Genomic DNA, 55,622 nt, shown 5'->3' with positions numbered 1-55,622 from the left:
GACCGCTCGACGATGGCGCCGACGGTGTTCCGGTGCCGGCGGCCGACGCCCAGCAGCACGACGCCGTACACGGTCGCGCCGACCACGAGCGCGAACGAGAGGCCGACCACGCCGACGGGGTCGACGACCCGCGTGGCCGCGAACGTCGCGGCCGCCATCACCGCGGCGGCGCCGACCTGCTCGAAGATGGGGCGCGAGAGCAGGCGGACGTCCGGGAGGAGTCGCCGGAGGACGACGACGTAGCCCGCGTACCGGACCGCCTCCGCGACGACGGTGGCGACGACGATGCCGACCGCACCGAGCCACAGGGTGAGCGGAATCCCGAGGGCCACGTTGACGACCAGTCCGAGCGCCGCGAGGTACAGCGCGAGGTCCGGTCTGTCGAGGCCGCGAATCGTCTTGGCCAGCGTGCCGGCCTGCGTCGAGAACACGCGGAACAGGCAGAGCCCGACGAGCAGCGACGTCGCCGAGGCGTACTCCGCGCCGTACACCGTAACCACGAGGGGTCGGGCGACGACGAGCGAGCCGAAGAGGATGGGAATCGCGAGGACGCTCGCGAAGCCGATGCCGTTCGAGAGGTCGCGGACGAACGCCTCGTCGTCGCCCGCCGAACTCAGCGCACTCCCCCGCACCATCAGCCCCGTCCCGAGCGACTCGGAGACGAGGAGCGCCGGCACGGTGAGCTTGAACGCGATCTCGTAGTCCGCGACCGCACCCGCCCCGACGAGCAGGCCCAGGAGGAGCACGTCGAACCGGTCGAACGTCTTCCACAGCAGGCTCGTCGGCGTGCTGTACTTCGCGTACGCGACGAGGCTCTCGACGGTCGCCCGGCCCGGGAGGCGCGGGCGGACCGCGAGCAGACCCGCGAGCGCCACCGCCGTCACCGCCGTCGCCAGCGTGAACCCGAGCGCCATCCCCACGACCCCCCACCCGAGCAGCACGAGTGCGAGCTGGCCGAGCAGCGTGAGTACCGACCGGGCCGCGTCGACCCACGTCGCCAGCCCCACCGCGCCGCGGCTGTTGAGCACCGCCATGAACACGTGGAACTGCGAGAGCGCGACGAGCGCGACGGCGAACAGCGGCACCGCCTCCGGAACCTCGGTGTACGACCGGAGGGGTTCGGAGAGGAGGAACGCCACCGCCACGGCGAGCACCACCCACCCGCCGACGAGCAGTAGCATCCCGCCGAGGACGCGCAACTCGTCGGCGCCCGTCTCGGAGGCGCGCTTCTGTCCCGCCTCCACGACGCCCCCGCTCGCGGGGCGCTCGACGACCTGCACCACCGAGAGGAGGAGGTAGTACGCGCCGAAGGAGGTCCGGCCGAGGAGGTTCGCGAACACGACGGTCCCCGCGAACCCGACGACGGCGAGGAACGCCTTGGCTGCCGACCCCTTGATGGTCTCGAATCCCAGGTCCGAGTCGGCCGCGTCCGCCATCTGCCCGCAGGTGTGACCCCGCGGAACTTAAGGAGTGAGATACGCGGCGGTCGCCGCCCCGCGTGGCGGCGCGTCCGGACGGGACGAGAGACGCTCGCCGGGCCGCCGCCTCACGCGGTGGCGCGACGGCGCTCCGGGGCGGCTCACTCCTCCGGGTCGAGCAGCGGGTCGTCCGACCGTCGGTAGCGCTCCGGGTCGGCGCAGAACCGCTCGACGACCGCCCGCATCCGCTCCTCGAACACCGACGCGTCGTACGCCGACGCCACGGACGCGAGGTGCTCGGGGTCGAACGTCCCGGCCTCGATGCGCTCGATACCGTCGAGGATGCCCGCGACCGTCGGGTCGACGACCGCACCCGTCTCGCCGTCGTCGACGGCGATGGCGGGGAACCCCTCGTTCGCGGCGATGACCGGCGTCCCGGCCGCGAGCGCCTCGATGGGGACCATCCCGAAGTCCTCGCGGACGGGGACGTAGACGACCGCCTTCGCGTCCCGGAGGAGGTCCGCCTTCCGCTCGTCGGAGACGTAGCCGAGGAACTCCACGTTCGGACCGGCCCCGGCGCGGACTCGCTCGAACGTGCTCTCGCCCACCAGCGGTTCGTTGTCGCCCGTCCCGGCGACTTTGAGCGTCGCGTCGGTCCGGCCGAACGCCTCGACGACCGTCTCCGGCCGCTTCGACTCGACGACGCGCCCGACCATGAGGTAGTAGTCGCCCTCCGAGGGTCCGGGGGTGAGCCCCTCCGTGTCGATGGGCGGGTAGACGACCGTGGCGTCCCGCCGGTAGTAGCGGCGGATGCGGTCGCGGATGACCTCGCTGTTGGCGAGGAAGGCGTCGACCCGGTCGGCCGACCGGGCGTCGAGCAGGTCCATCGCCGCCACGTACGCCTTCGCGGGCGTCCGCACGGCGTCCGGGAGCGACGAGAGCCGGTGTCGGAGGAGGTCGTTTATCCAGCGCGGCGGCGAGTGACAGTAGTTGATGAGGTACTGGTGGTCGAGCGTCCGGTACTGTCTGGTGAACATGTGCGCCGACACCACGAGGTCGAACCCGTCGAGCGGGGCGGTCGGCCAGTCGAGCGTGAGCGACGCGCTCTTGAACCCCTCGACGCGCCGCCACTTCCCGAGCCCGGCGTAGCGGTCCTGTGCGAACGTCCGCAGGTCGACGCCGAGGTCGGCGGCGGCCGCGCGGGCCGTCTCACCGGCGTACGTCGTGTACACGGGTGCGTCGAGCGCGGCGCCGATGTGGAGCGCGACCCGCTCCGCACCGCCGTACGTCCACATCTGGTCGTGCGCGACGACCGTGTCGGAGGTGTCGAGCGACATGGCTCGGTGGTCGACTGCCTCTCGATGCGAACCGTAAATACATATGTCGTTCTTGGCCCGAGACGTGCACCCCCGCGTCGCCATCGTCACGGAGTTCTGCCCGTCGTACCGGACCGGTTTCTACGAACTGTTCGACGACCGGTACGACGCGACGGTGTTCTTCTGTAACACGAAGGCGTCGTGGCGCGCGTTCGGCGACTTCGAGTACGTCGAACTCGCGGGCCTCGACCTCCGCGAGCGGTACCGGGTCGCCCCGACGGTGTTCGCGCACCTCCGGCGGTACGACCCGGACGTCGTCGTCGGGTCGCCGGTCGAGGGGTTCGGCGGGCAGTCGGCGTACCTCTACGCGCGGGCGACCGACACGCCGTTCGTCCTCTGGACCGGCGCGTGGCACGTCCCGGAGACGACGCTGCGAACCGTCACGTTCCCGCTGGTGCGCCGGATGTACCACGGCGCGGACGCCATCGCCGTCTACGGTCCGCACATCCGCGAGTACCTCGCGGACCTCGGCGTCGACCCGGGAAAGATTCACCTCGCGTGGAACACGGTCGACACCGAGCAGTTCGTCCCGCCGTCGTCGGATCGCGAGGCGGACCTCCGCGCGGACCTCGGGGTTCGCGCGGACGCCTCCGTCGCGCTGTACGTCGGCCGTCTCGTGAAGGAGAAGGGCGTCGAGTACCTCGTCGACGCGTTCGAGCGGGTGCGTTCCCGCTCGGACCGCGACCCGGCCCCCGAACTCCTCGTCGTCGGCGACGGCGACCGACGCGACGCGCTCGAAGCGCGCGCGGCGGACGTCCCGGGCGTGACGTTCGCGGGGTATGTGGACAACGAGGACCTCCCCGGCTACTACGCGCTGGCGAACGCGTTCGTCCTCCCGTCGATTCACACCCCGGAGTTCCGCGAGCCGTGGGGGCTGGTCGCCAACGAGGCGATGAGCGTCGGCACGCCCGTCGTCGCCACGGGGCAGGTCGGGGCCGCGGCGGCGGGCGTCGTCAGCCACGGCGAGAACGGGTTCGTCGTCCCCGAGCGCAACGCCGCGGCGCTCGCGGACCCGCTCGAACGCCTGCTCGCGGACGACGACCTGAGCGAGCGGCTGGGCGCACGAGCCCGGTCGGACGTCGCGGAGTACGACTACGAGCGGATGCTGTCGGGGTTCACCGACGCGTTCGCACAACTCGGGCTGGTCGGCGCCGGCTCCCGACCCGAGAGCTGACTCACGCGCGCGTCAGCCGCTCGTACACCGCCTCGACGCGGTCGGTCGTCTCCGCCCAGGTCGGTAACGCGGCGGCGGCGACGACGGGCGCGCCGACGGCCTCCCTGACGGCGCTGGCGACGGCCGGGGGGTCCGTCGCGTCGACGGCGACGACGCCGTCCGTCCCGGCCCAGTCGGCGAGCGCGCCCGCCGCGCGGACCACGCACGGCGTGCCGGCCGCGAGCGCCTCCGCGACGGTCATCCCGTACGCCTCGAACCCCGAGAGCGTCAGGTAGGCGTCGGCGCCGGCGTACAGTCCCGGGAGCCGGCCCGCGTCGACGTAGCCCGCGAACGTCACCCGCTCTCCGACGCCGGCGTCGCGCGCGAGTCGCTCCAGTTCCTCGCGGTACGGGCCGGTGCCGGCGACGACCAGTTCGTACTCGGGGAGCGCCGACAGCGCCCGAACGGCGTGCTGTACTCCCTTGTACTCCTCCAGCCGACCGACGCAGAGCAGGTACGGCCCGTCGCGCCGCTCCGGCGTCGCACCGGCGAACCGGGCCACGTCGAGTCCGTTCGGCACCACCTCGGCGTCGACGCCGAAGTCCGCGCGCACCCGCCGGGCCTCCCAGTCGCTGACCGCGAGTACCGCGTCGGCCCGACGGACCGCCCACCGGCCGACCGGGCGGTACAGCGACAGCAGCCTGTCGCGCAGGGACGACGCGCTCGCGCCGTGGTAGTGGGTCGTGAACGCGAACGCCTCGGTGTCGACGCCGAGCGCCGCGAACGTCCCGGGGAGCGCGTGGTAGTTGTGCGCGTGAACCACGTCGGCACCGGCGCGGCGGACCGCTCGGAGAACGCCCGGCGCGACGTAGAACGCGTCCCCCGGGTGGAACGAACGGACCCGGCGGACCCGGACCCCGGCGCGGCGCTCCCGGCGGTGGCCCTCCCCGCCGGCGTCGGCGCTGACCACGGTCACCTCGTGACCGCGTTCGACGAGGCGCTCGGCGAGTTCCCGCACGTGCGTCTCCACGCCGCCCGTCTGCGGGGGGTACCGGTGAGTGACGAGGAGGACGTCCATCTACTCGAACGCGTCCCGGAGTTCCGCGTCGACGGTCCACGTCCCGTCGCCCTCGCCACGGAGGAGTTTGACCGCCGCGCGGAACAGCGACACCTGCGTGTCGAACAGCGCGTACGCCGGCTGGAGCGGACCGAGCGCGTCGCGGCCGCCGAGGCGGACGAACGCGACCAGCGCCGCGGGACGGCGAGCCCGAACGGCCCGGCGAGCGCGAGGCCGGCGAGCGTGGCGAGACCGACGCCCGTCACCACCAGCGCGGGCGAGACGAGCATGAACCACCAGTTGAACGGCAGCACCACGCGGCCGTACGCGCCGTAGCCGCCGAGCATGTCGCGCTGGCGCCACAGCAGCCGGAGAAGCCCCATCGCGCGGCGGTCCTTCTGGGTGCGGCGCTTGCCGAACTCGGAGTGCGACGCCTCCTTGTACCTGACGTCCGGGTCGAACAGCACGCGCAGCCCGTTCTTCCGGATGCGGAGCGCGAGTTCGGTGTCGTCCGCGATGGAGTCCTCGTCGACGGGGACGATGGCGTCGTTCTCGAACGCCGAGAACGGCCCGTGGAAGATGAACGTGGAGTCGAGGTGGGACTCGAGCGTCTGGACGTGCGCCTGGACGTCGCGGTAGCCCCGCTCCACCTCGCTCCCGCCGAGCACCTCGGCGTTGCGCCCGGTGACCGCCCCCACCTCGGGGTCCGCGAGGTTCGCCACCGCCTCTCGGAGCGCGTCGGGGGCGACCCGCGAGTCGCAGTCCGTCTTCACCACCACCTCGTTGCTCGCGGCCGCGTACGCCTCGTTGAGCGCGACGGCGAGTCCCCGGCGCTCCTCCTCGCGGATGAGCGTGAGCGTCGGCGCGTCGCGGTCGGCGAAGAACGACTCGACCAACTCGGGCGTCTCGTCGTCGCTGGAGTCGACGACGACCACCTCCACCTTCTCCGTCGGGTACTCCCAGTCGAGCAGGCCCGCCAGTTTCGACTCGACGATGCGCGCCTCGTTGTACGTCGGGAGGACGACGCTCACCGACGGCTCCGCGCTCGGGTCCTTGTCGGCCGGCGACCCCTCGGGAGAGCGGAGGAGGTAGAGCCCGGCGAAGAGGAGGTACGGGAGGCCCGTCAGCGCCACGAGTCCGGCGAGACGCGACAGGAGGCGACGGGGGTTCACGCCACCCCGTTTCGCCACGCGGTACAAAACGCCGACGGTCGGCGCGGGACCCGACTGAGCGTGCCGACGGCGCGTCCCGCGTCGGTACGCGTGCCGACGCGGACAAGAGGACATATACCCCTCCACGAGAGAGGTCCGCAACATGAAAGGGGTCATCCTGGCCGCGGGCGCGGGAACCCGCCTCCGACCGCTCACCGAGGACAAACCCAAGGCGCTCGTCGACGTCGACGGCCGTCCCATCATCGAGGACGTGTTCGAGAACCTCGTCGACGTCGGCGTCGAGGAGTTCATCGTCGTCGTCGGCTACAAGAAGGAGCGCATCATGGAGCGGTACGGCGACGCGTACCGCGACTACCCGGTCACGTACGCCCACCAGCGCGAGCCGCTGGGACTCGCGCACGCGCTGTTGCAGGCGGAACCGTACATCGAGGACGACTTCGCGTTGATGCTCGGCGACAACGTCTTCCGGGCCAACCTCGGGGACGTGGTCAACCGACAGCGCGAGTCGCGCGCGGACGCGGCGTTCCTCGTCGAGGAGGTGCCCGAGGAGGAGGCGTCCCGCTACGGGGTCTGCCGCACGAACGAGTACGGCGAGATACTGGAGGTGGTCGAGAAGCCGGAGGAACCCCGGTCGACGCTCGTGATGACCGGCTTCTACACGTTCACGCCCGCCATCTTCCACGCCTGTCACCTCGTCCAAGAGAGCGACCGCGGCGAGTACGAGTTGACCGACGCGGTCGACCTGCTCATCCAGTCGGGGCGGACCATCGACGCCATCCGGATGGACGGCTGGCGGATGGACATCGGCTACCCCGAGGACCGCGACGAGGCGGAGGTCCGCCTCCGGGAGGCCCGCGAGGAGTCCGCCGGGTGACGTGGGGGTGAGACAGATGCGCACCCGACCCGAAGCCGTTACCTCCGAGCGGGAACACGAACCAGCGATGGACCGAGACGCCGTCTGCGTCCTCCTCCCGACCTACAACGAGGAGGAGACGGTCGCGGACGTCGTCGCTGACTTCCGCGAGCACGGCTTCGAGAACGTCCTCGTCGTCGACGGCGGGTCGAGCGACGGCACGCGCGAACTCGCGCGCGACGCCGGCGCGCGAGTCGTCATCCAGTCGGGAACGGGAAAGGGGCAGGCCATCCGGGAGGCGGTCCGCGAGCACGTCGACACGGAGTACGTCCTCCTCGCGGACGCCGACTCCACCTACCGCGCGGCGGACGCGGACGCGATGCTCGAACCGCTGTTCGCCGGCGAGGCCGAACACGTCATCGGCGACCGGTTCGCGGACATCCACGAGGACGCGATGACGCGGCTCAACGCGCTGGGGAACCGCATCTTCAACGGGCTGTTCGGCCGCATCCACGGTGCCCGCTTCGAGGACATCCTCTCGGGGTACCGCGCGTTCACGCGGCGGTCGTTCGAGCGGCTGACGCTCACGGCCGACGGGTTCGGCATCGAGACGGAGATGTCCGTCGAGTGCGCGCGCCACGGGATCCGGACCGCCGTCGTCCCCATCACGTACCTGCCGCGGCCGAACGGGTCGAACACGAACCTCCACCCGGTGAAGGACGGCGGCATCATCCTGATGGCCATCTACCGGCAGGCGAAGACGTCGAACCCGCTGTTCTACTTCGGGAGCGCGGGCGGCCTCTCCGGACTCGTCGGACTCGTCATCGCCGCGTACGTCGCCTACGAGTGGTTCGTCCCGCCGCGCGTCTCGCACGAGGTGCTCGCGGTGGCGTCGGGCGTCGCGCTCATCTTCGGGGTCCAACTGCTCATCTTCGGCGTGCTCTCGGACCTCATCGTGACGCTCCACCGCGAGACGCTCGACCGCATCGAGACGAACGCGCGCGAACGGGCCAGCAGCGCCGGGCACCCCGACGCGCGACCCGAGCGCGTCGGGTACGCCGGGTCGAACTCACCCGGGGAACAGGTCGCGCAGACGCGAGACGAGTGAACTGGTCGCGCGCTCGCGGCGCTCCTCGAACACCGGGTGGAGCGCGTTCAGGAACTCCGTCTCCGTCTCGAACCGGTCGTTGGGAACCCGGTCGAGCGCGTCCGCCAGGTCGAGCGTCCCGCCGCCGGCGTCGTACGGCACCGCCGTGTCGTCCACCGCCGCCAGGACCTCGTCGGTCGTCGCCGGGAACTGCACGCCCGCGTGGTCCAGTCGCTCGTCGACGGCGGCGATACCGAACGCGATGGCGTCGGGGTCCGACGACCCTCCCTGTGGCGGTCTGACTCCCATCGAGGACCCGTTGGCTCCCCGGGGACTAAAGCGGTAGGGGCCTCGTCGACCCGGCCGCGGCCGTCACCGTCGCCCTTATCGGCACAGCACACCCACGTCGGACCGTGACGGACTACACTACCGTCTCCATCCCGAAGGACCTCGCTGAGCGAGTCGAGGAGACCATCGAGGGGACGAGTTTTTCGTCCACGAGCGACCTCGTCCGGTTCCTCCTCCGGAGCATCGTCATCCAGCACCAGAAGGAGGGCTCGCTGAGCGAGGCGGAGTTCGACGAGATAACCGACCAGCTTCGCGACCTGGGCTACCTGGAGTAGTCGACGCCGGCGTCGGCGTCGGTCTCGCCGTCGTCGTCCGCGATGCGCTCTTCGGGCGGGACGGCGTCCAGTATCCGCAGGTCGAGCCCCCGTCCGTGCCGGTCGTACGCGCGGACGTCGTCGACTCCGTACGGCGGCGTCGCCACGAGGACGACCGCCGCGAGGTCGTCCGCCTTCGTGAGTCGGGGGTCGCCGTCGGGGTGCGAGAGGAACCGCGCGCGCCCGGCGGGCGTGCCGAGGTCCATCCCGAAGACGGCGGCGACGGAGCCACCGGCTCCCGGGAAGTAGAAGTGCGTGAGCACGGGCGTTTCGGGGTCCAGCCCGTCCACGTCCCCCGACAGCCCGCCGGCCGGCGTGGCGTCGAGCGGGACGTTCACCGACCCCGGGTCCTGCGCGTCGGCGCGTTCGAGCAGCACCGACAGCAGGTCGCGTGTGACGGAAACCACACCCGGAGTGGGGGCGCGCGGCGTAAAAAGGCCGCGTCGTCGGTCCGCGGGCCGGTCGGGGGACGCAGTCGTCTTCCGCCGCGCCGACCTACGCTCCCGGAGCGACCCGCGTTGCTCGAATCACCCGACGAACGACTTCAGGGCCTGCAGGTACAGCGACGGCGCCTTCGAGCGCGAGGAGGCGAGCGCCGCCCGGAGGGCGTCGCCGCCGCCGCCGAGGACGCCGCGGCCGTGGCCCACGAGCACCCGTTCGGGGTCGATACCGCGGAACGGACGCCGCGGCGGCGCGAGCCTGAGCATGGGGTGGACGCCGAGGCGCTCCCCGTGCGCAGCCATGAACGGGACGGTCCCGAACGTCTCGGGGACGTACAGCGTGCCGCCCGCGTCGTCGTACAGGCCGACCTCCTGCCACGGCGGTAGCGACCCGTTCTTCACCGTGAGCGCGCGCATCCCACCCAGCCGGCGACCGAACCGCTCGACCGGCGCGTCGAGGTCCGACGCGACGCCCGTCATCCAGTCCGGCACGTAGACGGGGACGTCGTGCCGGTTGGCGACGACGTCCGCGTCGCGTTCGTGCCGGTCGAGACAGACCACCGTGCCGGCGACGTCACCGTCGAGGCGTGCGATGAGGTCGTCGACGCCCTTCGCGTCGACCGGGTCGAGCACCCAGACCTCCCCGTCGACGGCGAGCGCGTGGCTCGCACGGGCCATCTTCTCGTCGGGGTACGCCAGCCAGCCGACGCCGCCGTCGAACTCGTCGATGACCGCCGGTTCGGTCGAGCCGGTCCCTTTCATCGGCATGCCCGACAGGTGGGCCGCCGCGGGCTTAAGTCCGGTCGCCGCGTGGGTGCGGGCGTGTCCCGGACCCCCGCGCTCGCCCACCTCGCGCTGGAGGTGGCCGACCTCGACCGAGCCGCGCGCTTCTACGCCGACCGCCTCGGTCTCGTCCCGACCCGCCGGACCCGGACGGAACTGGCGTTCGACGTCGGCGGGACGGCGCTGGTGTGCCGCCGGCCCGAGTCCGTCCCGCGCGGCGGACTCCACGTTCACTTCGCGTTCGAGACGCCGCCCCGCGAGTACGACGCGTGGCGCGCGCGCTTCCCGGACGCCGAGGAGGTGTCGTTCGGGTCGTTCCGCTCGCTGTACCCGTTCGACGAGGACGGCCACTGCCCGGAAATCGGCGGCATCGCCGAGCACGGAGCGGGGCTCGTCGGCGTGTTCGAGGTGGTGCTGGAGGTGGCGGACCTCGACCACGCCGAGCGGGCGTACCGCGCGCTCGGGTTCGACCCCGTGGACCGCGGCATCGAGCGGCGGCGCGTCAGGCTCCGGGGGCCGGCCGGCGCGGAGGCTCCCTTCGACGTCGAACTCTGGGAGCCGCAACTGGGACTCGCGGGCGCCCGCGGTGGGGTCCACGTCGACCTCGGAATCAGGGTCGCGGACCCCGCGGCGGCCGCGGAGCGCGCGTTCGGCGACGAGGCGGCGGTCCACCCGCTCGAACGCGCCGACGGGAGCGTCGAACTGTACGACGCGGACGGACACCACCTCGTGTTGGTAGCCGCCGCGGAGACGGCGAACGACGACGCGGCGGGTGACGGCGCGGCCGACGGGACGACCCCGAACGCCGGCCGAGCGGCGGAAGACCGATAACCTCTGACACGATACCAGTGGTCGATGGAGATTAGCGTCATCGGGTGCGGTTACGTGGGCGCGAGCGTCGCCGCCTGCTTCGCCGACCTGGGTCACGAGGTGGTCGCGGTCGACGTCGACGACGAGCGGGTCGCCGCGCTCAACGACGGCCGGCCGCCGGTTCACGAACCCGGACTGGACGAACTGGTCGCCGCGAACGCGGGCGAGCGACTCCGCGCGACGACCGACTACGACGCGGTACCGGACACCGACCTCACGTTCCTCGCGGTCCAGACGCCCTCGAACGACGACGGGAGCGTCGACACCTCCATCGTGGAGGCGGCGGCGGACATGCTCGGCGAGGCGCTCGCGGCAGCGGGCGCCGACGAACACGCGCTCGTCGTCAAGAGCACCGTGATTCCGGGCACCACCGCGGAGATGGTCGCCCCGACCGTCGCCGACGCGGCGGGACTGACACCCGGCGAGGGACTCCACGTCGGGATGAACCCCGAGTTCCAGCGGGAGGGCGCGGCGGTCGAGGACTTCCTCGACCCCGACAAGGTCGTCTTCGGCGCCGACGGGGACGACGCCGCGCTCGACGCGCTGCACGAGGCGTACGCCCCCCTCCTGACGGCGCTCGACCGCGAGGTGCCGGTCGTGGAGACGGGGACCCGCGAGGCGGAGATGATCAAGTACGCCAACAACGCGTTCCTCGCGGCGAAGGTGTCGCTGGCGAACGAACTCGGGAACATCTGCAAGGAGTACGGCGTCGACGCCTACGAGGTGACCGACGCCATCGGACTCGACCACCGCATCGGCGCGAGCTTCCTCCGGAGCGGCGTCGGCTGGGGCGGGTCGTGTTTCCCGAAGGACGTGGCCGCACTCGTCGCCGCCGCGCGCGAGAAGGGGTACCAGCCGGAGCTACTGGAGGCGGCCGTCGCGGTCAACGACCGCCAGCCGGAGCGCCTCCTCTCGCTGCTGGACCGCCACGTCGACGTCGCGGGCGAGCGGGTCGCCGTCCTCGGCCTCGCGTTCAAACCCGGGACCGACGACGTCCGCAACTCCCGGGCGGGGCCGGTCATCGAGGGGCTGCTCGACCGCGGCGCGTGCCCCGTCGCGTACGACCCGGTGGCGGTCGAGAACATGCGCGAGCGGTACCCGGACGTGGAGTACGCCGACTCGGCGGCCGCGGCGCTCGACGGCGCGCACGGGGCGGTCGTCGTCACGGACTGGGACGAGTTCGCGGCGCTCGACGCCGAGTTCGACGCGATGGCCGACCCGGTCGTCGTGGACGGTCGGCGGATAATCGAGCGGCGCGAGGGGCTCACCTACGAGGGACTGACCTGGTAGACGCCGCGGCGCTCGCGGCGGAGTTTTCCCTCCGGCGCGCGACCGTCCGAGCGTGACCGACACCAGCGACGAGGGCGACCCGGACGACTCCGCGCACGGCTACCGCACGGTCGCGGTGAGCGACGTCGAGAACACGCCGAACCCGACGCGCGTCAAGCGGGAACTCGACGAGGCGCTCGGCGTCTCGGCGTTCGGCTGTAACTACTACGAGGCCGACCCGGGCGAGCAGGTGCCGTGGGGGTACCACCGCCACCCGGGCCACGAGGAACTGTTCTACGTGCTCGCGGGCGAACTCGAGGTAGAGACCCCCGAGGGCGCGTACCGGGTCGGTCCGGACGAGGCGTTCTTCGTCCCGGCGGACGCGCCGAACCGGGCCGTCGCGGTCGGCGGGAAACCGGCGCGGCTCCTCGCGGTCGGCGCGCCGAAGGACGACGACGGGGCGGTCGTCGAGGAGCGGTGCCCCGCCTGCGGGGCGGTGACCGACCGCGAGTTCGAACGCGCCGAGGACCGCGACGGCGCCGAGGTGTACGTCCTCTCGTGTGCGGCCTGCGGCGCAGAGACTCGGCGGTTCTCGGGGCGCACCGAGACGGAGGAGAGGGACTAGTCGCCGAGGCGGTCGGTGTTGATGTTCACGTTCGGCGGCGAGACGACGAGGAACCCGCGGAAGTGAGTGAGTTCGCCGCCCATGTCGGACACCTCGCGGGCGAATCCCGAGGCGAGTTCGTTCATGTCGCCGACGACGGCGAGCACGAGGACGTTGCCGTACTCGATGTTGCGGACCCACACGTCCGGGTCCGTCTCCCCGTCGAGCACGCCGAGGACGACTTCGCCGGCGATCTCGCCGTCGAGTTGGTCCTCGGCGTCCTGGAGGTCCAGGCCGAAGTCGGTCATCACCCCTCCGGTCGTCGCCACCCGGCAAAAGCGTTCGGTCGGCGAGGGCGACACCGCGTGACTCGGCGTGAATCGTGGAATCGGAATCGGAATGATATTACTCGATATAAGGTGTACCGTACCGATGATAGTCGTCGCAGTCGCTCGGTTTTCCGCGGACCGGGTGCGAATCGTGTAACCACGGCGCACGGGGCGAGTCTGTCTGACCGAAACCCTTTACAAGGAGTTCGGCGGACAGACGGAGTGATGTCCCATCCCCAGGACTCGTCGGTAACCAGCCCGGCGGAACGAGTTCTTCCAGGGCACGCTGAGTGCCACTGACGAGTTCGAGACGGTACGGATTTTCGACACGACGCTGCGCGACGGCGAACAGTCACCGCGCACGTCGTTCGATTACGAACAGAAACGAGAGATAGCCACGGCGCTGTCGGAGGCCGGCGTGCACGTCATCGAGGCGGGGTTCCCCGTCAACTCCGACGCGGAGTTCGAGGCGGTCGCCGACATCGCCGCCGACGTCGACACGACGGTCTGCGGACTCGCGCGCGTGGTCGACAAGGACGTCGACGCCGCCATCGACGCGGGCGTCGACATGATCCACACGTTCGCCTCGACGAGCGACGTGCAGATCGAAGACTCCATGCACTCCACCCGCGAGGAGGTGAAGGAGCGCTCGGTGGCCGCGGTCGAACGCGCCGCCGAGTCGGGTGCGGAGGTGATGTTCTCCCCGATGGACGCCACCCGGACGGACGAGCCGTTCCTCGTCGAGATGATCGAGGCGACCACCGAGGCGGGCGCCGACTGGATAAACATCCCCGACACCTGTGGGGTCGCCACCCCCCGGCGCTTCGGCGACCTCATCGAGGTGGTCTGTGACCACACGGACGCCCGCGTGGACGTCCACACCCACGACGACTTCGGGCTGGCCGCCGCGAACGCGCTCGCGGGCGTCGAGGCCGGCGCGGACCAGATGCAGGTGTCGGTGAACGGCATCGGCGAGCGGGCGGGCAACGCCGCGTTCGAGGAGGTCGTGATGGCCGCGGAGGCGCTGTACAACGCCGACACGGGCATCGAGACGACGCACATCACCGCCCTGTCGCGGCTGGTCGAGCGCGTGAGCGAGGTGGCCGTCCCCCCGAACAAGTCCGTGGTGGGACGCAACGCCTTCAGTCACGAGTCCGGCATCCACGCCGCGGGCGTCATCGAGAACAGCGACACGTTCGAACCCGGCGTGATGACGCCGGAGATGGTCGGGGCGGAGCGCGAACTGGTGATGGGCAAACACACCGGTACCCACTCCGTCCGCGAGCGCCTGCGCGACGCCGGGTTCGACCCGACCGACGAGGAGGTCCGCGCCGTCACCCGCCGCGTCAAGGACCACGGTGCCGAGGGGCGCGTCACCATGGACGACGTGATACGGTTCGCCGAGGAGACGGGGGTCGAACGGGCCGACGAGGCCGACGAGCGGGGGGCGCGGATCTGATGGCTCCCTCCGCGTTCGACGCGTCCGGCCAGCGGCGGGTATCCCCCCCGGACGCGGGTCGATGCAACCTTTGCCGGTCGAGGTACGGTTTTACCCGCCGGGGCGATAGCGACGGACGAGATGGCCCCGACGACTGCCGACCGCGTCCGCCCCACCGAGGGAGCGGCCGCGACGCCGGCGCTCGTCGGGGGCACGCGTATTGTAGGGGTATAGCCACCCCTACACCCCCCACTTCTCCCGACCACGCTCGACCGCATCGCGGACCGGCGGGCGCGACACCGCGCCCGCGAACCGACCGACATACCGACACCACAGCAAGCACACAGATGACAGCCCGACAGCGAGGAGCCACCCCATGAGCGAGTCGACGAATCCGCCCGCGGACGCCGAGGAGAGCGCCGAGGACGAACCGACCGACGCGGGCGGCGCCGAGGTAGACGGCGAGCGGACGAGCGGCGACGGCGCGGCGGCGACGCCGGCCACCGGCGCGGAGTCGGTCATCGCCGCGCTCGAAGCCGCCGGCGTGACGCGCGCGTTCGGCGTGCAGGGCGGCGCAATCATGCCCATCTACGACGCGCTGTACAGTTCGTCCGTGGAGCACCTGACGATGGCCCACGAGCAGGGGGCCGCCCACGCCGCCGACGCGTACGGCGTCGTGACGGGCGACCCCGGCGTCTGTCTCGCCACCTCGGGGCCGGGCGCGACCAACCTCGTCACCGGCATCGCGGACGCGTCGATGGACTCGGACGCGGTGCTCGCGCTGACGGGGCAGGTTCCCGTCGACATGGTGGGTTCGGACGCGTTCCAGGAGACGGACACCACCGGCGTCACCGCCCCCATCACGAAGCACAACTACTTCGCGGACAACGCGGACACCGTCGGCGACACCGTCGGCGAGGCGTTCGCACTCGCCCGGACGGGCCGTCCCGGTCCGACGCTGGTCGACCTCCCGAAGGACGTCTCGCTCGACGAGACGGACCGGGCGCCCGGCCCGGCGAACCCGCCCGCGCGGTCGACGCCCGACCCCGAGGCGGACGCCGAGGAAGTCGCCGCGGCCGCCCGCGCCATCGAGGACGCCGACCGGCCGCTGTGTCTGTTCGGCGGCGGCGTCATCAAGGGCGAGGCGACGGCCGAGGCCCGGGCGTTCGCCCGCGAGCGCGGGATTCCGGTCGTCACGACGATGCCCGGCATCGGGAGCTTCCCCGAGGACGACGACCTCTGCCTGTCGTGGGCGGGGATGCACGGGACGGGGTACGCCAACATGGCCATCACCCACACCGACTGTCTCGTCGCGGTCGGGACGCGGTTCGACGACCGGCTGACCGGCGGCGTCGAGACGTTCGCGCCCGACGCGGACGTCGTCCACGTCGACATCGACCCCGCGGAGATATCGAAGAACGTCCACGCGGACTACCCGGTCGTCGGCGACGCCGCAACTGCGCTGGGTCAGTTGGACGACGCGATGGAGCGGTCGCCCGACGCCGCCGAGTGGCGCGAGCGGTGCACCGAGTGGCGTGAGACGTACCCGATGGACTACACCGTCGACCCCGAGGAACCGGTGCGCCCGCAGTTCGTCGTCGAGGCGTTCGACGCCGCCACCGGCGACGACGCGGTGGTGACGACCGGCGTCGGTCAACACCAGATGTGGGCCGCCCAGTACTGGACGTTCACCGAGCCGCGGACGTTCGTCTCCTCGCACGGACTCGGCACGATGGGGTACGGCCTGCCCGGCGCCATCGGCGCGCGCGTCGCGCTCGACGAGCGGGGCGAGACGGACCGCGAGGTGGTCTGTTTCGACGGCGACGGCTCGTTCCTGATGACGATACAGGAGCTGTCGGTGGCGGTGCGCGAGCAGTTGGACATCACGGTGGTCGTGCTCAACAACGAGTACATCGGGATGGTCCGCCAGTGGCAGGACGCGTTCTTCGAGGGCCGCCACATGGCCTCGAAGTACGACTGGATGCCGGAGTTCGACACGCTCGCGGAGGCGTTCGGCGCCCGCGGGTTCGCCATCGAGTCGTACGACGAGGTGAGCGACGTCGTCGAGGACGCGCTGTCGTACGAGGGACCGTCGGTCGTGGACGCGCGCATCGACCCGCGCGAGAACGTCTACCCGATGGTGTCGAGCGGCGGCGCCAACGGCGAGTTCGCCCTCACGGAGGACCAACTGTGAGCGACGCCGACGACGGGACGGCGGACGCGAGCGCGGACGACGCGAGCTTCGACGACCACCCCGCGGACGCGCCGGCCGCGCGCTCGGCGCGCCGGCCCGGCGGGGACACGCCCAACCGCGGGATGGCGGGTGCGCGCCCCGAGGAGCGCCCGCAGCCGGCGGGGCGGCGGAACACGCACGGCGTCCGGGTCGACCCGGACGTCGAGGCGGAACAGGCCGAGCGGACGGCCGTCATCTCGGCGCTCGTGGAACACGAACCGGGCGTGCTCTCGCGCGTCTCGGGGCTGTTCTCGCGCCGGCAGTTCAACATCGAGAGCCTGACGGTCGGCCCGACGACCGTCGAGGGCCACGCGCGCATCACGCTGGTCGTCGAGGAGACGGACTCGGGCATCGACCAGGCGAAGAAACAGCTGTTGAAGCTCACGCCCGTCATCGCGGTGGGCGAACTGCGGAACGACGCCGTGCGAGCCGAACTGGTGCTGTTGAAGGTCCGCGGCACCGAACCGGACAAGGTCCACGCCATCACGCAGATGTACGAGGGCCAGACGCTCGACGCCGGGCCGCGGACCATCACGGTCCAGATAACGGGCGACGAGCAGAAGATAGACGACGCGGTCGACGCCTTCCGGCAGTTCGGCATCATCGAGATCGCCCGGACCGGCCAGACGGCGCTCGAACGCGGCGACTCCCCGACGACGCCCGGCGAGGAGCCGGGGCACTCGGCGGCAACGGACGACGCGACCCAGAACTACGATGACTGACGACACCGACACACTCGACACGACGGTATACTACGACGACGACGCCGACCGCTCGCACATCGACGACAAGACCGTGGCCGTCCTCGGCTACGGGAGCCAGGGACACGCCCACGCCCAGAACCTCTCGGACAGCGGGGTGGACGTGGTGGTCGGCCTGCGCGAGGGGTCGTCCTCGCGCGCCGCCGCCGAGGAGGACGGCCTGCGCGTGGCGACGCCCGTGGAGGCGGCGAACGAGGCCGACATCGTCTCGATGCTCGTTCCCGACACGGTCCAGCCCGACGTGTTCGAGGCGGTCCGGGAGGAACTGGACGCCGGCGACACGCTCCAGTTCGCGCACGGGTTCAACATCCACTACAACCAGATTCGCCCGCCCGAGGACGTCGACGTGACGATGGTCGCGCCCAAGTCGCCGGGCAACCTCGTCCGGCGCAACTACGAGGCCGACGAGGGGACGCCCGGCCTGCTCGCGATCTACCAGGACGCGAGCGGCGAGGCGCGCGAGGAGGGGCTGGCGTACGCGCACGCCATCGGCTGTACCCGCGCGGGCGTCATCGAGACCACGTTCCAGGAGGAGACGGAGACGGACCTGTTCGGCGAGCAGGCGGTGCTGTGCGGCGGCGTCACCTCGCTCGTGAAACAGGGGTACGAGACGCTGGTCGACGCGGGGTACAGCCGCGAGATGGCGTACTTCGAGTGTCTGAACGAGTTGAAGCTCATCGTCGACCTGATGTACGAGGGCGGGCTGGGCGGCATGTGGGACGACGTCTCCGACACCGCCGAGTACGGCGGCCTCGTCCGCGGCGACGAGGTGGTCGACGACCACGCCCGCGAGAACATGGAGGAGATACTCGACGCGGTGCAGAACGGCACGTTCGCCCGCGAGTGGATCGCCGAGAACCAGGCGGGTCGTCCCTCCTACACGCAACTGCGCAACGCCGAGAAGGCCCACGACATCGAGGACGTGGGCGCGGACCTCCGGAGCCTGTTCGCGTGGGGCGGCGAGACGGAGGACGACGAGGACGAGGACCCCGAGCGAGCGGAGATGAGGGCGGATGACTGAGCCCGGCGGGAACACGACGATGGCCGACGTGAGCCACGTCCACCCCGGGACGCGCCAGTCCTTCGGGACGGTGTACCGCCGCGGCCCCGCGGTGACCGACGGCGGGACGGCCGGCGCGGAGCGACGGACGGGCGACACCATCGCCGACGTCGACCACGAGCCGCCGTACCCGGAGCCGGTGGACGTGTGGGCGCGCGGACGCGTCCGAACCGGAGCGGACACGACGGAGGGTCGCGTATGAGCGAGGGGACGCTGTACGACAAGGTGTGGGACACCCACGCGGTGACGGAACTGCCGACGGGACAGACCCAGTTGTTCGTCGGTCTCCACCTCATCCACGAGGTGACCAGTCCCCAGGCGTTCGGCATGCTGCGAGAGCGCGACATGGAGGTGGCGTACCCCGCGTTGACGCACGCGACGGTCGACCACATCGTCCCGACGGCCGACCAGTCGCGCCCGTACGGCGACGACGCGGCCGAGGAGATGATGAGCCAGTTGGAACAGAACGTCCGCGACGCGGGCATCGAGTTCTCCGACCCGACGACCGGGGACCAGGGCATCGTCCACGTCGTCGGTCCCGAGCAGGGGCTGACTCAGCCCGGGAAGACGGTCGTCTGCGGCGACTCGCACACCTCGACGCACGGCGCGTTCGGCGCGCTGGCGTTCGGTATCGGTACCTCCCAGATTCGCGACGTGCTGGCGACCGGCTGCATCGCCATGGAGAAGAAGGACGTCCGGCGCATCGAAGTGACGGGCGAACTGGGCGAGGGAGTCGAGGCGAAGGACGTCGTCCTCGAGATAATCCGGACGCTCGGCACCGACGGCGGCGTCGGCTACGTCTACGAGTACGGCGGCGAGGCCATCGAGGCGCTCGACATGGAGGGGCGGATGTCCATCTGCAACATGTCCATCGAGGGCGGCGCCCGCGCGGGCTACGTCAACCCCGACGAGCGGACGTTCGAGTGGCTCCGCGACACGGACGCGTTCGCGGACGACCCCGAGCGGTTCGAGGAACTGAAGCCGTACTGGGAGTCCATCGTCTCCGACGACGACGCCGAGTACGACGACACCGTGACCATCGACGCCGACGCGCTCGAACCGATGGTGACGTGGGGGACGACGCCCGGGCAGGGCGTCGGCATCACCGAGCTGATTCCGGCCCCCGAGGACCTCGCGCCGGACAAGCGCGACACCGCCCGGCGGGCACAAGAGCACATGGGCGTCGCGCCCGGCGACACGATGGAGGGGTACGGCGTCGACGTGGCGTTCCTCGGCTCGTGTACCAACGCGCGCCTCCCCGACCTGCGGCGGGCGGCCCGCGTCGTGCGGGGTCGGGAGGTCCACGACGACGTGCGCGCGATGGTCGTCCCGGGGAGCCAGCGGGTACAGGCGGCCGCCGAGTCCGAGGGACTCGCGGACACCTTCCGCGAGGCGGGCTTCGACTGGCGCAACGCCGGCTGTTCGATGTGTCTCGGCATGAACGAGGACCAACTGGAGGGCGACGAGGCGTGCGCCTCCTCCTCGAACCGGAACTTCGTCGGGCGGCAGGGGTCGAAGGACGGCCGGACGGTGCTGATGAACCCGCGGATGGTGGCGGCCGCCGCCATCGCTGGCGAGGTGACCGACGTGCGCGACATCGAGGAGCGCGAGGAGGTGGAGGCGGAATGAGCACCGACAGTCCGGACGCGGACGACGCGAGCGGCCCGGCCGAGACGGTGCGACACGTCTCGGGCACGGGCGTCCCGGTCCGCGGCAACGACGTCGACACGGACCAGATAATCCCGGCGCGGTTCCTGAAGGTCGTCACGTTCGACGGCCTCGGGCAGTTCGCGTTCTTCGACCAGCGGTTCACCGAGGACGACGAACCGAAGGACCACCCGTTCAACGAGGAGCGGTTCCAGGGCGCGAGCGTGCTGGCGGTGAACGCCAACTTCGGCTGCGGCTCCTCGCGCGAGCACGCCCCGCAGGCGCTGATGCGCTGGGGCATCGATGCCGTCGTCGGCGAGTCGTTCGCGGAGATATTCGCGGGCAACTGCCTCGCGCTCGGCATCCCGACGCTGACGGCCGACCACGAGTCGGTCAACGCGTTCCAGCAGTGGATCGACGACAACCCGGACGGGGACATCGACGTGGACGTGGCCGCCGAGACGGTGACGTACGGCGGCACCGAGATGAGCGTCTCCGTCGACGAGGCACAGCGGCGGGCGCTCGTCGAGGGCGAGTGGGACACCACGGCGCTCATGAGCGCGAACGCGGGCGAAGTGCGGAAGACGGCCGAGTCGCTCCCGTACGTGCGCGACGAGCGGATTCCGGAGCCGAGCGACCGATGAGCGGCGCGAACGACCGGGAGACGATAGCGGTCATCCCCGGCGACGGCATCGGCGCGGAGGTCGCCCCCGCGGCCCGGCGGGTGCTCGACGCGGTCGGCGACTTCGAGTTCGTCGAGGGCGACGCCGGCGACGCGGTGAGAGCCGAGACGGGCGAGGCGCTCCCGCAGGAGACGTACGAGTTGGCCGCGGGCGCGGACGCGACGCTGTTCGGCGCGGCCGGCGAGACGGCCGCGGACGTCATCCTCCCGCTCCGGCGGGCGGTCGACTCGTTCGTGAACGTCCGGCCAGCCCGGGCGTACCCCGGCGTCGACGCGCTCCGCCCGGAGACGGACCTCGTCTTCCTCCGGGAGAACACCGAAGGCGTGTACGCCGGCCACGAGGACCGCCTCACCGACGACGTGTCGACGCTCACGCGCGTCGTCACCGAGGGCGCGTCGCGACGGCTCGCCGAGTACGCCTGCGAGTTCGTCGACGGGCGCGAGACGGACGCGCTCCAGGTCGTCCACAAGGCGAACGTGATGCGCGAGACGGACGGTCGGTTCCGCGACGCGGTGGTCGACGTGGCCGACGGCCACGGCGTCGCAACCGAGGAGGTGCTGATGGACGCGTTCGCCACGCGGGTCTGTCTCGACCCGACCGAGTTCGACACCGTCGTCTGCCCGAACCTCGCGGGCGACGTGCTCTCGGACCTCGCGGCGGGACTCGTCGGCGGCCTCGGCCTGCTCCCGTCGGCGAACGTCGGCCCGGAGCGCGCGCTGTTCGAACCGGTCCACGGCACCGCGCCCGACATCGCGGGCGAGGGCGTCGCCAACCCGGCGGCGGCCGTCCTCTCGGCCGCGATGCTCCTGGAGTACCTCGGCTACGACGACGCCGGCGCGGACGTGCGCGGGGCCGTCGAGGCCACCCTCTCGGACGGGCCGCGCACGCCCGACCTCGGCGGCGACGCGACGACGGACGACGTGACCGAGGCGGTGCTGGCGCGGCTGTGACCGGGTGCGGGCCGCGGGTGTAACCCTTTTGCGGCGGGAGGGAGAATCGGAAACGTATGCCCGACATCCACGTGAGCGAGGAGACGCTGCAGCGGCTGAAGGGACTCCGCGAGGAGGACGAGAGCTACGACGAACTCATCGAGGAACTCATCAACATCTACGAGGCCGAGGAGCTGACGCTGTTCCACTCGGGCGACGAACCGTAACGGATACCAGCACCCGCTCCGGACGGGTCGAGCGACGGAGATGCCGACGCTCTGCTGGTTACCGGTGGAACTGTCGTTTCTCGGGGCCGTGGCCCTCGGGTTCGCGACCCGGATGACGTCCGGCGTGTACCGGACGTACGCGACCCTCCGGCACGAGGGGTACGGCCGACTCACCGAACTGGAGCGGCGGATCGCATCGGACCTCGCCGCCCGTCTCCCGTCAAGCGGGAGCGAGGAGTGGTACCGGTCGGGGCGCTCCTGGACCCGGACGTACCTGGTCGCCGGCACGAACGCGCTCTTCGTGAGCCTCGCCGTCGGGTACGTCACCACGAACACCGTCGCCCTCCCGCCGGCGCTCACGGACCAGTGTATCGACCTCGGCGCTGTCCTCCCGTTCGGAGTCGTCTTGGGGTTCGCCCTCGCTCAGGTCGTTCTCGCGAGCGCCGGTCGTCTCGCGCGGTTCGGAGTCGCCGTCTCCGGGGCCGACGCCGCGCGCGATGGGTTCGACTGGGTTTCGGGCCTGTCGCTGTTGCTCCCGGGGCGTTCGTCGCCGTACTCTACTGGCTGGCGTTCGACGGGGAGGCACTGGTCGGCTGGGCGCTGACCGTCTACGTCACCGCCGCGGCGTTCTTCGCCGTGGTCTGTCGCGTCTCGCACGCGCTCGAGACGCGGGACGGTCGTCACTCCTGATACGCGATTCGGACCTGGTCCCACTTCCCGTTCTCTTCGAGGCGTCGCTGGAGTTCGGTCGCGTACTCGCCGGTGAGCCGCTCGGCCGCCTCCAGTTTCTCGTCGTCGACCCCGCCGCCCCCGCCGAACAGCGCGTCCTTGATGTTCGAGACGAACCCGCCCGACCCGTTCGAACCGCTCCCGCCCGCTCCGCCGCCCGAGACCGTGTTCATCTGCGAGGAGATGTTCTCCAGTTCGGGCATTATCTGCGGGAGTTTCTCGGTGTCCGCGACGACGCGCGCCGCGTCCGGGTCGTCCGCGTTCTCGATCTCGAACTCCGTGGCGGTCATGATGAGCCCCCACTCCTGGTTCGAGAAGCGCGAGTCGCGCACCCGCTGTGAGAACTCCCTGTCGACTGCCATCCGGTCGCCGACGATGGCGTCCGTCCAGTTGCTCATACCTTCCGATGACGCGCGAGGGGTATGTGGATTTCCCTCCCGCGCCCGGTCGACGACCGCCGACCCGACGCTACTCCTCGTCGGTCGTCTCGGTCCCCTCGACGGTCTCCGGCATGTCGAGGTCCACCTCGAGGCCGAACTCGTCGGCGCGCTCGCGCCAGAACTCCGTGTACCCCTCCCGGGACTCGCGGACCGTGGACTGTCCGCTCCGAACCAGGTCGAGTTTCAGGTCCACCTCCTCCAGCAGCCGCTCGCCCACGTCGTCCGCGACGACGCCCGTGCGGACGGCGTCGATGATGGCGCTCTTCTCCTGTCTGAGCACCTGCCGCTCCCCGACGAGGACGCGCTCGTGGCGGAGTTCCGGGTTCTCCGTGAGCAGCGTCGAGACGGCGTCTCGCAGGTCCTCCTTCTCGCGGCCGTACTCCGCGCGGAAGTCGTCGTACACGTCGGTCGGGATGTCGCCCTGCGCGTTCAGCCGCTCGGCGGCGTCGAGCGCCTGCGTGACCGCGCGGGCGCGCCCCGTGAGTAGCTGGTACAGTTCCTCCGCGTCCGACCGGGTGACCACGCCCAGCGAGTCGAGCAGTCGGCCCATCGACAGCCCCTGGACGACGAGCGAGAACGCGGCGATGCCGAACACGAGCGCGGTCAACTGCGCCCGGGGGAACGACGCCGGGACGGTCGTCCCGGGTGCGGGGAGCCCGAGGACGAGCGCGATGGGGATGGAGCCGTGGAGCCCGCCCCACACCATGACGTGCTGGTAGGAGCGGGGGATGTCGTTCGCGAGGCTGGCGTTCACGACCGCGGTCGTGGCGTAGACGATGACCGCGCGCACGGCGAGCGTGAGGGCGATGCCGATGAGGATGAGGTCGGCGAACCGCACGAGGTCGCCGATGGGCGTCCGCACGCCGATGGCGACGAAGACGAACGTGTTGACGACGAACGCCACCGTCTCCCAGGTGTTGAACACCGAGACTTTCGTCCGGGGGCTCATGGCGTACTCGGCGCCCTGGTTACCGATGAACAGGCCGGCGACGACCGTCGCGATGACGCCGCTGACGTGGAGGTAGTGCTCCGCGAGGAGGAAGCTCCCGTACGCGAGCACGAGCGTCAGGATTATCTCGGTCATGTGCTCGTCGAGGTTGTACATCACCTGATACACGGCGTACCCGGCCACCAGCCCGACCACCAGCCCGCCGACCGAGACGACTACCAGTTCCCGGAGGACGCCCGCGACCCCGTCGAGCGTCAGCAACGCGGCCGGTTCGACCCCCTCCTCGACCAGCACGAGCAGGGTCGTGAAGACGACGACGCCGACCCCGTCGTTGATGAGCGACTCCCCCTCGACGAGCACCGAGAGCCGGTCGGGCGCGCCGAGTTCCTTGAACAGCGCGAGCACGGAGACCGGGTCGGTCGGGAGAATCATCGCCGCGAACAGGAGCGAGATGACGAGCGGGAACCCCAGGGCGACGGAGCCGAGCGCACCGAGCAGGACGACCGAGACGATGAGCCCCGGCACCGCGAGCGCGAGGATGGGGACGAGGTTGCGGCGGAACTGTTCGAGGTCCGTCGTCGCCGCCCCCTCGAACAGCAGCGCGGGGAGGATGACGAGCAGGATGAGGTCGTGCGAGAGCTCGTTCGCCACCCCGATTTCGACGCCCACGAGCGAGACGGCGAATCCCGCGATGAGCAGCGCGATGGTGTAGGGGAACCGGCCGACCTTGGCGACGAGCGTGCCGACGCCCGCCGCGATGAGAAACACCGTGATGAGCGGGATGAGTTCGGCGACGACCCCCGACGGCTCTTGGAGGAGCATCAGGGCGTCCCCGCGTCCGACTGTGGCGTGCGTGACATTCGGTTCGTCTCGTCGTGCGACCGGGGGCGACTAAAACGCTTCAGTATTCGGGACGCGTCGGGTCTCAGTCCGACCGACCCGGGCGGTCCGAACGGTCCGAGCGGTCCCGGCCCACGCCGATTCGCGAGTCGCTCTCGCGGGTGTCCCGCTCGGCCACCTCGTACCAGCCGACGCGCTTGGCTATCGCGCGGACCGGCGCGAAGACGAGGTCGGAGAGTCGCGAGAACTCGCCGGACGCGGACGCGTACACGAGCACGGGCACGTCCCGCTCGTTCGCGCGCGCGACGACCCGGTCGGGGGTACTCCCGAAGACGTAGCGGCTGAGTCCCCGGGTGCGGGCGGCGCCGATGGCGAGCAGGCCACCGCGGTCGGCGGCCGCGTCCACGAGTGCGTCCGCGATGCTGTCGGACTCCACCTCCAGTACCGCGGGGTCGGTGCTCTCCGCGAACGCGTCGAGCGTCGGGTCGAGGTCCTCGGGGGTGCCGGACTCGCCGGTCGGCTGGACGTGGACCACCGTGACGTCGCCGCCGCCGACGGCGATGCGGCTGGCGAAGTCCGCGAGCGCCCGGTGGTGGGGGCCGCCGCCCGTCCCGATGGTGAGCGGCGAGAGGTCCACGTCGTCGCCGCCGAGTCCGCGGACGAACAGCACGTCGCAGGGCGACCCGTACTCCAGCTTCCGCGCGAGTTTGTGGTGCTCGCTGGGGTAGCCCATCAGGATTCGGTCGGCACCGGTCTCGCGGGCGGTCTTGAGCACGTCGAACGCGATGTCCCGCGAGACGTGCCCCTCGGCGACGAAGGTGGCGTCGAGGTCGTCCTCGACGCCCGCGAGCACGTCGGTGAGGCGGTCCATCCGCGCCTCGGCTACGTCGAACACCTGCTCGCTGTACGTCTGTTCGGGAATCTCCGTCACGTTCAGGAACCACACCTGCGTCGGTTCGTCGTAGAGGTCGCCCATGTGCGCGGCGAGGCGCGCGTACATCGGCGCGTCCTGCATCCGCCGGAGCGGGACGAGCACGCGGAAGCGGTCCTCGTCGCCCTCGCCGCCGGCTACCTCGTCGAGTCCGGGGTTGACCGGAACCTCGGGCGTACTCGGCTCCGGTCCCCCGACGCTCCGCGGGGTGCTCTCGCCGACCGCGACGGTCCGTTCGGGCGACGTCTCCTGGACGAGTTCCGTCTCCGCGGGCGCGCCGCCCCAGCTGACGAACACTCCGATGACGACGAGCGTGAGCAGGACGCCGATGATGGTCCCCACGACCGGGAGCATGTACACCAGCGCGAGGTTGGCGACGATTCCCAGAATCGGGAGGAGCGGAACGAGCGGCATCGAGAAGCCGCGTTCGAGTTCCGGCTCGTTCCGCCGGGAGTAGACGAGCGCCCCGTTCACGACTGCCAGCGGGATGAGGAGGTTGAACGTCGCGAACCCGGTGAGCGGTTCGAGACCGAGCAGGCCCTCCTCGCCGCCGACGAACAGCCCGAGACCGAAGATACCCCCCTCGCCGCCGGGGACGAACCCCATCAACAGACCGTGTGCGCCGAACAGCGTCATGAACACGAAGATGAGACCGGCGATGAGCGCCGTCGCGGTGGTGACGCTGTACGTCGGCGTCTCGTACTCGGGGTGGATGCGGCCGAGCTGGCGGGGCGCGTGGCCGTTCTGTCCCATGAGCGACCCGATGCCGGCGGCGGCCAGCACCGAGGCGTTCGACGCGGATATCATCGAGAACACCGCGCCGGCGACGATGAGGTACTGGCCGACGGGTCCGAGGAACGACGCCGCGACCTGTCCCATCGCCGTCTCGCCCTGCGCGAGCACGGAGTCGGGAACGGGCGCGTTCACCATCGCGACGATGACGAGCGTGTAGAGGACGGTCACGGTCACGATGGAGGCGGCGATGGCCCGCGGGACGGTCTTCCGCGGCTCGATTATCTCGCCCGCGCTCGCGGCGATGGCGGAGAAGCCGAAGAAGGTGATGAACGCGAGCGCGGCGATGGAGACGATGCCGCCGGCGTCCGTCGAGAAGTCGGTGGCGAACGTGGTCACGGACTCGCTCGGGCCGGCGTACGCGACGGCGCCGCCGATGAACACGAACAGCACCGCGACCTTCGCGGCGGTGACGACCACCTGGAACGTCCCCGACTCCTCGGTTCCCTGCGCGTTCAGGTAGCCCAGCAGGAGCGCCGCCGCGATGCCGACCGACCCCCGCGGGAGGACGTGGAGCGACTCGGGGAAGATGAACATGAAGAACCACTCGTCCATCGTGGCGAGGTAGAACGCCGTCGTCCCGGTGTACCCGAGGAACAGCGACGCACCCACCCCGTACGACAGCAGGTCGCGGCCCTCGAACGTCTCCGAGGTGAACAGGTAGCCGCCACCGTTCTCCGAGTAGATGGACGCGAACTCCGAGTAGGTCGCCGCCGTGATGCTCGCAACCAGGGCGGCGATGATGAACGCGATGACCGCGCTCGACCCGATCTGGTTGACCGCGGTCCCCGACAGCGAGAAGATACCGGCCGCGATCATCGTCCCCAACCCGAGCGCGAACGCGACCCGGAAGTCGAGGGTGCGAGTCTTCTCTACCATCCTGTCACCGCGGCATCAATAATCGGCCGCGTCGGCGAGTGCATGTCCGAGTCCTCATCCCGCGCCGCAAAAAGTGGGACGGCCCGTGCGCGACCGCTGGTCAGCTAGTAACCTACTGGACTCTACCGGAATCTGCTGGACTCTGTCGGCCTCTACTGGTACTCGGTGACCGTGAGGTCGAAACTCCCGCTGCCGGTGTAGGAGTCGACGAGGACGTGGAGGTCGGTCGAGTCGTCGGGCGCGTCGATGGTGATGGTCTCCTGACTGTTCGTGGTCCACGACCGGTAGTCGTAGCCGGACGTAGTCGGACAGGCCCCGGTCCCGTCGTTCGCGTACAGGTCGAAGTCGGCGTCCGACGGGCCGTCGAGTTCGACGACGACCGTGGAGGGTGAGGAGTAGCTGAACCCGTAGCTGTAACACCGTTCGTCCCAGTACCCCGAGAGCGACCCCGAGACGCTGGCGCTGGTCGACTCACCACCGCCGTCACCGCCGTCGTCGCCCCCGCCACCGCCCGGGGTCGTCGTCACGGCGTTACCGGCGTCGACACGACCGCTCCCCTGCTGGTCGCTCGACAGGCCGACGTCGACGGCGGTCGCCTTCAGGTGGTCGCGCAGCGCCGAGTTCGAGAGGTCGTGTGCGGCGAGCGTGAGTCCCGCGGCGCCCGCGACGACGGGCGTCGCCATCGACGTGCCCGAGATGGCGTCGTAGCCGTCGTCGGTCCACGTCGAGAGCACGTTCGTCCCCGGCGCGGCGAGTTCGACGGCCGACCCGTAGTTGGAGTAGTTCGCGAGCGTCTCGTCCGGGTCGAGCGCGGAGACGGCGAGACACTCCGAGTAGGCCGCCGGGTACGAGACGCTCCCCTGCCCGTCGTTCCCCGCCGCCGCGACCACGAGCGCGCCGTTGTTCGTCGCGTACCCGACGGCGTTCTTTATCGTGGTCGTGTAGCCGCCGCCGCCCAGCGAGAGGTTGATGACGTCCGCTCCCCGGTCGGCGGCCCACTGGACGGCGTCGGCGATGTCGGCCGTGCTCCCCGACCCCGCCTCGGAGAGCGCGCGCCCGGAGACGAGACTGGAGTTTCCGATGCCCGAGACGCCCTCGTCGTTGTCCGTCTCGGCGGCCGCGATGCCGGCGACGTGCGTGCCGTGGTACTCGTCGGACAGCGAGTCGGGGTACGGGTCGGAGTCGGCGTCGACGAAGTCGTACCCCGCGTCCGAGGCGACGTTGCCGTCGAGGTCCGGGTGGTCGTACTTCACGCCCTGGTCGACGACGGCGACGGTGACCGAGGCGTCGCCGTACGTCGTGTCCCACGCGGTCGGGGCGTTCACCTGCTGGTCGGCGTACTGGTCGCCGAAGCGCGGGTCGTTCGGCACCTCGAGCGACTCGAACGTCGCGTTCGACTCGGCGTACTTGACGCGGTCCTTCCTCGTGACCGCCTCGACGAAGTTCTCGCGGGCCGCGTCGGGCGCCTGACTCGGGAACGACACCGCGACGTAGCTCAGCGTCTCGTTCGTGTGAACCACCGTCGCGTCGCCCGGGACGGCCTCCGCGACGGTCCCCTCGATGTCGCCGTCCGTCGCGGAGACGCCGACGAGAATCTCGTCCTCCTTGGGTCCGGGGTTCCGGCCGGGACGGGCGGCCGTCACGCCGCCCGCGGCGGTCGCTCCGGCGGCCGCGCCGACCGCCGTCAGGAATCCACGTCGCTTCAGGGGTTGGGTCGTGTTTTCGTCTGGCATGCGGCGTTGATAATCCGGCGATTGGCAGTTTTAATTGTTTCGTTGCTATATTGAATATATATCGATTCGGAGGAATATACGCCGCCGAGAACCGGGGTCGCGGTACCACCGGGTCGTACCGGTCACGCCGCCGCGAACCCGGACGAGCGGGCTCGAGCGCGCCGAGGCCAGAACTGGCCGGGTCGGTTCGGGTTGGTCACGCCGCGCCGAGGGTTTAGGTCCCCCCGACGGACCGGAAGGAGTATTCCGACGGGAGGAAAGCGGGTGGTATGGGGTTGTTGGGACGGCTACTCGGCACCGCGACCGGAGCGGACGGGACCGACTGCGGCGACGCGCCGCGCGGTGTCGCGCTGTTCGTCGACGGACCGAACGTGCTCCGCGAGGAGTTCGACGTGGACCTGGACGACGTCCGCGCGGCGGCGACCGAAGCGGGCGAACTGGTGACGGCGCGGCTCTACCTGGACGAACACGCGACGCCGGGGCTGATTCAGGCCGCGGAGGCGCGCGGCTTCCAGGTGGTCGTGACGAGCGGCGACGTGGACGTGAAACTCGCGGTCGACCTGGCCGCGTTCTCCGCCGACCGCCGCGCGGCGACGGTCGCGGTCGCCTCGCGGGACACGGACTTCAAACCCGCGCTCGAAGTCGCGAACGAGCGCGGCCTGCGGACGCTCGTCATCGCGCCGGGGGCGTACGGCCGGTCGGACGCACTGCCGAACAGCGCGGACGAGAGCGTCACGCTGGGGGAGTGAGAGTCGGGGGGAGGCGACGCAGCGGTGGCGAGAACGGAGGAAGCGACGAGCGGTGAGGGCTGGTGAGACGCGGCGTCGGCGAGAGCGTCCGGCGCTCAGTACTTCGGCTCGGCGGCGGCGATGTCGTACACGTCGTCCATGATGTCGTCCCGGCGGTCGCGCCACGCGGCGAAGCCGCCGGGCGAGGCGGGGTACCGGGCGTACTGGTCCTTGAGTTCGCTCGCCTTGCGCCGGACCTGCCAGAGTTCGTACAGCGAGTCCCAGTGACCGACCGTGTCGACCACCGTCCGGAGTTTCAACCCGAGGCTCATCGACGTCTCGCCCTTGCTCATCGCGTCGACGAGTTGCTGGCCGGGGATGGCGGTGACGATGTCGGTGAGTTCGTCCACGTCGTGGGCCATCCCCCAGATGTTGTACAGGTCGACCGCGGCGAACCGCTTGCCGAAGTCCGTCATCACGTCGTGGTTGTACGACCACAGCCCCTCCTCGCCGGTGTCCCCGTCGGAGATGGCCCGGGCCGCGTGCTTGACCGCCCAGTGGGCCGACTTCGCCGCGCCGGGGATGCCGCCGCCGGTGGTGGGGTTGACGTGGCCCGCCGAGTCGCCGACGGCGAGGAACCCGTCGGCGACCGCCGAGTCGTACGGGCGGCGGGTGGGGAGCGCCGCCCCGAGTTTGTCCCGGACTTTCGCCCCGCGGAACTCCGCACGCTCGCGCAGGTCGCGCTTCAGCGCCTCGACCAACTTCATCGGCGGCTCGGTCATCTGGAACCCCAGCCCCGCGTTTATCCGCGTGCTGGTGCGCGGGAAGTACCAGAGGTACCCCAGTTCCTCCGTCGGCTTGAACACGATGGCGTCGTCGTAGTCGACCGGTTCCGGTACGTCGACTATCTCGCGGTACGCCGAACAGAACTGCGTGTACGAGACGTTCGTGTCGAACGTCGCACCCGAGAAGTCCGCCTTGTCCTGGAGGATAGAGAGCGCGCCCGCAGCGTCGACCGTCACCTCGGCGTCGTACGCGACCGGGTCGCCCTTCCGTTTACCGCGGACGCCCGTGACGCGGCCGTCCGACTGGGTGACGTCCTGCACGACGGTGTCGAAGTGAATCTCGGCGCCCGCGCGCTGTGCCTCCTCGAGGATGATTTCGCCGTAGCGCTTGCGGTCTATCACCGCCCCCGACTGGCCCAGCGGAATCGAGAGTTCCTCGCCCGTCTTCGGGTTCTCGAACACCGCGCGGCGGATGCTCCGGTTGGTGAACGACTCCTCCTTCAGGTAGTCGAGGTCGATGACGTCCGGGAACGTCGAGGTCCCCTTGATGGCGTCGCCGCAGGCGATGTGTCCCGCCTCCGACTCGGACTTGCGTTCGAGGACGACCGTGTCGAGTCCCTCCTGTGCGGCCGTCGCCGCCGCGAACGCGCCGGCCGTGCCGCCGCCGACGACGACGATGTCGCACGAGTGAGATGCCGCAGACATACCTCCCGGGTTCGCAATCGGCCCCCAAAAAGGCGCGTATCCGGCGCCGTCCCTCAGTTCGCCCAGTTCTGTCGGTCTAGTTATTTGGTTCAATCGAAGCTCTTCTATATATTTTATTTTAGAGGGTAGAAAGTTCTGGAGAATCGGGATTGAACATAGTAGGACGGTAGTCGGTAGTGAACGGGGCGACGCCGCCGGCGCCGACCGGCGTGGGTCTCCGAGCGAAGCGGCGGGAGGCGGAGGGAACACCGTTCACGCCGCCTCGGCGCCCCGCGTCAGCCGCGACTCCGCGATGGCGAACGTGAGCGTCGAGAGCACGCCGAGCAGCGTCCCCGCCGTGAGCAGTACCGCGAGCCTCGAGAGCGTGAGCGGGGTGACGCCGGCCTCCGGGACCCGTGGGAGGAAGTAGCCCGAGACGCCGTACAGGACGACGGCGATGGCGAGCACGTAGAACGGCGCGTTGAGGTAGCGCCAGCGGAACCGGTCGGCGAGGTACTCGTCGGTCACCTGCCCGAGCGAGGAGGTGACGCCGGCGACGGCCACCCACTGGACGGCCGTGTACACGAACAGGGCGACCGCGCGTTCGAGCGGGAGTGCCCCGCCCGCCTCGCGCACGGCCGCGAGCGTGTCGAGTCCCTGGACGCCGCCGACGACGACAAGCGCGAGCGCGACCAGGTAGGTGACGAGCGTGACCCGACCGGCGTAGAGGAGGTTTCGCGCGCGTTCGCCGGCCGCGTCGACCGTCTCCTCGAGACCGAGTCCGCGAAAGAGCGTGTACAGTCCCAGCAGGCCGGAGACCAGACCGAGCACCACCGCGCCGGGGATGTCGAACCGGGTGGCGACGACCGAGAGTGGGTAGATGAGCAGCAACACCCCGAGCGGGATGAGGATGGTGCCGCGCGTCTCGGGGTCCGAGAGCACCTGCTTCATCGTGTAGTACATCGACTCGAGGTCCTGCGCCTGCCGGACGACGACCCGGCGGACGCCGTCGAGCGGGACGCGCGAGCGGATGACCGGCAGCACCGACTCGTCCTGCGCGCCGTCGGTGATGACGATGGCGCGCACGTCCTCGCCGGTCGTGAGCGCGGCGAGCACCTCGTCCACCTCCGCGCCGACCGCGCGGTTCGCCTGCACGTCGCTCCCCTCGACGCCGGTGACGGCCGCCACTTCGACCTCCTCGCGAACCGACTCGTCGGCGAGGAGGTCGTCGTACGCGTGGACCGCCTGGAACAGTACGTTCACATCGGAGTCCTCCGGGTCGGCGGTTGCGAGCGCGACGGCCGCGGCCTCGACGGCGTCCCGACCGATGACCGGCGTGTCGAGGCCGGTCTTGCGGCCGAGGTCGTCGTCGAGGTCGACCGGGAGGACCAACAGCATCGTGCGCCGGTATGTCGTGGGGAGTATAACTGTCTTCGGGAGCGCCCCCCTCGCCACCCGCGTTCCCGCAGTGGACGCTCGGCCCCCGGCGCGCTCAGTTTCCGGCGTGTTCGACCGCGCCCATCAGCGTCCGGACGGCGTCCGCCTCACCCGAGAGCAGCGTCGGGAACGCGCCGACGCAGACGACGAAGTCGGCGTCCGCCCGGACCGCCTTCGCGACGTGGAGGCGGACCGTCGTGGTCACCCCCTCGGCCACCCGCGCGTCGGCCTCGAACACGCCCACGTCCGTCTCGGCGCCGAGTACCTGCGCGGTCTCGCCGTCGAGCCGTCGGAGACCGCTGATGCCGTCGTACTGGCCGAGCATCCGACGGGCGAGTTCGCCCGTGTCCAGGTCGCCGACGGGGTTGAACGTCCGGCCGGCGAGTTCGATGGCGGGCGTCGAGAGGGCCGCGAACAGCGCGGCCTGGTAGCGCTCCCCCGCGAGCGAGACGCCCTTGTCGTACTGGGCGAGCTGGTTCGTGACGACCACCGTGCGCGACTGGCCCGCCACCTCGAACGTCCGCTCGATCTCTATCGGCTCGACCTTGTACTCCGCGTACCCCGTCTGGTCGAGCGCCGCCGCCGGCACCGTCGCGGCGGCCGCCGAGAACTCCGCCGGCTCCGACCCCGTGATGACGCCGAGACAACCGCTCGTCGCCGCTACCCCCCCGAACGCCGCCGCGCCCGCCGCGCGGAGGACCCCCCGTCTGCGTACCATGCCCGGGGTGAGGGAACGGAGCGGTATGAGTCTCGTGGTCGACACCGCGCGAGCGGCGCGAGTCGCACCGCTTTTGCCGCTCGACGGGCAAGTCGTGGTACCGAATGATATCGAAGGGCTGTGAACAGTGCGCCAAGGGCGGCAAGATGGTGCTCTTCGTCTACGGCTACTGCGACCAGCGCGACTGCTTCTACTGTCCGCTCGGCGAGAACCGGAAGAACGTCACCGACGTGTACGCCAACGAGCGACTCGTCGAGTCGGACGAGGACGTCCTGGAGGAGGCGCGCCGGATGGACGCGCTCGGCACATCCATCACGGGCGGCGAGCCCCAGGAGGCGATGGACAGGACCTGTCGGTACCTCTCGCTTCTGAAAGACGAGTTCGGCGAGGACCACCACACGCACCTCTACACCGGAATCACGGGCGGCCGCGAGAACATGCGCCGCCTCTCGGAGGCGGGGCTCGACGAGATACGCTTCCACCCGCCGGTCGAACAGTGGGGCGACCTCCACGGGACGGAGTGGGAGGACATCCTCTACGTCGCCCGCGAGGAGGGACTGACGCCCGCGTTCGAGATACCCGGCATCCGCGCGGAATCGGAGTTCCTGCAGTTCCTCGACGAGGGGGCCGCCGAGTTCTGTAACGTCAACGAGTTCGAGATGAGCGACGGGAACTACCGCCGGATGCAGGAGGCCGGGTTCGAACTCCAGGAGGGCCACATGTCGGCGGTCGACGGGTCGAAGGAGGCCATCCTCGAGGTCATGGGCGACCATGAGCGGGTGTACTTCTGCACCTCGGTGTTCAAGGACGCCGCCCAGCACCGCAATCGCCTGAAGCGGATGGCGCGGAACCTGCGACGACCGTTCGACGAGGTGACCGACGACGGCACGCTGGTGTACGGGAAGACGTACGCCGACCCCCAGCGGCTGGAGGCGCTCGGTGTCCCCGAGGAGTTCTACACGGTCAAGACCGACCACGTCGAGGTGGCGTGGTGGCTGTTGGAGGAGATGGTCGCGGACGGCGACGTCGACGACGGGGAGGTCGTCGAGCAGTACCCCACGGCCGACGGGACCGTGGTCGAGCGCACCCCGCTGGCGTGAGAGCCGAACCCGGACCCGGGAACGTCCGACGGTGGCCCCGTGGGAACGACACGCAGGCGGACTCCGGACCAAACTCCTTTTAAGCGCCGGGGCGGTAGCTGACCCAAGAGGAGAGATTTCGCTATGGAGATGCCGCGACGGATGAACACGTACTGTCCGTTCTGTAACGACCACAACGAACACGAGGTCGAGAAGGTCCGCCGGGGCCGCGAGACCGGGATGAAGTGGACCGACCGCCAGCAGGCCCGCGGGACGTCGGTCATCGGGAACGCCGGCAAGTTCTCGAAGGTGCCCGGTGGGGACAAGCCCACCAAGAAGACGCACCTCAAGTACCGCTGCGGGGACTGCGGCAAGGCCCACATGCGCGAGGGCTGGCGCGCCGGCCGCCTCGTCTTCCAGGAGTGAGCATGGCGGGGAACTTCTACCGCGTCACGTGTCCGGACTGCGAGAACGAGCAGGTCGTCTTCGGGAAGGCGTCCTCGGTGGTCAACTGCGCCGTCTGCGGGACGACGCTCGCGCGGCCGACAGGCGGCGACGCCGAGTTCGCCGGCGAGGTCACCGAGACCGTCGAACAGCGCGCCTGAACCGGCACGCTCCCTCGTCGCACTTCTCACGCCGCACTCCCGACCCGACGAGCCGCCGGTCCGTACCGAGGAGCCGCCCCCACCGCTCGCCGGTCGCGGCGCTCCGAGGGGAGAGTCGCCGGCAGAAGTGAATGAGGCCCGCCCTCCCGGGCGGCGTGTCCATGAGCGTGGCGACCTTCTCATTCCCCACTCGATCGCCACCGTCTCTAGGCACAACTATGTAAAAAGCCTGTCTACTCGCGTATCAGTACGGGGATTCGGTATCCCTTCATCCGGTAACCATCCGGTATCGAACGATGGCCGGCGGAGGAGAGACGGGCCTCCACGACGAGGGGTCGGCGTTTCCGAAACCGTATTAGCCTCGGGTCGTAATCGTCGGGCATGAAATTCAGCGGCTGGCCCGAGAAGGGCGAACTCGTCGTGGGCGAGGTGGACGAGATCGCCGACTTCGGCGTGTTCGTCGACCTCGACGAGTACGACGAGAAGCGAGGACTCGTCCACGTGAGCGAGGTGGCGAGCGGGTGGATCAAGAACATCCGCGACCACGTGAACGTCGGTGACCGCGTCGTCGCGAAGGTGCTCGACATCGACGAGTCGGCCCAGCAGATCGACCTCTCCATCAAGGACGTCAACGACCACCAGCGCTCGGAGAAGATTCAGGAGTGGAAGAACGAGCGCAAGGCGGACAACTGGATGACGCTGGCGTTCGGCGAGGACGTGAGCGACGACAAGTACATCGAGGTGGCGGAGGCGCTGTACGCCGAGTTCGGGTCGATGTACGAGGGGTTCGAGGCGGCCGCCATCCACGGCACGGAGGCGCTCTCGGACACGGCCCTGTCCGAGGCGGACGTCGAAGCCGTCGTCGAGACCGCACGCGAGAACGTCTCGGTGCCGTACGTCACCGTCACCGGGTACGTGGACCTGTCGTGTCCGGCCGCCGACGGCGTCGACTCCATCAAGGCGGCGCTCCGGGCGGCCGAGGGGAACGGCGAGGTCCCCCAGGAGATCGAACTCGACGTCTCGTACGTGGGGTCGCCGGAGTACCGCATCCGCGTGCAGGCGCCCGACTACAAGACCGCGGAGAACGAACTGGAGGCGAGCGCCGACCGCGCGCGCCAGTCCATCGAGTCGGCGGGCGGCGTCGGGTCGTTCCACCGCGAGCGCGAGACCGACGACGAGTAGGACGTGAGGCGCGTGGGAGCCGCTGTTTGAGATGAAGTCGGACATCAGGGTCTGTTCGGCGTGGCGAGAGGAGCACGAGCGGCCGGTGTACGCGCTCGGGGAGACGTGTCCGCGGTGTGGCGCGCGGACCGTCAACTCCGCGCCGGCGCCGTTCAACCCCGAGGACCCGTACGGCGAGTACCGCCGCCGGGCGCGCCGGCGAGCGGACGGTGCGTCTGACGACGCCGACGAACGGGAGTCGTGAGCGCCCGACCGTCCGACCGGTCCCGGCCGGTGCTCGGCCCGAGGGGCGCGGAGCCGAAGCCGACGACCCTTTACCACGAGCGCTCCCCCATCGGGGTATGGACGACATCGACATCGAGACGGTCGCGGACCCCGACCTCGACGACCCGGTGCTCATCGAGGGACTGCCCGGCGTCGGGCACGTCGGGAAGCTAGTGGCCGAACACCTCGTCGAGGAGTTCGACGGCGAGGTGGTCCGGCGGGTGTACGCCACGGACTTTCCGCCGCAGGTGACCGTGAACGACGAGGGCGTCACCGAACTGACGCACGCCACGTTCCACCACGTCGACGCCGAGGGGACGGACCTGCTCGTACTCACGGGCGACCACCAGGCGGCGAGCAACGACGGCCACTACCGGCTGACGACCGCCTTTCTCGACGTGGCCGAGGAGTTCGGCTGCGAGCGCGCGTTCGCGCTCGGGGGAGTCCCGACGGGCGAACTCATCGAGGACGACGAGTACGGCGTGCTCGGAGCGCTCACCGACGCCGAGGACCGCGAGGAACTCGAGGGGGCGGGCGTGGAGTTCCGCGACGACGAACCGGCCGGCGGCATCGTCGGCGTCTCGGGGCTGGTACTCGGCCTCGGCGCGCGCCGAGGGCTGGACGCCGCCTGCCTGATGGGCGAGACGTCCGGGTACCTCGTCGACCCGAAGAGCGCGCAGGCCGTCCTCGAAATCCTCCAGGACGTACTCGGGTTCGAGGTGGACTTCTCCGACCTGGAGGACCGCGCCGAGGAGATGGAGGAGGTCGTCGGCAAGATTCAGGAGATGCAGGGCGGCGGCGGCGGGATGCCGAGCGAGGACGAACTCCGCTACATCGGCTGAGTCGCGGGACCACACCGCACGCAGGCACCGCCTCCCCACCTGCCACAATCCCTTTTCGCGTCGCGCTCCTCCGGTCGAGTGATGACACGACAGGCGGCGCCGTCGACGACCGACGTTCCGTCCGCGAACGGGATGCCGATGCTCGGGTTGGGGACGTGGCAGAACGACGACCCCGAGGAGTGCCGGAGCGCGGTCGAGACGGCACTGAACCTCGGCTACCGACACGTCGACACCGCACAGGCGTACGGGAACGAGGGCGCCGTCGGCGACGGCATCGAACGCGCCGACGTGGACCGCGAGGACGTCTTCCTCGCGACGAAGGTGTGGATAGACAACCTCTCGCCCGAGGACGTGCGCGAGACCACGCAGGCGAGTCTCGACAGGCTTGGCGTGGAGTCCGTCGACCTGCTGTACGTCCACTGGCCGTCCCGCGAGTACGACCCCGAGGCGACGATGGCCGCGTTCGCCGACCTGCGCGCGGACGGCCTCGTCGACCGAATCGGCGTCTCCAACTTCCAGCCCGACGACCTCGCGACGGCCGTCGAGGCGTCCGACGCGCCCCTCTTCGCCCACCAGTTCGAGTGCCACCCGCTGTTCCAGCAGGAGGACATCCGGGAGGCGACGACCGACCGCGGCATCGAACCGGTGGCGTACTCGCCGCTCGCCCGCGGCGAGGTGTTCGACGTGCCCGAACTGAGCGAGGTAGCCGAGAAACACGACGCCAGCGAGGCGCAGGTCAGCCTGGCGTGGCTCCGCGAGAAGGGCGTCACGGCCATCCCCAAGGCGACCGGCGAGGACCACGTCCGCGACAACTGGGAGAGTCTCGACGTCACGCTCGACGACGAGGACGTGGCTGCGATCGACGACGTCGGCCGCGAGGAGCGGACGGTCGACCCCGACTTCGCCCCCTGGAACTGACGGCCGCGCCGCGACCCTGAGCCGCCGGGACGACCGCTGGTTATCAGAATCGACCCTGGAGGCGAAACCTTCAATCGACTCGGTTCGTTCTGCCCGAGCGATGGAACGACGCGCATCGCCGGGGCTGCTCGACGCCGTCCGCATCGACCTCAGGCGTCTGCACGCCACCTGGATGGAACTGCTGTTTCCGCGCCAGCTCGACCCCGGTCGAGTCGTCGGCAGGTGGACGCCCGACTCGGGCCCCCAGCGCGCCCTGTATCTGGCCTGGAGCGCGGTCGGGGTCCCGCTGCTCGCGCTCACGTACCCGCTGTTGCTGTTCGGTTTCGCCGCCCGGTTCTACGCGGGACGGATGGACTCGGCGGCCACGCGGCTCGGCGTCGTCGGCGTTGTGCTCACCTCGCTGGCCGCGTGGGGACTGCTCACCGTGGCCGCGTGGCTCAGGCAGTTCTCGCTCGACGGGCTGATCGCCGTCGGCGCGGCCGGGGCCGTCGCCACCGTCGCCGCCGTGCTGGCGGTCGTGTTCTCGCGCGCCGGCGGCCGGGGAACCAGCGTCCTGCTCGCGTACCCCGCGGCGATGACGGCCGTCTTCCTCCCGCCGGTCGTCGCGGCGCTGTACTCGCCCGCGCTCGCGGACGTCGTGTTCACGGGCAGCCAGACGCTCGCGGTGTGGCTGCTCGACAACGTCCTCGCCTACGGCGGGGTGAACACGCTCATCCGCGCCCGATTCGACCTGCGCGGCGTCGCGTACGTCGCGATGTGGTTCGTCCTCGTCGTCCCCGTCGGCTGGTTCTTCGGTCTGCTCGTCGCGCTCGCCGACGTGGTCCGCCCCGCCGGTCCCGCGAGCGGCGTCGGGACGTAACCCGGCTACCGGTTCTCGCTGCGACCGCCTGGGTTTCCCCGGTTGCCGGAACCGGCCGCGTCGTTCTGCGCGGCGTCGCGTACGTCGCCACGTGGGTCGTCCTCGGCGTCGTCCATGACCTCGTCGAGCGTCTCGTCCGAGACGCTGGTCGCGACGCGCACGCCCACGAGCGCGAGGACGATGCCGGCGAAGATGAACAGCGCGAGCCGCTGGATCGGCGAGAACGGCACCCCGAGGAGTTCGAGCGCCGACCGGTCGGTCTCCCGCTCGAGGAAGTACCCCGCGAACCCGCGGACGACGAGACCGACGGCGACGACGCCGAACGGCAGGTTCAGGTACGAGGTGCGGACGCCCTCGTCGCGGATGAGTTCGTCCAGCAGGCGACCGAACGACGCGGTGAGCGCCGCGAGCGCCAGCCACGGGACGCTGGAGTAGACGAACTGCACGGCGGCGACGAACTCACTCTCCGTCACCGGCGACGCCGCGAGCACCCCGAGGAACGCCCCCACGAGCGTCAAGCCCAGCGCGACGACGTAGGTGACGACCGACACCTGTCCGGAGTAGAGCGCCTCCCGGGCGCGCTCTGGCGTCCGTTCGAGCACCTCGTCGACGCCGAGCCCGTAGTACAGTAGCGTCGCACCCAGGAGCGAGGCGAGTCCGGCGAGCGCGACGGTGGTCGAGAACTGGACGAGCAGCACCGGCAGGATGAGCAGCCCCACGCCGAGCGGGACGAGTACCGTCTCGCGGAGTTCCTCGTCGGCCATGAACTGCTTGAGGAGGTAGTACGTCGACTCGATGTCGCGCGCCTGCCGGACGACGACCCGGTCGACGGAGTCGACCGGGAGCCGCGACTCCACGATGGGGACGGCGCGCTCGTCGGCGGCGCTGTCGATGACGACCACGGCGGAGTCCACCTCGTGGCCCGCACACACCTCGTCGAGTTGGGCTGCGAGCGCGCGGTCCGCGCGGACGGGCGAGTCGCCTGCACCGGACACGACGGCGACGACCGTCTCCTCGCCGCCGTCCGACAGTTCGCGGGCGACGCGCAGCGACTCCAGAAGCGAGTTGACGCCGGCGTCCTCCGGGTCCGCGAGGCCGAGGTCGGTCACGAGCGAACGGACCGCCTCCCAGCCGACGACCGGCGTCGCGACGCCGGCCTTCCGGCCGAGGTCGTTCGAGCGGTCCACGCAGAGGACCAGCGTCGTCACGGTCCCCCGGAGGCGGCCCCCGGTGAAAAACCCATCACCCGAGCGTGGTTCCTCGGGACGCGACGAGTACGCGACGCGGGCGGCGACTCACAGCTCCAGTCCGCCCTCGTCCGCGCCGAGCGCGCCGGCGACGCCCGCGCCGAGCGCGAACGCGACGCGCGACGCGCCCAGTTGGAGGCGAGTGGTCAGCCCGCGTTCCGGTTCGAACGTCTCGCGGACCGGGTCCCCGTCGATGAGTTCGCCCACCCGCTCCTCGGCGTCGTCGTCGGTCCCGAGCGCCGTCACCAGCCCGATGTCGACGGCGTCCTCGCCGAGGTACACCCGCGCCTCGGTGTCGCGGACGGCCGCCTCGTCGAGGTCGAACGACGCCGCGACCCGCTCGACGAAGTTGTCGTACCAGGCGTCCGAGAGCCCCTGGAGGTAGGTGCGCTCGCGGTCCTCCAGTTCCTTGAACGGCGCGCCCAGCGAGTCCTTGTACGCGCCGGAGACGATGCGCTCGTAGCTGATGCCGTAGCGGTCGGCGAACTCGTCGAACCGGGTCTGCGAGAAGCGCACGCCGATGCTCCCGACGAGGCTGGCGTCGCGCGCCCACAGTTCGTCACAGCCCGACGCGATCCACATCCCGCCGGACGCGCAGAGGTCGGTCGTGTACGCCACGGTCGGCCCGTCGAACTCGCTCGCGGCGAGTCGGATGTCGTCGCTGGGGACGACTTCGCCGCCGGGCGTGTTCAGCTTCAGCATCAGCGCCTCGACCCGGGGGTCCTCGTCGGCGCGCTCGATCTGTTCGACGACGTCGTCCGCGCCGGGCGTCGTCGGCGACCGGGGGAGCCGTCCACCGCCGCCGTCGCGAGTGATGGGACCGGAGACTTCCACCTCGGCGACGGTGTAGTCGGCGAAGTAGGAGGCGAGCAGGCGCCCGACGATCTGGAGGACGACGAGTACCAGCGCGGCCGTGAGCAGGACGCCGAGCAGGTCGGCGAGGTCCGCGGGGAAGTAGTACAGGAACACGTACCCCAGCACCGCCGCCGCGAACGCCGCCGCCGCGAGGACGACGACGCGGACGACGGTCCGGGCTGTCGAGTCGGCCATGTGGTGTGGCTACGACGCCGGGTACCTAAAACGGGGTGACGGCGGCCCGACCGACACGGTCGACGCGCCGCTGTGGGAGCGAGAGCGAAAACGCGATAAGACGTCCAGCCGACTTAGAGCAGCCCCGTCTTCTGGAGCTTCATCAGGTCCTCGGTGTCGAGGGTCTCGCCTTCCTTGAACTTCTGATAAATCTCCTCGGCCTCCTCGCGCTCGGCCTCCATCTTCTCCTCGCGCTCGGCCTTCTTCTCCTGCTCCTCCTCCTTGTCGAGTTCGCGCAGGCGCTTCTGGACGCGGACGAAGTCCTCGTGGTGGCGGTCGGCCATCTCCTGAGCCTCCACGAACAGTTCGTGCATCGCGTCGGCCTCGTCGCGGATGTCGTCGGCCTCGCGGTAGGCCTCGATCATCCGGTTGTGGTGCTCCTGAGCCTCGTCGGCCAGCTCGGTCACCTTCTGGTGGTGCTTCGAGGCCTCCGAGCGGACCTCCTCGGCCTCCTCGATGAGCCCCTCCAGGTCGCCGCTCTGCTCGACCTTGTTCTTCTTCTCGGCGAGCTTCTCGCGCTTGGTCTCGATCTTCTCGATGAGTTCGCGCTCGTCCTCCGTCGAGAGCACCTCCGTCTGCTGTTTGAACTCGAGGTCCTCGATCTCCTCTTTCAGCTCCTCGATGGACTTGCCCGAGCCGAGTTCGAGGTCCTGTTTCTTCTGCTCGACCTCGTCGAACAGCTCGTTGGCCTCCGCGTTCAGCTCGTTGCGGCTGTTCTTGTGCTCCTGGACCTGCTCGTTCAGCTCGTCGCGCTGTTCGCGGTGTTCCTGGGCCTCGTCGACCTTCTCGCGCGTCTTGGCGTTCAGGTCGTCGCGCTTGGAGGCGCGCTCGGAGGCCATCTGGTTCAGCTCGTTGCGCCGGTCGCGGAGCTGGCCGGCTTTCTTTATGAGCTGCCCCTTAGAACCGTCGTCCAGTTCGTCGTCGGTGAGACCGACGTTTCGCGATTCGTCCATCTGTTCGAGACCGTACTCTTCGAGAACTTCCTCTTGCGTTACCATGATTCGTTACCTCGACACCATACTGCTCCGGGGGTGGCGGACGCTCGGTAATAAGCGCGTGCGTCCGGATGTGTGTGAGAACGCCGTATCATTCAGCGTACGATGCCACCACGCCCGAAGGCGTTCTGGTACATCCACCTACACGGTTGCCACACATAAACCCTCCGGTGCTGACGGGTGAAAAGAGGTAGCACACGCCGTCTACCCGCCGGGAACGTGTGATGCGGTGCCACGGTGCGCGTCACACGCGCCGGTACTCGCCCAGACGGGTCCCGTCGAGGAGGTACGCCTCGCCGCGCGCCAGTCCGTCGGGGAGGAACGGGGCGAGGAACGACTGTCCCTCGACGTTCACCCACGTCCCGCCGGAGCGGTCGTTGAACGCCGGGAACACGACGAGTTCGGGGTCGCCCCAGTCGGGGACGTCACCGTGGTGGGCGGCGAACGGGTCGCGGGCGAGCGGGCCGCGCAGCCACGCTTTCTCCGCGCGGCCGGCGCCCACCTCGTCGGCGAGCCTGACCCGCGGGTGTTCGTGGCCCACACAGACCACGCCGGCCGCGAGCACCTCGGGGGCGGGCCACGTGTGTCCGTGGACGATACCGACGTCGCCGAGACGGGCGCCGGCCGCGGGCGTCACGGTCAACCGGTCGCCGAACGCCTCGGCGACGCCGGGGTCGTGGTTTCCCAGCGCGAGCGTGACCGGGACGTCCACCGCGTCGAACAGCGCGGCGAGTTCCGCCCGCTCCGCCTCGCCGGCCCCCCCGATGCGGTGACCCAGGTCGCCGAGCACGACGAGGCGGTCGGCGCCGGTCGCCGCGAGCAGGTCGAGCAGGCGCTCGCGCCGCTCGTCGGCGCGGCTGTCGAGTTCGATCCCGCGCTCGTAGCGCAGGCCCGCCTCGATGCCGGCGTGGTAGTCGGCGACCAGCAACCCCGTCTCGCCGCCGAGCGCTGCCGTCGCCGCCGGCGCGCCGGGGACCGGTTCCACGAGCGCGGCCGCGCCCGGTCGCGACGGGGTCTCGTCGGCCACGGCTCAGATGGGTTTGAGCGTCCCGTCGTCCGGTTCGTAGCACTGCCCGCCCATCAGCGCGTCCTGAATGGCCGCCTCGACGTCGGTCTCGTCGACGCCGTAGCGCTCGACCGCCGCCGTCACTACCTCGTCGCGGTCGGCGCCGTCGCCGTCGTCGAGTTCCGCCATCAGGTCGACGACGGTCTCGTCGAGGTCGACGTCGGCGGCGTCGTCCTCCATCGTCGCCGCCTCGGCGGGGTCCTCGGTCGTCGCCTCCGCCGACTCCTCGGGCGTCGCGTCGGTGGTCTCGGGCGGAACGCCATCGCCGCCCGCCGGGCTCGTGCCGACGTCCTCCTCGGTCGCCGGCTCCGTCGCCGAGGCGGCCGGGTCGGGCTCGGTGTCCAGGTCGTGGTCGACGTCCTCGTCCATCCCGTCGGCCGCGCCCGCCTCGGGGTCGGGCGTCTCGATGCCGGCCTCGCCGGGGTCGGGGACGTCGCCCCCCGAGGCGAACTCGACGCCGTGTTCCGCCTCGGCCTCGCGGCGCTCCTCGTCGCTGAGCGCGTCGTCGAACTCCTCGGGGTCGGTGTCCTCGAAGTCGGTGTCCTCGAAGTCGCCCAGGTCGTCCCCCTCGTCGACACCGCCCACGTCGTCGAACTCGCCCAGGTCGTCGTCCGCCTCGGCGGCGTCCACCTCCGCTCGGCCGTCCGGGTCGGGCGCGGTCACGTCGGCGTCGGCCACGGCCTCCGTCTCGTCCGTCTCCTCGGCGTCCGGCGCTCCCTCGTTCTCGTCGGCCGGGGCGACGGACCCGTCGCTCCCGTCCGCGGTCAGCGGTTCGGCCTCCGTAGTGGTCTCGCCCACCGAGGAGGGGTCGTCGTCGGTCGGGTCGGGCGCCGCCGGTTCGACGTCCGCCATCGTCGCCTCGTCGTCGCTCGTCGCCCCGGGGTCGTCCGCCGTGCCGCCGGGGTCGGCCCCGGTCGTCGCGTCCGTGTCCGTCTCGGACCCGGTACGAGCCGTCTCGGCGTCCGACTCGGCCGCGGTCCCGACTCCCGCGGTCGTCTCGGTCACCGCGACGGTCGGAGAGGCGTCGAAGTCGTACTCGACCGCCGGGAGCGGTCCGAGGTCGGCCGGGCCGGCGTCGCTCGGGTCGGCGTCGAGCGCCCGCACTTCGTCGCGGTCGCCGGCGACGACCTCCAGCGCGTCGACGGCGAGCGTCCGCACGGCCTCGAGGTACCGCTCGGTCGTTCCGTAGTGGTCGACGGCCAGCGGGATACCCGAGGCGAGCGCGGCCGGGACGCCCGCGGCGTCGAGGCGCGCGCGCAGGTCGTCGCCGCGCTCGTCCATCTCCAGCGCGCGCGCGAACACCGCGAGCCGTCGGAGCGTCGCCCGGGCGGCCGAGACGGTCCAGCGGTCGCGCGTCTCCGCGTCGACGGTCGCGAGGCTCTCGGGCCTGACGGAGGTGAACACGCGGTCGGAGTCCTCCGGTCGGAACGTCCGCGCCTTCCCCGTGAGCGCGACGAACGCCGGCGGCTCCGTCCGGTCGAGGAACGCCACCGCGTCGGGCTGGTACTGCCCGGCGTAGGTGACGAACGCGCCCGAGGGGTCGACGACGCGCCCCCTGAGCGTCCCCTCGTTCACCGCCTCCACCTCGGTGAGCACGCCGACGGCGAACAGGCGGTTGACCCGCAGGCCGGTCGGCGTCACCACGTAGTTGGGCGCGCGCTCCTCGTCGCTCTCGGAGTAGTCGAGGTCGGCGTCGTCGAACTCGGCGGCGAAGACGCGGTAGGCCACCTCGCGGGCGCCGGGCCCGTCGTCGCCGTCGCTCCCGTTCGAACTCACGCCTCCACCCCCCGGCCCTCGCCGAGTTCCTCCAGGGCGGCGCGTGCGCGCTCCGCGGGGTCGTCGGCCGTCTCCTCGAACGCGCTCGCGTCGAGGTTGGCGCCGTACTCGTCGACCGAGAGGTGCCCGCGCACGCGGTACTCGCGGCCGACCAGTTTCTCGCGGACGTCGTCGGCGACCACCTCGCGGCTCATCGCGTCGCGTGCCGCGTCGAGCGCGTCCTCGAGCGTTCCGCCGTACACCGTCTCGGTGATGTCGCGCCCGAGGATGGCGGTGACGGTGGCGGTGCCGTCGTCGAGGATGGCCTTCACGCGCAGGTCGTCCTCGGGGTCGACCTGCCCGTGGCTGCGACACTGGCCGTTCTGGACGAGGCGGCCGCACTCGGGGCACCGCTCGATGAGCCCGGAGCCGTCGCGCACCTCGATGACGTTGCCGACGAGCGCCACGTCGTACATCCCGCCCGAGCCGACTGCCTCGGAGACGTCGAGTTCGGGCGCCTCGTCCGACACCTCGACGCTGGCCTCCGACACCGTCGTGAACTCGGTGAGGTTGACCGACGGGACGCCCCGGAACTCGCGGACGTACACGTCCTCGAACCGGAGGTCAGCGTCCGCCTCCACCTCGGGTTTGGGGTCCCAGTCGGTGAACGGGAGTCGGGCCGTCTCGTCACCCAACACGCCCGAGAGGATGGTGGTCTCGCCGTCGCGGCCGTCGATGGTGCGCTCCTCCACCTCGAGCACGCGCGCCTCGACGGTCCGCCCGCGGTCGCCCGGCGAGAGGTCCACCAGGTCCCGCTCGCCGCCCACGTCGTAGGGGACGTCGAGGGTCTCGGACTCGAGCGCGACCGTCGACGACTCGCCCAGGTTGAGTTCGGGCTCTCCCTCCCACTCGCGCACGCCGGCGTTGCCGACGGTGACGGTGTCGCCCGGTTCGAAGCCGAAGTCCTGCCAGGCGGTGTAGGAGACGACGCCGGACTCGTCGGCGAGTTCCCCCTCGCGGATAACCGTCTCGTCGCCCTGGTACCGGATGCGCCGCCGGCCGACCGTGAGCACGCGCACCGTGACGGTGACGTTGCCCGAGTCGGTCGTGACGTCGGCGACGGCCTTCGACTCCGGCGTCGCGCCGTCGCCGCCCCCACCGCCGTACTTCCGGCGGACGGACTGCTTGGCTTCGTCGATGGGAACGCTGTACTCCAGCAGGTTCTCCAGGTCCCGTTTGACCTCCTCTTTGTCTTCGCCGAGAGCGGAGGCGAGCTCCTCGGCGTGTTGGTCGATGTCCATCGCGTCGAACTACCCCGCGCTGACTGTTAAACTCTCCGCGCGCGGTCGCTCACTCCGACTCGGGTGGACGCGCCGCTCGCCCGGACCGCGACGCCGCGAGCCAGCGCCCGCCCGCGCCGAGCAGGAACCCGGGCAGGCCGAGCGCGACCCCGGCGAGGAACGCGACGGTCACGGCGAACGCGGCCCGCGCCGCGAGAGACCCACGACCGGGAGCGCTCCCCCGAACGCGATGCCGACCCCGAACGGCGCGAGCCCCGCGGCCACGAACGCGACGAGCGCGACGGTCACGGGGAACCCGGCGCCGTCGTACGCCGCCACGGCGGCGAGCAGGACGAGGAGCGCGGCGGCGACGACCGACCAGGGGCTGGTCACGTCCGCGAACGGGTCCGCGAGCGTCACCCCGAGCGCGAACGCGCCGAGGCCGAGAACCCCGCCGAGCGCCAGGTACCGGCGGCGCTGTGGCCGCGTTCCGGCGACGGCTCCGAGCGCGCTCACCGCGGTCGTCCCCCCGCGAGACCGCCCCCGCGGTTCCGGAGCGGGTGGGCCTGCCGGTCCGCGGCGCCGGACGGCCCGGCGACTGCGTCGTTCTCGGTCATGCCCACCCGTACCGACGGGGGCGACAAAAACACCGCGGACGACCGCGCGGTCGGCGAGTCGGCGTTACCCGAAGCTGAGCGCCGAGCTGTCGCTCTCGGCGAAACCGCGGTCCCGGGCGTGCCGCTCGATGAGGTCGACGTTCCGCTGGTTCGCCTTCCACGTCGCGTCGAACAGGTCGCCGATGACCGGGACGAACCCGACGCCGGTGTCGATGGCGACGTTGACGAGCATCCGCGCGAGGACGTTCCGGGGGACGCCCATGACGGCTCCCTCGGCGACGATGTACAGCGAGAGGACCGCCGTCGCGGTGTCGCCGGCGACGGGGAGCAGACCGATTATCGGGTCGAGACCGATTCGGGCGTCCGTCCCCGGCACCGGAATGGAGTCGTCGAGGAGTCGGCTCAGCGTTCGCACCCGCGAGAGCGACGCCTCCTCGTCCCTGAACCACGATGACAGCGAACTCGACGCCTGTCGGAGTGCCTGAATCACGTCCCACGCATCACCCCCCACGAGGATAGAGACTGGGGTTGCACACACAGGTTACGCCCGGGTACGTTCGGGGACGCCGGGTGCACTCCGGCCCGCAGAGATTTACGCCGGCCACCAGACAGACCACCCATGAGTCTCAGAGACCGCTTCTCCGTCGCGGGTCGGGTCACCGTCGTCACGGGGGCGTCGAGCGGTATCGGTCGGGAAATCGCGGTGCAGTTCGCCGCCGACGGCGCGGACGTCGTCGTCTGCTCGCGCGAACAGGAGCACGTCGACCCGGTCGCCGAGGAGATAAACGACGACGACGGGGGTCGCTGCCTCGCCGTCGAGTGCGACGTGACCGACCGCGACGCGGTGGACGCACTCGTGGAGGCGACCGTCGAGGAGTTCGGCCGCATCGACGTGCTGGTCAACAACGCCGGCGTGGCGTCCACGAGTCCGTTCGAGGACATCGCCGAAGAGGACTGGAAGCGCGTCGTCGACGTGCACCTCCACGGCGCGTACCACTGCACGCAGGCGGCCGGCGAACACCTCGACACGACCGACGGCGTCGTCGTCAACGTCGCCAGCGTGGCCGGCACGCGCTCGGCCCGGTACATGAGCCACTACGGCGCGGCGAACGCCGGGATCATCAACCTCACCGAGACGCTCGCGGTCGAGTGGGCGCGCCACGACGTGCGCGTGAACTGCGTCACCCCCGGCTACGTCGCGACGCCGGACATCGAGGAACAGATGGGTATCTCGGCCGACGACGTCGACCGCGGCGACGTGGACCGCCGCATCGGGGTGAGCGAAGAGATCGCGGACGTGGTGCGCTTCCTCGCGAGCGACGCCGCCTCGTTCGTCACGGGCGAGACGGTCGCCGCACAGGGGATTCCCCCGTCCGAGGAACTGCCCGACGTCTCCTGAGTACGTGGAAAGCCCGCGCTCACACCGCGATGCTCGCCAGCGCGAGCGCGGCCGTAATCGTCACCGCGAACACCGCCGCGGTCGCGAGACCCATGCGAACCCGAGCACCCGTCGTCGTGTTCATACCGATAGGTGAATCCTGATTACCAAATAGGTGACTTCCCAAGTATCAAAATAGAGATTGAGAGGGTGCTACCCGTGCGGCGCGGTCGCGTCGACCACCTCGTAGGGAACGCCGGTCTCCCGGAGGCGGTCGGTGTGCGCCGAGAGGTCGGCCGCCACGGCGAGCAGGAGGACGTCCAGCCCCTTCGTCGCCGCCTCTTCGACGGCCGCCGCGGTGCCGAACCGCACGTCCGGGTCGACGCCGGCCGCGCGGGCGGCCGCGAGCGCCTCGGTCCCGGCGACGGCGACGACCGAGTTGTCGGCCGCGAGCGCGCGGACCCGGTCGGGGTCGAGCGCGCGGCTCCCCCCTTCCGTGACGGACGGGACGACGAGGGCCGTGACGGTGCCGAGGTCGTAGTCGATGAGTCCCTCGAAGTCCGTCACCCCGACGTCGGCGCCGGCCTCGGCTGCCGTGACCGTCACCGCCGTCGCGCCGTCGCCCCCCGCGTCGGGCGTCGCGCGGAGGACGCCGTCGCGCATCGACAGCGAGACGCGCCGCCCCTCGCTCACGTCGGCGGTCGCGAGCGCCGTCTCCACGGCCACCTCGTCCAACACGTCCGAGGAGACGTGCTCGACGTACTCGCGGAGCGCGTCGGTCTGGCCGTTCACCCAGTCGACGCCCTCCTTCGTCACCTCGTAGCGCCCGCGGCCCTCGCGGCGAACCGCGCCGTCGTCGACGAGTTCGCTCAGGTGCTCGGAGACGGCCTGCGCGGTCACGCCGATGGCCTCGGCTATCTCGCGCTGGCTCACCGCGGGCTGTCGCTCGGCGATCTCGACCAGGATGCGGTACCGGGTCGCGTCCCGCTTGTTCCGGAGGACCGCCGAGTCGGCGCGTCCGTCGCTCATGCACGACTGGTACGCGACCGGACGCAAGTAGCTTTGTGGACCGCCGCCGGATTCGGCCGACTCGCGCGGTCGACGACAACTCGGGTTGTCCCGGCTCAACTCCGGTTGTCGGCGACGCAAGCGGGCTTGTCGTCCGGCGCGCCGCCGACGCGGCGCCGCGCGGAGTCGCGTCGGGATGCACACGCCGGGTCGTGTGCGAGCGACGCGACGGAGCGGCCGCTTTTTGTGAGCCAGGGCCGGACGGGGACGTGTGAGTCAGGAGACGACGCCGACGGTCACGGTGTTCTCGGACTACGTCTGCCCGTTCTGCTACCTGGGTCGCGCGTCGCTCGACCGGTACGAGCGCCGGCGCGACGACGCGCTCGCGACGGAGTGGCATCCGTTCGACCTGCGCGGGCACAAGCGCGACGGGGACGGAACCATCGACCGGTCGGTCGACGACGGGAAGGACGAAGCGTACTTCGAACGGGTCCGCGAGAACGTGGAACGGCTCGAAGCGCAGTACGGCGTCGACGTGGACCTCGACGCGACGCCGGACGTCGACTCGTGGGACGCCCAGAAGGCGGCACTCTACGTGCGCGAGGCCGACCCCGACTCGTTCGAGGCGTTCGACGACGCCCTGTTCGAGGCGTACTGGACCGACCACCGCGACATCGCCGACGCGGACGTCCTCGTCGACGTCGCCTCGGAGGTCGGTCTCGACGCGGACGCCGTCGCGGACGCCCTCGAGAGCGACGAGTGGGACGACGCGCTCGAAGCGGAGTTCCGCGAGGCCCGCGAACTGGGCGTCACCGGCGTCCCCACCTTCGTCCACGGGCGTCAAGCCGCCCGCGGAGCGGTCCCTCCCGACCGGCTCGAACGACTCGTCGAGTCCGAGTGACGCGACCGGGAGGCGTGGAGTGGGTCGAGGCCGGCCCCGAAAGAGCGCGCGAGGAGCGTGGAGAGCGTCTGGCGATGGCCCGTACCGACGGCCTTTTACGACCCGCCCCGTCGGTTCGTGCATGAACGGCGACGGTTCCGGTCCCCGCCCGTGGCTGGCGGGCCTCCTCGCGTTCCTGGTCACCGGCCTCGGCCACGCGTACCTCCGCCGGTGGGCGCGGGCGCTGGGGTGGTTCCTGGTCACGTTCGCCGTCACCGTCGTGTTCGTCCCCGAGACGGCCGTCGAGGCGCTCGCGGAGGGGACGAGCGTCGACCCCGTCGCGCTCGCGCCGACGCTCGCCGTCATCGGCGCGAGCGCCGTCGACGCGTACCTCCTCGCGCGGCTCGCGCGGACCGCTCCCCCGCCGGCGGAGACGGAGCCGGGCCACACCTGTCCCAACTGCGGGCGGGAGACCGACCCGGACCTGAGCTTCTGTCCGTGGTGCTCCGCGGAACTCGCGTCGCCCGGCGGGTCGACCCCCGAGGAGAGCCGCTGACCGACGGCCCACTCGGATCCGCTCGGTCCCGCTCGCGGCGGTGAGCGATACGGTTATTGCGCTCTCCCCCGACCACCGGTGGGTATGGCACTGGTCGACAGCGTCGTCGTCTTCGGGGTGAGCGCGCTCATCGGCGGGTTCGGTATCTACGTCGGAGCGCGCCTGCTCACCGGCCAGCGCGGGTACGAGCGCGCGGTGTGGACGGCGCTCGCCGGGGCGCTCGTGTGGGGCGTCACGAGCGCGCTGTTCGGGTGGATTCCGGTCGTCGGTCCGCTCGTCGTGCTCGTCGCCTACGTCGGCGTCATCGGCTGGCGCTACCCGGGCGGGTGGGTCACGGCCGCCGGCATCGCGCTCGCCGGGTGGCTCGCCGCGTCCTCCTCCTCGGCGCGCTCGCGTCGCTCGGTGTCACGTCGTTCTCGGCGGTCGGCATCCCGTGGCTGTAACCGCGCGCCGGACCGGTCGCCGTCGACCGGACTCGGAGCCACGGGCGGCGAGCGCCGCTCGGTCCCGGCCGTTCAGTCGTCCTCGCGGAGGTCCGAGACGCGCTCGCGCCGGCGCTGCTCCAGGTGGCGCTCGAACCACGCCCACTCCCGGGTGAACTGGCCGGTCCGCTTCAGGTCCCACACGTCCGCGTCCGTGACGTGCGGGCCGGTCCGGACCGACTGGACGACGTTGAACAGCCACAGCGCCACGCTGACGCCGATTATCGCCGCGCCGCCGGTCGCGACCCAGTGGAGCGGGAGCCACGAGGGGTGCGTGCCGGTGTACGCCGCGTAGGAGGCGTACCGGCGCGGGTGGCCGCCGTACCCCAGTAGAATCATCGGGAAGAACGTGACGAACACGCCGGTGATGAGCGTGTACGCCTGCACTCGGGCGAGGCGGCGGTTGTACATCCGGCGCGTGATGAGAGGGAACCAGTAGTAGCCGGCGGCGAACGCCGCCATCGTGATGACCCCCATCACGATGAAGTGGAAGTGGCCGACGACGTAGTACGTCCCGTGGAGCAGGCGGTCGACCGGAATCGACGCGAGGAAGACGCCGGTCACGCCGCCGACGACGAACAGGCCGACGCCGCCGATACAGAGTATCATCGGGGCGGTCAGCCGGATGCGCCCGCGCCACAGGGTCGTCATCCAGTTGAACGTCTTCACCGCGCTGGGAACGGCGATGGCGAGCGTGACGGCCATGAAACTCGCCTGCAGGCGCGGGTCGATGCCCGTGGCGAACATGTGGTGCGCCCAGACGCCGAACGAGAGCACGCCGATGGCGAGCGTCGAGTAGACGATGAAGCGGAAGCCGAACAGCTTCCGACCGGCGAACTTCGGGAGGACGAGGCTCACGATACCGAACGCCGGCAGGACGAGGATGTACACCTCGGGGTGACCGAAGAACCAGAACAGGTGCTGCCAGAGGATGGGGCCGCCGCCCTCCTGCGCGAAGAACGTGGTACCGAAGTTGCGGTCCATGAGCAGCATCACGAGCGCGCTCCCGAGCAGCGGGAACGCGAACAGGATGATGCCGGCCGTCGTGACCAGCGTCCACGTCAGGATGTCGAGGTCCGCCCACGTCACCTCCGGAGAGCGCTCGGCGATGACCGTGACGAGGATGTTCACCGCGCCGACGACCGTCGCGATACCCGAGAGGTGGAGCCCCAGCAGCATCAGGTCGACCTGCGGGTTCGTGAGCGTGGTCGAGAGCGGCGTGTAGATGGTCCACCCCGTCGTGGGCGGGCGGAGCAGGAAGAACACCTCGACGACCGCGTCGAGTCCCGACGCGTCGACGCCCAGGCCCCGCCGGAGGGCGTCGAGCACCTTCGCGGCCACCTCCGTGATGAGCCCCGCGCGCACGAGGACCAGCGACGGCGGGAGCAGCCAGAACCCGAGCGCGTTCGCCCGGGGGAACGCCATGTCGTCCGCGCCGACCAGCAGGGGGATGAAGTAGTTCGCCATCCCCGTGAACGCCGGCGTGACGAAGAAGAACAGCATCGTCAGCCCGTGGGTGGTGAACAGCGCGTTGTACGTCTCCTCGGACCAGACGGTGGCGCCCGGCGAGAGGAGCTCCGTCCGTATCATCATCGCGTCGGTGCCGCCCCACAGCGCCGCGACGAACGCGAAGCTCAGGTACAACAGCCCGATGTCGCGGTGGTTGACGGTCGTGAGCCACCGGACCGGGTCGACCGGGAGCGCCGACCGGACGCCCGACAGCGGGAGCGTCCGCGTCCCGCCGTCGGCGCGGACCCGGCGGCGCGACAGCCGCCACCCCGCGAGCAGGAGCGCGACGGCGAGGAGGGCGGCGACGGCGGCGTACCCGGTCATTCCCGGCCCCCGGCCTCCCGCTCGCCGGGGAACGGTCGCGCACGCGCCGCCGTCTCGCCCGAGAGGTTCCCGTACACGGCCCCGAGGACGAAGCCGTAGGCGATGTGCGCGACCAGCGTGAGCACGGCGTACACCACGAGGATGGGACCCGCGAGCGTCCCCCGTCCGAGGACGACGAACGCGACCCACAGCGGAATGGCGAAGCCGATGCCGCGGATGGCCGGGTCGGGGCCGAGCGGGAGGTACGCCTCGAGCGCGACGAACACCAGCGGCCACGCGAACGTCCCGGCGGCGAGGAACAACAGGAAGCCGAACAGCAGGTTGCCCGGAAGTCCGACGAACCGCGCGACCACGTCGAAGATGCCGATGCGCGAGCGCGTCTCCACCTCGATGACCAGCAGCGCGACCGAGAGCACCGCCACCCCGACGGCACCGCCGATCACCGCACTCGTCGGCTTGTTCATGTAGCGACTAACCCGGGCCACCGTCAAAAGCGTACACACCAGTTCCCTAGCTGTGACCCGCCGACGAGACGGGGAGGGAACGACCTCGTCCCGTCAGTGAGGTGCACTGTCGGCCACCGTCGAAGTGGAATCGACAGCCCGTCGACGTCTCAGTCCGCCGGCAGAACCCGTAGGGCTTTACCGACCGACCTCCCCACTCGGTAGTATGTCGAACGAGGCCGGCGGCATCGTCGGGGAGTTCCTCTCCCTGAAGGAGTCGACGGACGCGGACGTACTCGCCATGCAGTGCGGGGACTTCTACGAGTTCTTCGCCGACGACGCGGAACTGGTGGCCGCGGAACTCGACCTGCGCGTGTCACAGAAGTCCAGTCACGGCTCCTCGTACCCGATGGCCGGGGTTCCGCTGTCGGAACTCACGCCGTACCTCACCGCGCTGGTCGAGCGGGGGTACCGCGTCGCCGTCGCCGACCAGTACGAGACGGACGACGGCCACGCCCGCCGAATCGAGCGCGTGGTGTCGCCGGGGACGGTAGTCGACCCCGACGGCGCGGCGGCGCGCTACCTCGCGGCCGTCGAGCGTGAAGGCGGGACCTACGGACTGGCGTTCGCGGACGTGACGACCGGGCGGTTCCGCGCGGCCGCCGTCGAGTCGGCCGCCGACGTGCGCGCGGAACTCCACCGGTTCGCGCCGGTCGAACTGCTCCCCGGGCCGGGCGTCCGCGACGACGAGGAGTGGGCGGCCGTCAGCGAGGACACCGACGCGCGCGTGACGCCCCACGCGACGGAGGCGTTCGCCCCGGGGCGGGCGCGCCACCGTCTCCGGGAGCAGTTCGGGCGCGAGACGCTCGACGCCGTGGGGCTGGAGGCGGACGCCGCCGTCGCGGCCGCCGGCGCGGTGCTCCACTACGTCGAGGAGACGGGCGCGGGCGTGCTCGCGTCGATGACGCGGCTGGGGACGCTCGACCCCGGGGGGCGGGTCGCGCTCGACGCGACGACCCAGCGGAACCTCGAACTCACCGAGACGATGCAGGGACAGCGGGACGGAACGCTGCTGTCGACGCTCGACCGCACCGAGACGGCCGCCGGCTCCCGACTCCTCCGCGAGTGGGTCACCCGGCCGCGGCGCGACCGGGCGGAACTGGAGCGGCGCCACGACGCCGTCGCCGCGCTCGCGTCGGCCGCGCTCGCCCGCGACCGCCTGCTGGACGCGCTCGACGGGACCGCGGACCTGGAGCGGCTGGCCGCCCGCGCCACCAGCGGGAGCGCGGACCCCCGCGCGCTCGCGGCCGTCCGCGACGCGCTCGGTCGGGTGCCCGCGCTCGCGTCGGCCATCGAGGGGACGCCCCTCGCGGACTCGCCCGTCGCTGACGTGCTCGCGCGGCCGGACCAGACGGCCGCTCGGGCGCTCCACGACGAACTCGACGAGGCGCTCGCGCCCGACCCGCCGGGGACGCCGAGCGAGGGGGGCGTCATCGCCCGCGGCTACGACGCGGACCTCGACGAACTCGTCGCCGAGTACGAGGAGGC

At 70.8% G+C, this 55,622-nt stretch carries 57 protein-coding genes and 1 pseudogene (2 of these 58 only partly in view); 30 read left to right on the top strand and 28 right to left on the bottom strand.

What is annotated here, in order from left to right; translation table 11 throughout:
* On the bottom strand, positions 1-1,436 hold the 5' portion of the coding sequence (locus tag AC6RUA_RS13590) for a lipopolysaccharide biosynthesis protein (protein ID WP_499813539.1). It extends 52 nt beyond the left edge of the window; 1,436 of the gene's 1,488 nt are visible here — the first part of the coding sequence; it begins with the start codon at positions 1,434-1,436; its stop codon lies off the left edge, out of view.
* Positions 1,437-1,579: 143 nt separating this feature from the next.
* Positions 1,580-2,755 (bottom strand): glycosyltransferase, encoded by a 1,176-nt coding sequence (locus AC6RUA_RS13585; RefSeq protein ID WP_499813538.1) that lies wholly within the window; start codon positions 2,753-2,755, stop codon positions 1,580-1,582.
* Positions 2,756-2,819: 64 nt separating this feature from the next.
* Between AC6RUA_RS13585 and AC6RUA_RS13580 the strand changes: the two genes are divergently transcribed.
* A complete protein-coding gene (locus AC6RUA_RS13580) occupies positions 2,820-3,968 on the top strand; it encodes a glycosyltransferase family 4 protein (protein ID WP_499813537.1) in 1,149 nt (382 codons plus the stop codon).
* 1 nt (position 3,969) lies between these two features.
* On the opposite strand, the gene AC6RUA_RS13575 is transcribed toward AC6RUA_RS13580, so the two are convergent.
* Positions 3,970-5,025, bottom strand: coding sequence for a glycosyltransferase family 4 protein (locus tag AC6RUA_RS13575; RefSeq protein WP_499813536.1), 1,056 nt, complete (start codon positions 5,023-5,025; stop codon positions 3,970-3,972).
* Positions 5,026-6,176: pseudogene (locus AC6RUA_RS13570) on the bottom strand (glycosyltransferase). It lies immediately after the preceding gene.
* A gap of 142 nt (positions 6,177-6,318) precedes the next feature.
* Between AC6RUA_RS13570 and aglF the strand changes: the two are divergent.
* Complete coding sequence (aglF, locus tag AC6RUA_RS13565; protein WP_499813535.1) at positions 6,319-7,050, top strand: UTP--glucose-1-phosphate uridylyltransferase AglF; 732 nt, start codon at positions 6,319-6,321, stop codon at positions 7,048-7,050.
* A gap of 67 nt (positions 7,051-7,117) precedes the next feature.
* Entirely contained in the window at positions 7,118-8,137 is a 1,020-nt protein-coding gene (gene aglJ / locus AC6RUA_RS13560; protein WP_499813534.1) for an S-layer glycoprotein N-glycosyltransferase AglJ, read from the top strand.
* On the opposite strand, the gene AC6RUA_RS13555 is transcribed toward aglJ, so the two are convergent.
* Positions 8,099-8,425, bottom strand: a complete 327-nt coding sequence (locus AC6RUA_RS13555; protein WP_499813533.1) for a DUF5789 family protein — start codon at positions 8,423-8,425, stop codon at positions 8,099-8,101. The two genes, aglJ and AC6RUA_RS13555, sit on opposite strands and share 39 nt — an antisense overlap.
* A 104-nt stretch (positions 8,426-8,529) precedes the next feature.
* Here AC6RUA_RS13555 and AC6RUA_RS13550 point away from each other — a divergent pair, with 104 nt between their 5' ends.
* Positions 8,530-8,739 carry a ribbon-helix-helix domain-containing protein gene (locus tag AC6RUA_RS13550; RefSeq protein WP_499813532.1) on the top strand — a complete coding sequence of 70 codons (210 nt, stop codon included), beginning with the start codon at positions 8,530-8,532 and terminating at the stop codon, positions 8,737-8,739.
* On the opposite strand, the gene AC6RUA_RS13545 is transcribed toward AC6RUA_RS13550, so the two are convergent.
* Positions 8,727-9,185, bottom strand: a complete 459-nt coding sequence (locus AC6RUA_RS13545) for a JAB/MPN domain protein-containing protein (protein ID WP_499813531.1) — start codon at positions 9,183-9,185, stop codon at positions 8,727-8,729. The genes AC6RUA_RS13550 and AC6RUA_RS13545 overlap by 13 nt on opposite strands.
* Positions 9,186-9,305: 120 nt before the next feature.
* On the bottom strand, positions 9,306-9,986 hold the full coding sequence (locus AC6RUA_RS13540) for a hypothetical protein (protein ID WP_499813530.1): 681 nt from the start codon (positions 9,984-9,986) through the stop codon (positions 9,306-9,308).
* Positions 9,987-10,040: 54 nt separating this feature from the next.
* Here AC6RUA_RS13540 and AC6RUA_RS13535 point away from each other — a divergent pair, with 54 nt between their 5' ends.
* Genes AC6RUA_RS13535 through AC6RUA_RS13525 form a run of 3 tightly spaced genes read left to right on the top strand, consistent with a single transcriptional unit; the run spans position 10,041 to position 12,765 of the window.
* On the top strand, positions 10,041-10,832 hold the full coding sequence (locus AC6RUA_RS13535) for a VOC family protein (protein WP_499813529.1): 792 nt from the start codon (positions 10,041-10,043) through the stop codon (positions 10,830-10,832).
* 24 nt (positions 10,833-10,856) lie between these two features.
* Positions 10,857-12,161, top strand: a complete 1,305-nt coding sequence (gene aglM, locus AC6RUA_RS13530; protein ID WP_499813528.1) for a UDP-glucose 6-dehydrogenase AglM — start codon at positions 10,857-10,859, stop codon at positions 12,159-12,161.
* Positions 12,162-12,213: 52 nt separating this feature from the next.
* Complete coding sequence (locus AC6RUA_RS13525; protein WP_499813527.1) at positions 12,214-12,765, top strand: cupin domain-containing protein; 552 nt, start codon at positions 12,214-12,216, stop codon at positions 12,763-12,765.
* On the opposite strand, the gene AC6RUA_RS13520 is transcribed toward AC6RUA_RS13525, so the two are convergent.
* Positions 12,762-13,052 (bottom strand): DUF5779 family protein, encoded by a 291-nt coding sequence (locus tag AC6RUA_RS13520; RefSeq protein ID WP_499813526.1) that lies wholly within the window; start codon positions 13,050-13,052, stop codon positions 12,762-12,764. The genes AC6RUA_RS13525 and AC6RUA_RS13520 overlap by 4 nt on opposite strands.
* A 307-nt stretch (positions 13,053-13,359) precedes the next feature.
* Here AC6RUA_RS13520 and AC6RUA_RS13515 point away from each other — a divergent pair, with 307 nt between their 5' ends.
* From AC6RUA_RS13515 to AC6RUA_RS13470, 10 genes are all read left to right on the top strand, one after another.
* Positions 13,360-14,532 (top strand): LeuA family protein, encoded by a 1,173-nt coding sequence (locus AC6RUA_RS13515; protein WP_499815451.1) that lies wholly within the window; start codon positions 13,360-13,362, stop codon positions 14,530-14,532.
* Positions 14,533-14,887: 355 nt separating this feature from the next.
* Positions 14,888-16,705 (top strand): biosynthetic-type acetolactate synthase large subunit, encoded by a 1,818-nt coding sequence (gene ilvB / locus AC6RUA_RS13510; RefSeq protein ID WP_499813525.1) that lies wholly within the window; start codon positions 14,888-14,890, stop codon positions 16,703-16,705.
* A gap of 122 nt (positions 16,706-16,827) precedes the next feature.
* Positions 16,828-17,466: an acetolactate synthase small subunit gene (gene ilvN / locus AC6RUA_RS13505; RefSeq protein WP_499815450.1), complete on the top strand. Its 639-nt coding sequence runs from the start codon at positions 16,828-16,830 to the stop codon at positions 17,464-17,466.
* Positions 17,459-18,526 carry a ketol-acid reductoisomerase gene (gene ilvC, locus AC6RUA_RS13500; RefSeq protein ID WP_499813524.1) on the top strand — a complete coding sequence of 356 codons (1,068 nt, stop codon included), beginning with the start codon at positions 17,459-17,461 and terminating at the stop codon, positions 18,524-18,526. The genes ilvN and ilvC overlap by 8 nt, the downstream gene beginning before the upstream one ends.
* Complete coding sequence (locus AC6RUA_RS13495; RefSeq protein ID WP_499813523.1) at positions 18,519-18,767, top strand: DUF7989 family protein; 249 nt, start codon at positions 18,519-18,521, stop codon at positions 18,765-18,767. Before ilvC ends, AC6RUA_RS13495 begins: the two co-directional genes overlap by 8 nt.
* Positions 18,764-20,194, top strand: coding sequence for a 3-isopropylmalate dehydratase large subunit (gene leuC, locus AC6RUA_RS13490; RefSeq protein WP_499813522.1), 1,431 nt, complete (start codon positions 18,764-18,766; stop codon positions 20,192-20,194). The genes AC6RUA_RS13495 and leuC overlap by 4 nt, the downstream gene beginning before the upstream one ends.
* The gene (gene leuD / locus AC6RUA_RS13485; protein ID WP_499813521.1) at positions 20,191-20,856 is read left to right on the top strand and encodes a 3-isopropylmalate dehydratase small subunit; all 666 of its coding nucleotides are present in this window, start codon (positions 20,191-20,193) and stop codon (positions 20,854-20,856) included. Before leuC ends, leuD begins: the two co-directional genes overlap by 4 nt.
* On the top strand, positions 20,853-21,845 hold the full coding sequence (leuB, locus tag AC6RUA_RS13480; RefSeq protein ID WP_499813520.1) for a 3-isopropylmalate dehydrogenase: 993 nt from the start codon (positions 20,853-20,855) through the stop codon (positions 21,843-21,845). Before leuD ends, leuB begins: the two co-directional genes overlap by 4 nt.
* 56 nt (positions 21,846-21,901) lie before the next feature.
* Positions 21,902-22,051, top strand: coding sequence for a DUF7557 family protein (locus AC6RUA_RS13475; protein ID WP_499813519.1), 150 nt, complete (start codon positions 21,902-21,904; stop codon positions 22,049-22,051).
* A 40-nt stretch (positions 22,052-22,091) separates the two neighbouring features.
* Positions 22,092-22,655 (top strand): hypothetical protein, encoded by a 564-nt coding sequence (locus tag AC6RUA_RS13470; RefSeq protein ID WP_499813518.1) that lies wholly within the window; start codon positions 22,092-22,094, stop codon positions 22,653-22,655.
* 76 nt (positions 22,656-22,731) lie between these two features.
* On the opposite strand, the gene AC6RUA_RS13465 is transcribed toward AC6RUA_RS13470, so the two are convergent.
* The 4 genes from AC6RUA_RS13465 to AC6RUA_RS13450 all read right to left on the bottom strand — a co-directional run bounded on the left by AC6RUA_RS13465 (position 22,732) and on the right by AC6RUA_RS13450 (position 29,344).
* Positions 22,732-23,178 carry a DUF5799 family protein gene (locus AC6RUA_RS13465; RefSeq protein WP_499813517.1) on the bottom strand — a complete coding sequence of 149 codons (447 nt, stop codon included), beginning with the start codon at positions 23,176-23,178 and terminating at the stop codon, positions 22,732-22,734.
* Positions 23,179-23,248: 70 nt separating this feature from the next.
* Entirely contained in the window at positions 23,249-24,991 is a 1,743-nt protein-coding gene (locus tag AC6RUA_RS13460; protein WP_499813516.1) for a Na+/H+ antiporter, read from the bottom strand.
* A 103-nt stretch (positions 24,992-25,094) separates the two neighbouring features.
* The gene (locus tag AC6RUA_RS13455; RefSeq protein WP_499813515.1) at positions 25,095-27,611 is read right to left on the bottom strand and encodes an amino acid permease; all 2,517 of its coding nucleotides are present in this window, start codon (positions 27,609-27,611) and stop codon (positions 25,095-25,097) included.
* A 152-nt stretch (positions 27,612-27,763) separates the two neighbouring features.
* The gene (locus tag AC6RUA_RS13450; RefSeq protein WP_499813514.1) at positions 27,764-29,344 is read right to left on the bottom strand and encodes a S8 family serine peptidase; all 1,581 of its coding nucleotides are present in this window, start codon (positions 29,342-29,344) and stop codon (positions 27,764-27,766) included.
* A 269-nt stretch (positions 29,345-29,613) separates the two neighbouring features.
* Here AC6RUA_RS13450 and AC6RUA_RS13445 point away from each other — a divergent pair, with 269 nt between their 5' ends.
* Positions 29,614-30,093, top strand: coding sequence for an NYN domain-containing protein (locus AC6RUA_RS13445; protein ID WP_499813513.1), 480 nt, complete (start codon positions 29,614-29,616; stop codon positions 30,091-30,093).
* Between the two features lie 95 nt (positions 30,094-30,188).
* Here the strand turns inward: AC6RUA_RS13445 and AC6RUA_RS13440 are convergent, their stop codons facing one another.
* The 3 genes from AC6RUA_RS13440 to AC6RUA_RS13430 form a co-directional block, all read right to left on the bottom strand.
* Positions 30,189-31,562 (bottom strand): geranylgeranyl reductase family protein, encoded by a 1,374-nt coding sequence (locus AC6RUA_RS13440; protein WP_499813512.1) that lies wholly within the window; start codon positions 31,560-31,562, stop codon positions 30,189-30,191.
* Between the two features lie 252 nt (positions 31,563-31,814).
* Entirely contained in the window at positions 31,815-32,939 is a 1,125-nt protein-coding gene (locus AC6RUA_RS13435) for a DUF373 family protein (RefSeq protein ID WP_499813511.1), read from the bottom strand.
* A gap of 94 nt (positions 32,940-33,033) precedes the next feature.
* Positions 33,034-33,696, bottom strand: a complete 663-nt coding sequence (locus tag AC6RUA_RS13430) for a DUF6517 family protein (RefSeq protein WP_499813510.1) — start codon at positions 33,694-33,696, stop codon at positions 33,034-33,036.
* Positions 33,697-33,800: 104 nt separating this feature from the next.
* Between AC6RUA_RS13430 and AC6RUA_RS13425 the strand changes: the two genes are divergently transcribed.
* From AC6RUA_RS13425 to AC6RUA_RS13390, 8 genes are all read left to right on the top strand, one after another.
* Complete coding sequence (locus AC6RUA_RS13425; protein ID WP_499813509.1) at positions 33,801-34,796, top strand: radical SAM protein; 996 nt, start codon at positions 33,801-33,803, stop codon at positions 34,794-34,796.
* A gap of 123 nt (positions 34,797-34,919) precedes the next feature.
* Positions 34,920-35,201, top strand: a complete 282-nt coding sequence (locus tag AC6RUA_RS13420; protein ID WP_499813508.1) for a 50S ribosomal protein L44e — start codon at positions 34,920-34,922, stop codon at positions 35,199-35,201.
* Positions 35,202-35,203: 2 nt separating this feature from the next.
* Complete coding sequence (locus AC6RUA_RS13415; protein WP_499813507.1) at positions 35,204-35,380, top strand: 30S ribosomal protein S27e; 177 nt, start codon at positions 35,204-35,206, stop codon at positions 35,378-35,380.
* Between the two features lie 381 nt (positions 35,381-35,761).
* Positions 35,762-36,562 (top strand): translation initiation factor IF-2 subunit alpha, encoded by an 801-nt coding sequence (locus AC6RUA_RS13410; protein WP_499813506.1) that lies wholly within the window; start codon positions 35,762-35,764, stop codon positions 36,560-36,562.
* 31 nt (positions 36,563-36,593) lie between these two features.
* Positions 36,594-36,806 carry an RNA-protein complex protein Nop10 gene (locus tag AC6RUA_RS13405; protein ID WP_499813505.1) on the top strand — a complete coding sequence of 71 codons (213 nt, stop codon included), beginning with the start codon at positions 36,594-36,596 and terminating at the stop codon, positions 36,804-36,806.
* 97 nt (positions 36,807-36,903) lie between these two features.
* On the top strand, positions 36,904-37,668 hold the full coding sequence (locus AC6RUA_RS13400) for a proteasome assembly chaperone family protein (RefSeq protein WP_499813504.1): 765 nt from the start codon (positions 36,904-36,906) through the stop codon (positions 37,666-37,668).
* A 132-nt stretch (positions 37,669-37,800) separates the two neighbouring features.
* Positions 37,801-38,586: an aldo/keto reductase gene (locus AC6RUA_RS13395; RefSeq protein ID WP_499815449.1), complete on the top strand. Its 786-nt coding sequence runs from the start codon at positions 37,801-37,803 to the stop codon at positions 38,584-38,586.
* Between the two features lie 100 nt (positions 38,587-38,686).
* Complete coding sequence (locus AC6RUA_RS13390) at positions 38,687-39,445, top strand: hypothetical protein (RefSeq protein ID WP_499813503.1); 759 nt, start codon at positions 38,687-38,689, stop codon at positions 39,443-39,445.
* A 5-nt stretch (positions 39,446-39,450) separates the two neighbouring features.
* Here the strand turns inward: AC6RUA_RS13390 and AC6RUA_RS13385 are convergent, their stop codons facing one another.
* The 9 genes from AC6RUA_RS13385 to AC6RUA_RS13345 all read right to left on the bottom strand — a co-directional run bounded on the left by AC6RUA_RS13385 (position 39,451) and on the right by AC6RUA_RS13345 (position 47,984).
* Positions 39,451-40,653, bottom strand: coding sequence for a DUF373 family protein (locus tag AC6RUA_RS13385; RefSeq protein ID WP_499813502.1), 1,203 nt, complete (start codon positions 40,651-40,653; stop codon positions 39,451-39,453).
* Positions 40,654-40,740: 87 nt separating this feature from the next.
* Complete coding sequence (locus tag AC6RUA_RS13380) at positions 40,741-41,742, bottom strand: S49 family peptidase (protein ID WP_499813501.1); 1,002 nt, start codon at positions 41,740-41,742, stop codon at positions 40,741-40,743.
* A 113-nt stretch (positions 41,743-41,855) separates the two neighbouring features.
* On the bottom strand, positions 41,856-42,779 hold the full coding sequence (locus AC6RUA_RS13375; protein WP_499813500.1) for a coiled-coil protein: 924 nt from the start codon (positions 42,777-42,779) through the stop codon (positions 41,856-41,858).
* Between the two features lie 241 nt (positions 42,780-43,020).
* Positions 43,021-43,803, bottom strand: coding sequence for a metallophosphoesterase (locus AC6RUA_RS13370; RefSeq protein WP_499813499.1), 783 nt, complete (start codon positions 43,801-43,803; stop codon positions 43,021-43,023).
* Between the two features lie 3 nt (positions 43,804-43,806).
* Positions 43,807-45,618, bottom strand: a complete 1,812-nt coding sequence (locus tag AC6RUA_RS13365) for an RPA family protein (RefSeq protein ID WP_499813498.1) — start codon at positions 45,616-45,618, stop codon at positions 43,807-43,809.
* Positions 45,615-46,898, bottom strand: coding sequence for a Single-stranded DNA binding protein (locus tag AC6RUA_RS13360; protein WP_499813497.1), 1,284 nt, complete (start codon positions 46,896-46,898; stop codon positions 45,615-45,617). Before AC6RUA_RS13360 ends, AC6RUA_RS13365 begins: the two co-directional genes overlap by 4 nt.
* A 49-nt stretch (positions 46,899-46,947) precedes the next feature.
* The gene (locus AC6RUA_RS13355; protein ID WP_499813496.1) at positions 46,948-47,070 is read right to left on the bottom strand and encodes a hypothetical protein; all 123 of its coding nucleotides are present in this window, start codon (positions 47,068-47,070) and stop codon (positions 46,948-46,950) included.
* Complete coding sequence (locus AC6RUA_RS13350) at positions 47,067-47,393, bottom strand: hypothetical protein (RefSeq protein WP_499813495.1); 327 nt, start codon at positions 47,391-47,393, stop codon at positions 47,067-47,069. Before AC6RUA_RS13350 ends, AC6RUA_RS13355 begins: the two co-directional genes overlap by 4 nt.
* Positions 47,394-47,558: 165 nt before the next feature.
* Positions 47,559-47,984, bottom strand: a complete 426-nt coding sequence (locus AC6RUA_RS13345) for a DUF4112 domain-containing protein (protein WP_499813494.1) — start codon at positions 47,982-47,984, stop codon at positions 47,559-47,561.
* 129 nt (positions 47,985-48,113) lie between these two features.
* On the opposite strand from AC6RUA_RS13345, the gene AC6RUA_RS13340 reads away from it, so the two are divergent.
* Positions 48,114-48,893 (top strand): SDR family NAD(P)-dependent oxidoreductase, encoded by a 780-nt coding sequence (locus AC6RUA_RS13340; protein ID WP_499813493.1) that lies wholly within the window; start codon positions 48,114-48,116, stop codon positions 48,891-48,893.
* Between the two features lie 192 nt (positions 48,894-49,085).
* On the opposite strand, the gene AC6RUA_RS13335 is transcribed toward AC6RUA_RS13340, so the two are convergent.
* The gene (locus tag AC6RUA_RS13335) at positions 49,086-49,901 is read right to left on the bottom strand and encodes a DUF7839 domain-containing protein (RefSeq protein ID WP_499813492.1); all 816 of its coding nucleotides are present in this window, start codon (positions 49,899-49,901) and stop codon (positions 49,086-49,088) included.
* Between the two features lie 250 nt (positions 49,902-50,151).
* Between AC6RUA_RS13335 and AC6RUA_RS13330 the strand changes: the two genes are divergently transcribed.
* The gene (locus tag AC6RUA_RS13330; RefSeq protein ID WP_499813491.1) at positions 50,152-50,781 is read left to right on the top strand and encodes a DsbA family oxidoreductase; all 630 of its coding nucleotides are present in this window, start codon (positions 50,152-50,154) and stop codon (positions 50,779-50,781) included.
* A 121-nt stretch (positions 50,782-50,902) separates the two neighbouring features.
* On the top strand, positions 50,903-51,316 hold the full coding sequence (locus AC6RUA_RS13325) for a DUF7575 domain-containing protein (protein WP_499813490.1): 414 nt from the start codon (positions 50,903-50,905) through the stop codon (positions 51,314-51,316).
* A 314-nt stretch (positions 51,317-51,630) separates the two neighbouring features.
* Here AC6RUA_RS13325 and AC6RUA_RS13320 read toward each other — a convergent pair whose 3' ends face one another.
* From AC6RUA_RS13320 to AC6RUA_RS13310, 3 genes are read right to left on the bottom strand one after another with little or no spacing between them, the layout of a single operon-like run.
* Positions 51,631-51,801: a hypothetical protein gene (locus tag AC6RUA_RS13320; RefSeq protein WP_499813489.1), complete on the bottom strand. Its 171-nt coding sequence runs from the start codon at positions 51,799-51,801 to the stop codon at positions 51,631-51,633.
* 30 nt (positions 51,802-51,831) lie between these two features.
* Positions 51,832-53,631 carry a cbb3-type cytochrome c oxidase subunit I gene (locus AC6RUA_RS13315; RefSeq protein WP_499813488.1) on the bottom strand — a complete coding sequence of 600 codons (1,800 nt, stop codon included), beginning with the start codon at positions 53,629-53,631 and terminating at the stop codon, positions 51,832-51,834.
* Positions 53,628-54,095: a DUF6789 family protein gene (locus AC6RUA_RS13310; protein WP_499813487.1), complete on the bottom strand. Its 468-nt coding sequence runs from the start codon at positions 54,093-54,095 to the stop codon at positions 53,628-53,630. Before AC6RUA_RS13310 ends, AC6RUA_RS13315 begins: the two co-directional genes overlap by 4 nt.
* 205 nt (positions 54,096-54,300) lie before the next feature.
* Between AC6RUA_RS13310 and mutS the strand changes: the two genes are divergently transcribed.
* A protein-coding gene (gene mutS / locus AC6RUA_RS13305; RefSeq protein ID WP_499813486.1) for a DNA mismatch repair protein MutS crosses the window boundary here: on the top strand, positions 54,301-55,622 show its 5' portion. The gene runs 1,435 nt beyond the window's last position; the window shows 1,322 of its 2,757 coding nt (coding positions 1-1,322); it begins with the start codon at positions 54,301-54,303; its stop codon lies beyond the right edge, outside the window.

The sequence above is a fragment of the Halorarum sp. SLYT50 genome, assembly GCF_059821265.1.
This window is presented reverse-complemented; position numbering and strand designations above follow the sequence as displayed.

Excerpts from the sequence above, each read along its gene's own strand:
- AC6RUA_RS13475 (WP_499813519.1), top strand. The coding sequence starts at position 21,902 with ATGCCCGACATCCACGTGAGCGAGGAGACGCTGCAGCGGCTGAAGGGA.
- AC6RUA_RS13380 (WP_499813501.1), bottom strand. The coding sequence starts at position 41,742 with ATGGCCGACTCGACAGCCCGGACCGTCGTCCGCGTCGTCGTCCTCGCG.
- AC6RUA_RS13315 (WP_499813488.1), bottom strand. The coding sequence starts at position 53,631 with ATGACCGGGTACGCCGCCGTCGCCGCCCTCCTCGCCGTCGCGCTCCTG.
- AC6RUA_RS13575 (WP_499813536.1), bottom strand. The coding sequence starts at position 5,025 with ATGGACGTCCTCCTCGTCACTCACCGGTACCCCCCGCAGACGGGCGGC.
- AC6RUA_RS13395 (WP_499815449.1), top strand. The coding sequence starts at position 37,801 with ATGCCGATGCTCGGGTTGGGGACGTGGCAGAACGACGACCCCGAGGAG.
- AC6RUA_RS13465 (WP_499813517.1), bottom strand. The coding sequence starts at position 23,178 with ATGAGCAACTGGACGGACGCCATCGTCGGCGACCGGATGGCAGTCGAC.
- aglM (WP_499813528.1), top strand. The coding sequence starts at position 10,857 with ATGGAGATTAGCGTCATCGGGTGCGGTTACGTGGGCGCGAGCGTCGCC.
- AC6RUA_RS13520 (WP_499813526.1), bottom strand. The coding sequence starts at position 13,052 with ATGACCGACTTCGGCCTGGACCTCCAGGACGCCGAGGACCAACTCGAC.
- leuD (WP_499813521.1), top strand. The coding sequence starts at position 20,191 with ATGAGCACCGACAGTCCGGACGCGGACGACGCGAGCGGCCCGGCCGAG.
- AC6RUA_RS13340 (WP_499813493.1), top strand. The coding sequence starts at position 48,114 with ATGAGTCTCAGAGACCGCTTCTCCGTCGCGGGTCGGGTCACCGTCGTC.
- AC6RUA_RS13495 (WP_499813523.1), top strand. The coding sequence starts at position 18,519 with ATGACTGAGCCCGGCGGGAACACGACGATGGCCGACGTGAGCCACGTC.
- AC6RUA_RS13455 (WP_499813515.1), bottom strand. The coding sequence starts at position 27,611 with ATGGTAGAGAAGACTCGCACCCTCGACTTCCGGGTCGCGTTCGCGCTC.
- leuC (WP_499813522.1), top strand. The coding sequence starts at position 18,764 with ATGAGCGAGGGGACGCTGTACGACAAGGTGTGGGACACCCACGCGGTG.
- AC6RUA_RS13425 (WP_499813509.1), top strand. The coding sequence starts at position 33,801 with ATGATATCGAAGGGCTGTGAACAGTGCGCCAAGGGCGGCAAGATGGTG.
- AC6RUA_RS13335 (WP_499813492.1), bottom strand. The coding sequence starts at position 49,901 with ATGAGCGACGGACGCGCCGACTCGGCGGTCCTCCGGAACAAGCGGGAC.
- AC6RUA_RS13440 (WP_499813512.1), bottom strand. The coding sequence starts at position 31,562 with ATGTCTGCGGCATCTCACTCGTGCGACATCGTCGTCGTCGGCGGCGGC.
- AC6RUA_RS13415 (WP_499813507.1), top strand. The coding sequence starts at position 35,204 with ATGGCGGGGAACTTCTACCGCGTCACGTGTCCGGACTGCGAGAACGAG.
- AC6RUA_RS13400 (WP_499813504.1), top strand. The coding sequence starts at position 36,904 with ATGGACGACATCGACATCGAGACGGTCGCGGACCCCGACCTCGACGAC.
- AC6RUA_RS13325 (WP_499813490.1), top strand. The coding sequence starts at position 50,903 with ATGAACGGCGACGGTTCCGGTCCCCGCCCGTGGCTGGCGGGCCTCCTC.
- leuB (WP_499813520.1), top strand. The coding sequence starts at position 20,853 with ATGAGCGGCGCGAACGACCGGGAGACGATAGCGGTCATCCCCGGCGAC.
- AC6RUA_RS13390 (WP_499813503.1), top strand. The coding sequence starts at position 38,687 with ATGGAACGACGCGCATCGCCGGGGCTGCTCGACGCCGTCCGCATCGAC.
- AC6RUA_RS13445 (WP_499813513.1), top strand. The coding sequence starts at position 29,614 with ATGGGGTTGTTGGGACGGCTACTCGGCACCGCGACCGGAGCGGACGGG.
- AC6RUA_RS13310 (WP_499813487.1), bottom strand. The coding sequence starts at position 54,095 with ATGAACAAGCCGACGAGTGCGGTGATCGGCGGTGCCGTCGGGGTGGCG.
- AC6RUA_RS13555 (WP_499813533.1), bottom strand. The coding sequence starts at position 8,425 with ATGGGAGTCAGACCGCCACAGGGAGGGTCGTCGGACCCCGACGCCATC.
- AC6RUA_RS13450 (WP_499813514.1), bottom strand. The coding sequence starts at position 29,344 with ATGCCAGACGAAAACACGACCCAACCCCTGAAGCGACGTGGATTCCTG.
- AC6RUA_RS13375 (WP_499813500.1), bottom strand. The coding sequence starts at position 42,779 with ATGGTAACGCAAGAGGAAGTTCTCGAAGAGTACGGTCTCGAACAGATG.
- AC6RUA_RS13585 (WP_499813538.1), bottom strand. The coding sequence starts at position 2,755 with ATGTCGCTCGACACCTCCGACACGGTCGTCGCGCACGACCAGATGTGG.
- AC6RUA_RS13430 (WP_499813510.1), bottom strand. The coding sequence starts at position 33,696 with ATGGTACGCAGACGGGGGGTCCTCCGCGCGGCGGGCGCGGCGGCGTTC.
- ilvN (WP_499815450.1), top strand. The coding sequence starts at position 16,828 with ATGGCGGGTGCGCGCCCCGAGGAGCGCCCGCAGCCGGCGGGGCGGCGG.
- aglJ (WP_499813534.1), top strand. The coding sequence starts at position 7,118 with ATGGACCGAGACGCCGTCTGCGTCCTCCTCCCGACCTACAACGAGGAG.
- AC6RUA_RS13540 (WP_499813530.1), bottom strand. The coding sequence starts at position 9,986 with ATGCCGATGAAAGGGACCGGCTCGACCGAACCGGCGGTCATCGACGAG.
- ilvC (WP_499813524.1), top strand. The coding sequence starts at position 17,459 with ATGACTGACGACACCGACACACTCGACACGACGGTATACTACGACGAC.
- AC6RUA_RS13360 (WP_499813497.1), bottom strand. The coding sequence starts at position 46,898 with ATGGACATCGACCAACACGCCGAGGAGCTCGCCTCCGCTCTCGGCGAA.
- AC6RUA_RS13410 (WP_499813506.1), top strand. The coding sequence starts at position 35,762 with ATGAAATTCAGCGGCTGGCCCGAGAAGGGCGAACTCGTCGTGGGCGAG.
- AC6RUA_RS13420 (WP_499813508.1), top strand. The coding sequence starts at position 34,920 with ATGGAGATGCCGCGACGGATGAACACGTACTGTCCGTTCTGTAACGAC.
- AC6RUA_RS13435 (WP_499813511.1), bottom strand. The coding sequence starts at position 32,939 with ATGCTGTTGGTCCTCCCGGTCGACCTCGACGACGACCTCGGCCGCAAG.
- aglF (WP_499813535.1), top strand. The coding sequence starts at position 6,319 with ATGAAAGGGGTCATCCTGGCCGCGGGCGCGGGAACCCGCCTCCGACCG.
- ilvB (WP_499813525.1), top strand. The coding sequence starts at position 14,888 with ATGAGCGAGTCGACGAATCCGCCCGCGGACGCCGAGGAGAGCGCCGAG.
- AC6RUA_RS13470 (WP_499813518.1), top strand. The coding sequence starts at position 22,092 with ATGCCGACGCTCTGCTGGTTACCGGTGGAACTGTCGTTTCTCGGGGCC.
- AC6RUA_RS13460 (WP_499813516.1), bottom strand. The coding sequence starts at position 24,991 with ATGCTCCTCCAAGAGCCGTCGGGGGTCGTCGCCGAACTCATCCCGCTC.
- AC6RUA_RS13405 (WP_499813505.1), top strand. The coding sequence starts at position 36,594 with ATGAAGTCGGACATCAGGGTCTGTTCGGCGTGGCGAGAGGAGCACGAG.